The following is a 57,671-nucleotide window of genomic DNA, read 5'->3' on the forward strand; positions in this document are numbered from 1 at the left end:
GCTCTTGCCAGACATGAACTGGTCAAGTACCTTCTTCTCGAATTCTTGTTGTTCTTTTGTTGTCATAATTCTGTATGAATGAAATTAATAAATAATTCAATTCAGACAGAGTTTAATTTACACCCTCAATAAAAAAGCGTGTTAGGAATTTTTCAAACACGCTTTTTTAATGTCTAACATTTAGAGGGTGCTCCTTAAATTTCAACTACCATTTTTCCGGTATTTTTTCCTTCAAAAAGATCTAAAAATGCCTGCGGTGTTTCATCGAAACCTTTTACAATAGTTTCATCGTATTTAAGTTTTCCTTCATTTAACCATCCTGCTAATTCTTTAATAGAACTTTCAAATTCGTCAAAATGATTACGCACTAAAAAGCCCTGCATTAAAGCACTTTTTTTAATCATAATACCTTCAAGTCTAGGGCCCGTCGGCATTCCATTTTCATTGTAAATAGAAATCGCGCCACAATTTATAATTCGGGCAAAACGATTAATATTCATCATAACTGCGTCCAGGGTTTCGCCACCTACATTATCGAAATAAACGTCTACGCCATCGGGACAATTTTTTTCAATGGCTTTTTGCATATTTTCAGTGGTTTTATAATTGATGCCTTTATCGTAGCCGAATTTCTTCTTTATATGATCAATCTTTTCATCACTTCCTGCAATGCCAACAACTCTGCAGCCTTTAATTTTTCCAATTTGTCCGGCTACACTTCCAACAGCACCGGCTGCCCCGGACACAACAAGAGTTTCACCTTTTTCAGGCTTTCCAATATGTTTCAATGCTAAATGAGCGGTTAGCCCGGTTAAACCTAAAATGCCCAGGTAGGCACTTGGTTTGGCCAGGTTGGTGTCAATTTTATTCAAATTCTCACCAGAATGAGTTTGATAAAGCTCCCATTTCAACATTCCACTTATAACATCTCCAGTTTTAAAATCCTTGTTTTTGCTTTCAATAACTTCAGCAACCAACATAGATTCTATGGGCTTGTTTAGTTCAAAAGGAGGAATATAAGATTCTTCATCTCGCATTCTTCCGCGTAAATAAGGATCTACTGAAATATATTTCGTCTTCAATAGAATTTCTCCCTCTTTTGGTGAAGGTTTTTCAATTTCGGTAATTTCAAAATCTGATAAAGAAGGTTTTCCCTTCGGGCGGTCCTTTAAAAGTATACTCTTATTCATTTCTAAACTATTTAATTATTTTAATACTGAAATTTTCTTAATTATATCACGGCAAGCAAAATTCAGCTTTTGTTTAAATTACTGCGAAGAATAGAACCCTGCAACTCACAATTATTAATTTAAACTTAAAATCATTTCTTAAGCTGCTTACTACCAAAAAACCGAAATGGATTAAACCGAAAAGAATGAGTTCGTAGCAAGATGCACCGTAATCTAATTTATGTTTCAAATGTTATCATTTCTTAAACTATTGGTTGATACTCTATAATACACCGTAACTTTGCTTCGATAAACGCATAAGATTTGCCTAACATTATACTTACTTACTGGCAGGAATTCCTGAAATATATTAGAAGCACCGATTTCTCTAAGGCAATGGTACTCACTTTTGCTATAGGTTCACCTGTGGGGATTTTTATTTGGTTGGGGAATTTTGAAATTGGAGTTGTTCTCGCAATGGGCGCGTTGTTAAGTTCTCCTAGTGATATACCCGGGAGTTTTAGACACAGGAATATAGGGGTGATTCTTGCAGCTATTCTGGCCGGTATTGTTTCTATAATTATGGGCTATGCTTCAGCTTATCTATGGCTTGTTTTACCATTTTTAGGAATATTAATGTTTGGTATTGCCTATCTCGCGGTTTACGGTTTTAGGGCATCACTGGTAGCTTTTGCCGGTTTATTTGCCATTGTACTAAGTTTTGCAAATATTTCTACTGAAATTCTACCCTGGGAACGCGGTTTACTTATTGTTGGAGGTGGTTTATGGTATTTGGTTTTAAGTAATATCTGGAATTTTCTAAACCCTAAACACCATACCGAACAGCTTTTAGCCGAATGTCTTGAACTTACCGCGAAATACTTAAAAACAAGGGCGCATTTACTTACTGAAACCGCTAAAAGAGAAAAACTTCAGAAGGAATTATTTATTCTTCAAACCGATCTTAACGAAAAACACGAAAGTTTACGCAATATTCTTATAAACGCCAGGCGTGCCTCGGGGAATTCAAATTATGCCCGAAAACGCTTATTAATTTTTATTGAATTAGTAGATATTTTAGAGCTGGCAATGGCCAATCCTGTAGATTACAGTAAAATGGACGAAGTTTTACAGGAAGATCGCGAATTGTTGGAGCGTTTTAAAAAATTGATTAAAAAAATTGCTTTTCAGCTTGATGAAATTTCGGTGGTTATAGAGAAGAAAAAGAAATCTTCAACAAAAGAAATTAGGCAATATTTAAAGGCTGTAGAAGAAAATTTCCAGGAAGTTCGGATGCTTATTTCTTCAGAAAATAATGAGAAAACATTTCTGCTTCAAAATTTATTCGATTATTTAGAAAAGCAGGGACAAAAAATAAATACCATAGTTAGGGTTTTACATAATTTAGATACCCGGGAACCGGTTTTGCTGAAAAATAAAGAAGTTTCCCAATTTATTACTCCGCAAGATTACGACCCTAAAATGCTTGTTGAAAACTTCAATTTTGGTTCTCCAATTTTTAAGCATTCCTTAAGGCTGGCTATTGTAATTTTAGTAGGATTCAGCATAGGATTATATTTTTCTTTTGAAAATGCTTACTGGATAATTCTCACTATTGTGGTAATTATGAGACCCAATTACGGACTTACCAAAGACCGGTCTAAACAGCGAATAGTGGGAACTTTAATTGGTGCGGTAATCGCCCTGGGAATTGTTTTTATAACAAAAAACCAGGTAGTTTATGGTATTTTAGGACTGTTTTCCCTTACTCTTGCTTTTTCCCTAATTCAACGTAACTACCGTACAGCAGCTGTTTTTATTACTTTGAGTATTGTATTTATTTATTCGCTTTTAAAACCAGATGTTTTTAATGTGATTCAGTTTAGGGTTATAGATACCGTATTGGGAGCGGGCCTTGCTGCCCTTGGTAATTTTATTTTATGGCCGGCCTGGGAGTCACAACATATTAAAAATGTGGTTAAAGAAAGTATTGGAGCCAACAAAAATTACCTGCAAGAAATTGATAGTTTTTATCATATAAAAGGAACTTTGCCAACCTCTTATAAACTCTCAAGGAAAAAAGCATTTTTAGAAATGGGTAATTTAAGTGCTTCATTTCAACGTATGACGCAGGAACCTAAATACAAACAGAAAGAATTAAGCCAGCTTTATAAAATTGTAGGTTTAAATCAAACTTTTCTTTCGGCTTTAGCTTCGCTGGGAACTTTTATTCAAAATCATAAAACCACGGCAGCTTCTAAGAATTTTGAAGTTTTTGTGTCCCATATTTGTACTAATTTAGAAAATGCCATAAAAGGATTAGAAGAAGAGGAAACATTAAAAGATTTTGACACTGCCCGCACAGAAAAAGCGGCTTCAGCTTTATTAAAAACCTATAAAGAATTACTGGTAGAAAGGGAAAATCAGTTAAAGGAAGATCCCGTAAAAGACCAAAAAGATGTACAATTAAGGTTGCAGGAAGCTCAATTAGTAAGTAGCCAGGTACAATGGTTATTAGAAATTTCAGAAAACCTTCAAAAGACCATAGCGAAAACAAACTTCAGCTAAATGAGTAAACGCCAATTAAAAAAATACCTTCAGGAATTAGATAAGGAGCAGCTGGAAGAGCAAATTGTAGATCTCTACGAACGTTTTAAACCGGTAAAGGTTTTTTACGATTTTGTGTTTAATCCGCGGGAAGAAGAACTAATGCGGAAGGCCAAATTAAAGATTTCTAAAGAATATTTTCCTGAAACCAGGCGCAAACCAAAAGCCCGTAGATCTATTGCCCAAAAGGAAATTAAACATTTCCAACAACTTGGGGTAGAACCCCATTTAACCGCAGATTTAATGCTTTTTAATATTGAAATTGCCCAAACTTTTGCTGAAGAAAAAAGCAATTTAAAAGAAGCATTTTGTAAAAGTATCTTCAAATCTTTTGAAGAAGCGGTGAAGTTTATTCTGAAAGAAGGCGTACTTCCTGAATTTAAAAAAAGAATTTTAAAAATAGCTGCCGAAGCTGAAAATCAAAGCTGGCCAAATGCTTACAAATTCGAAAAAGTTGAAATGCAATTTCAAGACGCGCCGTAATTGTGTACATTTGAGAAAATGAAACCAGCATGATGCTGGAATCTATTATTGGCATACTACCGGAAATGGATTTAAGCCAGAGATGCTTTTTCCTATGGGATTGACCTTATAATTAATGAAAGTTTTCTTTCTTTTTTGTTTTCTTATAATTTGCACTTCAGGTTTTGCCCAGTTAGGCTTTTGTGAAGGGAGCAAGGGTGACCCTATTTTTTATGAAGATTTTGAAACCGTCTCGCAATTACCTGCCGGCACTACTAATTATACTTATGTAAACCAGGATCCACAGGATGGACAATATACACTTTCCAGCCAAATAGGAAGGGTAATCACTTCCTGGCATTCAAGTTTACCCAACGGCACCATTTCAAATCGCGATGCTTTAATTGTAAATGCTTCTTTTAGTTCTGGCAGATTTTACCGCACAGAAATTAACGGCCTTTGCGAAAACACTACCTATGAGTTTTCTGCCTATTTAATTAATATTTACAATCGTTCCAGTACAGTATGTCCAGATGGTGGAATTCCTATAAATGTACGTTTTGAAATTTGGGATGAGAACGATGCGAACTTATTAAAAGAAGGAAATACAGGAAATATTCCCTCACAAAGCAGTCCGGAATGGGAGCAATACGCACTTACTTTTCAAACCGAAGCAGGGCAGGATTCTGTAATTCTAAAAATGTTCAATAATGGTGATGGCGGCTGCGGAAATGATCTTGCCATAGACGATATAATTTTTAGATCTTGCGGCGATCTTACTACGGTTACTGCTGAAAATGATGAAAACAGAATAGATATTTGTGCAGAAGAAGCCCCTGTAAACCTTAGCCTGGAAGCAACTCCAGATTATTCGGTGTATAACACTCACGCCTACCAGTGGCAGGAAAGTAGCGATAATCAAACCTGGATAAATATTCCCGGTGAAAATGACGAAATCTATAATACTCCCGCCTTAAATAATTCCCGGTATTACAGGGTGAAAGTAGCCGAAGATCCCGTTAATTTAAGCGCTAATCTTTGCAGTTCTGTTTCAGAAATTTTTACTGTAAATATTTTAAAAACTCCTGAGCCACCACAAAGCGGGGGTGATGTGAGTATTTGTAGTGATGAAGAAATTCCAACTTTAAATGTTGCAATAGAAGAAAATGAAGTAGCGAACTGGTATGATGAAAATAATAATTTACTGGCGCAAAATACCACATCTTATCTGCCCGAATCACCCGGCACTTATTATGTTGAAGCTTTAAATGAAGGCTTAGAATGTACCCCGAGTGCTAAAACAGCGATAGAATTTACTATAAATGAAACTCCACAGGTTGAAGATGAAGTTCTACAACTTTGTGATGGGGCCAGTTTAATCCTGGAAGCCGGGTTACCGGGGCTTTCCTATCAATGGTCCACCAGGGAGAATTCTGAACAAATAGAAATAAATTCTGCGGGGAATTATAGCGTGGTTCTTACCACGGCTGAAGGCTGCTCTACCACTAAAAACTTTGAAATTAACCAGGTTGATATTGCCGAGATTGAATCGGTAATTTCAGAGGAAGAAAATATAGTGATTACCCCAGCCAACGAAGGTGATTTCGAATATTCTATAGATGGTACTAATTTTCAATCCTCAAATATTTTTACGTTGGTTCCCGGCGAAATTTATACCATTTATATGCGCGATCTTTATTCGTGTAATACCTTAATGCAGGAATTTCCGCATATTGTGATCCCAAAATTTATTACCCCAAATGCAGATGGATATAATGATAATTTCAGCATTAACGGACTCGAATATTTTCCTTCTTCAGAAATAAGAATTTTTGATCGCTACGGGAAGTTAATAAAAGCAGATGATGGTAAAAATTTTAACTGGAATGGCACCCTAGACGGCCGTTCCCTTCCGTCAGACGATTACTGGTATCATATTAAAATTGAAGGCTTTAAAACGCTGAAAGGCTCTTTTAGTTTAAAGCGGTGAAGCTTTTTTACTAATATTTTTTATTCGTTGTGAGTTAATGTTTATTAAAAGCATTGCCGCAAATATTACCAGGATAATTGTACTAAAATCAAGGCCACCATCAATCATAAATCCAACTAATAAAGGGCCTAAAGCAGTACTAATAACCATAAACATGGTAAAAACACTTCGAATGGCACCCATTTTTTCGGTTCCGTAAATTTCAGCAATTAAAGAGGTTTTTACCGTTCCTGCCATTCCACCGGTGATACCGGCAGTAATGAGGAATAAAAGTGCACCAATAATACTATCCATTAAAGCAAAAGGAATAAGACCTAAAGTCATTGGAATGAGATATATTCTAAACATTTTTTTCGCGGTAAATTTATCAACCCATGTGCCACCAACCAGGGAAAATATAAATCTTGAAATAGCATAAACCGTAAAAAATGTTGCATAAAGTTGCGGAGACCAGCCTTTATCTTCTACAAATACATATTGATAAAAGAAAATAGCAGTGTTGGTAAAACCTAAAATAAAACTGGCAGGCATCATAATCCCAAAGCGTTTATCGGAAACCACGCTTTTATAATCTTTTAAAAGCAACCAGGTAGAAGGTTTTCCTTCGGTAGAAAGTTGCTTATCAAAGGCTATTAGGTTTGTGAATTTTAAGCGTATTAAATAGAGTAGGAGAGCGATACCACTAATAATAGCTGCCATTCGCCAATCAAAAAACGCAATTATTGAAGTAATAATAATAGGAAAAATAGCTTCTCCCATAGAATATCCCAGGGAAGAAATACTAAGTGCTTTTCCGCGGTTTTTATCAAAATATTTGGAAATTATAGTCATACTAATATGACTCATTAATCCCTGCCCGCATAGTCTTAAGCCTATTAAAGCAACAAAAAGTATAGCGATATGATAAGAAAGCCCCAGCAAGATACTGGAAAGTCCAAGACTTAACACGGTGAAAGCGGTTACTTTTTTCACCGGTTTATGGTCTACGGTATGCCCCACGCTAAGCATTATTATGGAAGCTGCTACCGTACAGCCTGCATAAATGGCTCCAAAAGTACCTTCGGTTATTGAAAAAGCTTTTACAATTTCTGGAACATATAATGAAATTAGAAAAGTTTGCCCAAAACTGGATAGAAATGTAAGTAGCCAGCCAAAACTGACTTTCCTATAATTTTCTCGTAAAAAGTAGAAATAATCTTTCAAACTGTTCTATTTCAATTTTTAAAAGTTCCAAAGTTAAGACTACAGGCAAACAATAGAGAAAAGTATGTGTTTAAATTCCTTGAAATATAAAAGCCACCCTTGTGAGGTGGCCTGGATTTCGATTTTTTGAATAAACCTAAATTATTTTTTAGGCTTTCCTTCTCTGGCTGGTTGCTTTTTTGGTGCTGCCTGTGATTTTTTAGGCTCCTTCTTTGCATCGTCCTTTTTGTGATTTGCTTGCTGTGCCATTTTATTTATATTTATTGATTAATAGAATAAAGATATACTTATAATAAACTGGCTGTTAGTTAATTATGAAAATATTAACTAGCAGAATATTAGCTTGAATATTTAATATTTTAAAAATTAAATAGGCTTATTGAAAGCATTTATAGCAATTTAAATGTAATTTGACTGGCTATTGTTTACATTTGAATAAATCAAAGATTATCATTCTAAAATTATAGTTTTAAATGAGCCAGAATGAGGTTATAGAACAAATAAAAGCACAAAAAAAACTACCGAATTTAAAATTCAGTATAAAAGAGAAAACAGAGGCTTTTACCAATAACCTCTTTTACACGCTGTTTGATGAAGAAACACCGGTAGAAGAGAATATTATTAAACTGGGTAAAGATTTTGAAGAACTGGCAGACCTTGTTTGCTGGGAACCCAAAACTCCCTGCCGTGATATTTGGCAGGAATATTTAGATAGATTACCTGGAATTCTTAAAAAACTGAATAAAGATGCCCTTGCCATTGCAGAAAACGATCCCGCGGCAAACTCGCTGGAAGAGGTAATTCTCTCTTATCCAGGTTTTTTCGCCATTGCTATTTACCGTTTTAGTCACGAATTTTATAAATTCGGACTTCCGCTGGTGCCACGTCTAATGGCAGAATGTGCCCACGGCCTTACAGGAACCGATATTAATCCCGGCGCGAAAATAGGAACGCCGTTTTTTATAGACCACGCAACCGGTGTAGTGATTGGGGAAACCGCGGTAATAGAAGATAATGTGAAAATTTACCAGGGAGTTACCCTGGGCGCCCTTTTTGTAGACCGTAACCTAAAAGATATAAAAAGGCATCCCACTATAGAAAAGAATGTTACTATTTACGCCAACGCTACTATTCTTGGTGGGGAAACGGTAATTGGTGCTAATAGTATTATTGGAGGAAATGTTTGGTTAACCGCTTCGGTACCTAAAAATTCTATGGTTTCCCATACACCTCAAATTAATATTAAAAAGACGAGTAAATAATGAACGATTCTATATTAGACCTAATAGGAAATACGCCTCTCGTAAAAGTACAAACGCTTATTAAAAACCCTAATGTTAAGCTATATTTTAAATTGGAAGGTCAAAATCCCGGCGGAAGCGTAAAAGATAGGGCCGCTTATAATATGATTAAAAGCGCATTAGACAGGGGAGATATTACCAAAGAAACTAAACTCATTGAAGCCACTAGTGGTAATACAGGAATTGCACTGGCAATGATAGCCGGATTATTTAAACTGGATATAGAACTGGTAATGCCAGAAAATTCTACTATAGAAAGAGTACAAACTATGCGTGCTTATGGAGCAAAAGTTACGCTTACTGATGCAGATGGTGGTATTGAAGGAGCACGCGATTATGCCGAAGAAAAAATGGCTGGTGGCGATTATTTTATGATTAACCAGTTTAGTAATAACGATAACTGGCAGGCGCATTATAATACTACAGGACCTGAAATTTGGAACGACACCAAACATAAAATCACCCACTTCGTATCCTCAATGGGAACCACGGGTACCATAATGGGAACTTCTACCTATCTAAAAGAAAAAAATAAAGACATTCAAATTGTTGGAGTTCAACCTACCGACGATTCTCGTATCCCCGGAATTAGAAAATGGCCTGAAGCTTATTTACCAAAGATTTTTAAACCAGAGAGAGTTGATCGAATTTTGGAAGTAAGTGAAGAAGAGGCCGTGGCTATGACTAAAAAACTCGCTGTTGAAGAAGGAATTTTTGCCGGAATGAGCAGTGGAGGTGCTGCAGCTGCAGCAATTAGATTATGCAATAAGTTGGAAGAAGGGATTGTGGTAAGCATAATTTGCGATAGGGGAGACCGGTATTTGTCTTCTAATCTTTTTGAATAAAGAATTACTCCGGAAGTTGAATGGTTTAATTTCCGGAGTATAAATTAAAAATTGGGTTATTCAACAATTGTTGCCACTGCCACGCCTGATGCGTCTCTGTTAATATTCATCTTTACAGTCTTGCTTTTCTTACCATTTTCAAGCTTCACCTTGTAAAACTCCTTATTAATTTCCCCTCCAGCCCTGGAGAATGCTAAATGCTTTGTACCAACAATGCTATAACCCTTGTTAGCTTTTAGAACACTTATCAAAGAATTATAAGGTAAATTTATATCGATAAATTTTTGACTACTGGAAATAATTTCTCCCAGGTTATTATAATTAACTTTTAAACTCCCTTTATTGGTGATAAAAGTAACCTGATATGTATCGTATTCTTTATCGCGGTTGGCAGTAATAAAGTCCATAATACTAAAATTCTGCCTGGCATATTTCATTGGGTTGGAATGAAATTGGCCTACATAATCTTCACTCACATTATAGGTTAATGAATTGGAAGATTCTTCAATTTCAAGGGATTTTGGATTTAAGTCCATTTTTAATTCGTCTAGCTTAATTACATTCTGTGAATATGCCATCCCTAAAAAGGCAATACAAAGTAAGCTTAAGATTAACTTTCTCATAATAATTTAATTTAGAGATTAATAAATAATTGTTCTCTAAAGTTAATCGAGTATTACTTGAAGTAAAACTACTTAAGTATCACTAATATAATATTTAACAAATTTTAATTGAAAAAATTTTACTGGTTGGTCGCTTTCTTTATAAGTAGAGTTAAATTTATAACTTCCATATTTTTTCTTCCTAATTTCAATATTCCTTCATGCTTAAATTCCTGGAAATGCCTGTTTACTACAGCGCGGGTAGATCCTATTAAATTGGCAATTTCTTCATTAGACAGGTCATTAATAAATTCCAGCTTTTTTGATTCCTGATTTATATTCTTTAAAATTAGACTGGCCAGGCGAGCGGGAATTTCCAGAAGAGTGTGATTAACGGCATACTCTTCTATATTTAAAAGTTGTTTTCCTAAATAAGGGAGCAATCTTTGATTTAACATAGGATATTTAATTAACCACCGGCGTACAATTAAAATAGGTGTAGATAACATTTTTACATCTTCCAAAGACTCATAATATAATTTGTGAGAGCAGTCTTCAATTAAAGTTATAACATCAAAGAAGTCATTTTTTCTAAGTAAAAACAAAGTAAATTCCCGTCCCGTTCTTTTATCTGTTTTAAAAACTTTTAAACGGCCCGAAATAATAATATGAAATTTATGCCTTAATTGATAACAGCTACTGCAGGTATGAGCAGGCCATTTTTCTATAATAAACTGGGAAGCAATCAACAGTAAAGATTCTTTATCAAAATCTTTGAAAAGAATACTGTTTTCAATGGTTTTTAATCCCAATGCATTTCCCTTTCCTTTTTGATTCATAATCAATTGTTTTGATTTATAAAACCTTCGGGAGGGAACAAAAAATGAATTCTAAAATTACTCATTTCCTAATTATTAAATTGTATTTCTGTCGTAAATATTTCTTTAAACCTAAGAAATCAGCTATTTTTGCAAACTTGCAGATCTGAAAAAAAATTATGGCGGTGGAAACCTTTGGAATAGAAGACAAAAAAGTTGACAAGGAACTTTATGACTATCAACAAAAAGATATAGACAAGATCTTTAATGTGATAGATAAGCATCCTGAACATTATAACCTGCTTTACCAATTACCTACGGGTGGTGGTAAAACGGTTATTTTTTCACAAATGGTGCGTGAATACATACAACGTACCGAAAAGAAAGTACTTATTCTAACTCATAGAATAGAATTGTGTAAGCAAACCTCTAATATGTTAGATGGGTTTGGCGTGCGTAATAAAATTATAAATTCCAAGGTTAAAGAATTACCAGATCAGGAAGACTATATGTGTTTTGTGGCTATGGTAGAAACCTTAAATAACCGCTTGCACGATGAAAAGCTGGAAATTAAAGATATTGGGCTTGTAATTATAGATGAGGCACATTATAATTCATTCCGGAAACTATTTAAATTCTTTGAGAAGTGTTTTATTCTTGGGGTAACGGCCACGCCGCTTAGCTCTAACATAAAATTACCTATGAAGGATAACTACCGTGAACTCATTGTAGGAGATTCTATAGGCTCACTTATTGAAAAAGGCTTTTTGGCCCGTGCAAATACCTATAGCTATAACGTAGGACTTACCAGTTTAAAGGTGGGAATGAATGGAGATTATACCGTAAAATCTTCAGAAGAGTTATATTCTAATATTTCCATGCAGGAAAAACTGCTTACCGCTTATTACGAACGCTCTAAGGGAAAGAAAACCCTTATTTTTAATAATGGTATTAATACTTCTATTGAAGTTTATGAGACTTTTAGAAATGCAGGTTTACCTATTCGGCATTTAGATAATACTACCAGTAAACAGGATAGAAGAGATATTTTAAAATGGTTTAAGCATACGCCTGATGCTATTGTAACTTCAGTAAGTATTCTTACCACCGGGTTTGATGAACCTACGGTAGAAACTATTGTATTGAATCGTGCTACAAAATCCTTAACGCTTTATTTTCAAATGATTGGTCGTGGCTCCAGGGTTTTACCTGGAAAATCTGAATTTAACGTCATAGATTTAGGGAATAACCTGGCCCGTTTTGGCGAATGGAGTTCTCCGGTAGACTGGAAACAAATCTTTAGAGCACCAGATTTCTATTTTGAAAATCTGTTAAGTGACGAAGAAATTGAGCGTGAGTTTAAATACGTAATGCCTCCCGAAATTAGGGAACAATTTTCTAATACCGAAGATGTAGATTTTGACGTTGAAGAAGCTTACGATAAAGTGATTAAAAAAGGATTAAAATCTAAAGCAGTCTTAGAATGGTCTATGGAGCAGCACGTAAAAATGTGCGTAGAAAATTCTGAAGATGTTTTTGATGCAAGAATCCTTGCAAAAGAGCTTAAAGATGATATTAGTTCTCGCATTAAGCAATATTCTTATTGTATAAGCAAGAGCACTAAAAATTACCGCGATTGGTTGGAAGAAGATTACTCCCGAAAATTGCGAATGGCCATTAATAAAGAATTTTAAGTGGTTTTTACGTCAAGTAAGTTTTTTCTTGATTATACTCCATATTAGTTGAAGTCAAAATACAAACTAATAGATCTCGTTGCGAAGATTTTCGAAGCGGGATTTTTTTTCTGAACCTGCCTTGGGCGTCTGGCGGGTTCAGAATCTTTAAGAAGAAGAAATAGAATTAATCGGTATCTGCAGATTTTACATCCCGCTCAATAAATTCCCTTTCCCTAACCGAGCCACCAACTACTATAGCTGCGCTAATTAACACCAGGTTTTTAATAATATACTGGCCTTCGGTAGTTAGCACAAATGGAAAATTTTCAAAGCAAACTTCAGGTAAAATAATAAAAGGTAAAAATGTTCCGGGCATTTGTAATACCAGTAAAACAATTGCCAGCCTTAGCGTGCGTTTAGAGAGTAAAAATACGCCTATTAAAACCTCCCAAACCCCTAAAAAAGGAATAAAAAATTCAGGATCAAACCAAAAAACAGTAGCTGCAATAAGTTCCTGCGCCGGGCTATCCCAAACCACTTTTAAAGCTCCAAACCAAATAAAATTTATGGCCAGTGAAAATCGTAAAATGGGTTTCCCATATTTATACATCCAATGGCTAATTTGGTAATCCAGTTTGCTGAATTTGGCAGTATTTTCTTTCATTTTTTCCTTCTTGAATTTCAAAATTGCGGAATATTTACCTGCTTCAAAAGCACATTAGTAATTATAGGATTTATTTAACAGCGCTAAATTTTATTACAGCCATTTATTTATGAATTTTAAAGGAACCAATAAAAAATTATAATTATGAAAGATGACGGAAAGAAAAAAGCTTCCAAAAATAAGAAGCATGAAGACCTGGAAAAAAATCGGGAAGATGGCCAGGAACAGTTTTTAACCACCAACCAGGGCGTTAGAATTAATGATAATCAAAACTCTCTTAAAGCTGGAGATCGGGGCGCTTCTTTACTCGAAGATTTTATTTTAAGAGAAAAGATTACCCATTTTGACCACGAAAGAATTCCAGAAAGAATAGTGCACGCTCGCGGTTCTGGAGCGCATGGATATTTCCAGGTATACGAATCTATGGAGAAATATACCAAAGCTGGTTTTTTACAGGATCCATCCAAGAAAACCCCGGTGTTTACAAGATTTTCTACTGTGGCTGGATTTAAAGGTTCAACCGATTTAGCCAGGGATGTTCGAGGCTTTTCGGTTAAATTTTATACTGAAGAAGGAAATTATGACCTGGTAGGAAATAATATCCCGGTGTTTTTTATCCAGGATGCTATAAAATTCCCAGATCTAATTCACGCTGTAAAGCCAGAACCACATAACGAAATTCCGCAGGCAGCTTCAGCACACGATACGTTTTGGGATTTTGTTTCCCTAATGCCAGAGTCTATGCATATGATTATGTGGGCTATGAGTGACAGGGCAATTCCAAGAAGTTTAAGAATGATGGAAGGTTTTGGCGTTCATACCTTTAGATTTGTAAATAAAGAGGGAAAAGGAACTTTTGTGAAATTCCACTGGAAACCATTGTTAGGAACTCATGGAGTTGCCTGGGACGAAGCTCAAAAAATTTCAGGAAACGATCCCGATTTTCATAGAAGAGATCTTTGGGAAGCAATAGAAAACGGCCAGTTCCCAGAGTGGGAGTTAGGAGTTCAATTAATTCCTGAAGAAGATGAGCATAAATTTGATTTTGATCTTCTAGATGCTACAAAACTAGTTCCGGAAGAGATGGTACCGGTAAAGAAAATTGGTAAAATGGTGCTAGACCGGAATCCCGATAATTTCTTTGCAGAAACTGAACAGGTAGCCTTTCATCCCGGCCATATTGTACCCGGCATAGACTTTACTAATGATCCGTTACTCCAGGGTAGGTTATTCTCTTATACCGATACCCAGCTGAAGCGACTGGGAGGACCAAACTTTCACGAAATCCCAATAAACCGTCCAATCGCACCAATGCACAACAACCAGCGTGATGGGCATATGCGTCAGCAAATTAATAAAGGGCAAACCAGTTATCAGCCAAATTCTTTAGGAAATGGGTGCCCATTCCAGGCTAAAATTGCAGAGGGTGGTTTTGATAGTTATCCTGAAAAAGTTGATGCTAAAAAAGTACGTGAACGCAGCGAAAGTTTTAAAGATCATTTTAGCCAGGCTACTTTGTTCTTTAACAGCCAGAGCGAAGTTGAGCAGCAACACATTATTAATGCTTTCAGTTTTGAACTGGGAAAAGTAGATATGGCAGAAGTAAGGGAAAGAGTACTTGGTTTATTAAACGAGGTAAGTAAAGAATTGGCAAAAGAAGTTGCATCTAATTTGGGAATGCCTGTACCAAAGAAAAAAACACAATTAAATCATGGAGTTCCTGCAGATTTTGATCCAGAACGTTATGAACCTACTAAGAGCAATCCGTCTTTAGATAAAGACCCTGCATTAAGTATGATGCACAATGGATTTGGAAATATTGCAACCAGAAAAGTAGCGTTTTTATGCGCAGATGGTATAGATGATAAATCGGTTAACGATATGAAGAAAGCCCTGGATAAAGAAGGCGCAATGGTAAAAATTCTTGGACCAAATTCTACTAAAGTTAAAACCGCCGATGGTAAATCACTAAAAGTAGATGAAGCTTTTAGAACCAGTGCTTCTGTAGTATTTGACGCTTTTTATGTTCCGGCTGGCGAAAAAGCCCATATGGCACTGAAGAAAATTCCGAAAGCGATTCATTTTTTAAACGAAGGTTACAAACATTGTAAGCCAATTGCTACAGCCCAGGAAAACGGTTTAATTGAAGAAACTTATTTCTGGAATAAACTGGATAAGAAAAACCTTGCTGAAGATGGGGTGATTGTAGGAAAAAATAAATCATCAGAATTTATTAAAGCTATAGGACAACACCGTTTTTGGAAAAGAGAGGAAAAGGATAGTATTCCTGCATAAATTTTTTCTGAAGTAGGTTATAAATATTGAGACTGTTTGAAAAGTTTTATAAGTCGTCATTCTGAATTTATTTCAGAATCTAAGATTTTATAATCTAAATAAATTATAAGCTGAAACAAGTTCAGCCTGACGGAATTAGACTTTTCAAACAGTCTCTTTTTTAATCTTTATCCTTTCCGCCAAAAAGTCGTTTAAAAAAGCCTTTCTTTTCCTTTTTTTCTTCTTTTTCTGGTTTTTTGGTTTCATCTTTATCACCACCTCCAAAAAGTCGCTTAAAGAAACCATCGCGTTTTTCAGGATCGCAATCCATCATTTCTTTAATTTCTGCAGAAAGAGGTGCAAATCTTGCCTGTGTAATATTATTAAATTCGGGATCGTTATTCATTTTCTGCATTAATTTTGCAAAAACCGGTAAAGCCGAATTAGCACCCTGCCCAATATAAGTGTTTCTAAACCCAATTCTATGATCGTCAGCTCCTACCCAGGTTACGGCGAGAAGATTTGGGGTTATTCCCACAAACCAACCATCTTTGTTATTTTGGGTAGTTCCTGTTTTTCCTGCAATATCGTTTCTTAATCCGTAAGTTGTTCTTAACCTGGTTGCTGTACCTTCATTTACCGTAGCTTTCATCATTTCTATCATGATTTTCCTGTTGGTTTCAGAAAGACTTCTGTTATCAGAAATTTCAGGTTTAAATTCAGCTAAAATATTGCCCTCGCCATCTTCTATTTTGGTGATATAAAAAGCTTTGCTGGTTTTTCCATTATTTACAAAAGGAGTGTAAGCTTCGGTTAATTCGGTTAAATTTAAAGAGGCAGTTCCCAGGGCAATAGAGGGCACTTGGGGTAAATCTGATTTAATTCCCATTGCTTTAGCCTGGTTCACCACGTTTTCAATACCAGTTTCCATAAGCACTTTAACGGCAATGGTATTCATAGACTTACTTAATGCTTCTTTTAAATTGTAATTCATATGCGGATCTTCTTCTTCGCTACCGGAGTTTGAAGGGGTCCATCCCTTTGCATAAGTGACCTCCCGTGCCGAAAAATATTCACAGGGTTCTATACCGTTTTCTAAAGCCGCGGTGTACACAAAAGGCTTAAACGTAGAGCCTACCTGGCGTTTACTTTGGGATACATGGTCATATTGAAAATGTTCAAAATTTACCCCGCCAACCCAGGCCTGTACAGCCCCGGTTTGTGGAGTTACCGCCAACATTCCCGCATTAAGGAATTTGAGATAATGGGCAACACTGTCTCGTGTACTTATATTTTTGGTTTCTGTACCTTCATAACTGAATAATTCGGTTGGATGTTCCTGGGTTAAAACATCCATAATTTCAGTCTCACTACGACCTTCTTTCTCAAGATTTTTCCAGGCTGAAGTTCTTTTTAAAGCATCGTTTACAATTTCCCGGTTTGTTAACCAGGGCGCTGCACTTCCCCAGGCATCCTCGTGTTGTTTTTGTAAATTTTGCAAATGTTCTTTTAAGGCTTCTTCAGCTAAAGTTTGCATCTTAACATCCAGGGTAGTGTGCACACTCAAACCGTCCCGGTAAATATTGAATTTCTTTCCGTCTTTATTTTTAAGCGTATCCAGAATTTTGCTTACATCTTTTCTAACCTGTTCCCTAAAATAGGACGCAAGGCCTTTATCGTGACTGTAATTTTTATAATTTAATACCAATTCGCGCTGCTTGGCTTCCTGTACTTCTTCTTCGCTTAAATAGCCATATTTCCCCATTTGTTCAAGAACCACGTCCCGGCGTAACCGACTTCGTTCAGGAAAAATCCTGGGATTATACGAATGGGAAGCTTTTAAAGTTCCTACCAAAACTGCAGCTTCTTCAAGATTTATTTCTGAAGTATGCTTTCCAAAAAATTTCATAGAAGCACTCTCAATTCCGAAAGTATTGTCACTAAAAGGAACGGTATTAAAATAGAGCCTGATAATTTCTTCTTTTGAATATATATCTTCCAGTCTTTTGGCAATAATGGCCTCTTGGAATTTATTTACCACAATCCCTAAAGCCCCGTAATCCTTTCTTCCGTAGATATTTTTAGCTAGCTGAAGACTAATGGTACTCCCGCCGCCGGCCGAATCATCCTGAAGCAGAATTGATTTAAAAACAACGCGTAACAAACTTCGATTATCGATACCATCATGTTCAAAAAACCGTGCATCTTCGGTAGCCACAAGGGCATTTATTAAATGGGTTGGAAGTTCTTTATAGGTAATAGGTTGCCTATCAAACACATAAAATTTGCCAATAAGTTCTCCGTTTTTGGCCAGAACTTCGGTAGCCCTGTTCTGTTTAAGCTCTTTTAATTCGGTAGAGGAGGGGAGTTGGCCCCAGGCTCCAAAATAAATACTTGCAAAAAACAGTAAAAAGAGAGCAAAAAGGCTTAGAAGTATTATTAGAGCCCATTTTATTTTGGGAGATTTTTTAATCTTGTTTAGCATAGGAGGTTTAATTGGTACAAATAAACAAATACCATACAAACCAAAATTAAATTTTAAAGATATTTTAAGTTTTTTTAAAATTCAGACATTCAGCAATATCCAAATCTTTGAAAATAAAAAGCCGGCTACTTTTTAAGGTATACCGGCTAAGGTTTATTGAGTTCCATAAGGCTAATGTTTTTAAGGTTAACTCATAGGTCTAAGGTTTAAACACCAGGTGTTCCTGGTAAAATTTTCACGGAACTTGTTACGTGGTTTTTTACCAAATACCTGGGGCTCTCGCGTACTTCCACAGTTTAAATTAATATACTCCTGAATTTTCATGGTGTTAAATTTAAAGGTAACGGCGTTTAATTTCCCAGTTACTACGATTATTGGACTTACTTTGATTTAAAAATGAACGAAGGTTTACTGAATTTTTCATGATTTCTAATTTTTAGTGATTATTTTAAATAACGTCTTTTACTGGTCCAGGTACTTTTAGAGTTCTTCTTTTCCTGGTTAAAAAATGGTCGGCTAATTGTTTCAAAAGTTTTCATAATTTCTAAAATTTAAAGGTTTATATCTAATAGACTCCATTGAATTTGGTTTGTTACAGTACTATGCTATAAATAGTACTAAATTAACTTACTTTTAACAAATAGGGGGTTTTTAGGGGAAGTTTCGGCCGGTATTTTTTGGTAATTTTAAAAACCGGGTGTTAATAATATTTAATTATGGTGGCAGACTTTAATATTAAACCTATTTTAGAAATCAACTTGGAGCGAGTTATATGAAATTGAATAAAATAGTAATTGGTATTGTAGTAGGGGTGTTCATTCTCGCTGGATGCATTTTCTGGGCTTTTAAGAATAACAGTTACTTATCTTTTGATGACGATAATAAGACCTATACTATTGAGGAGAAATGGAATTTACCCCCAATCCTGCAGGAAATATCTGGCATAGGCTACCTAGGAAATAACGAGGTTGCCTGTATTCAGGATGAAGATGGGATGATTTTTATTTTCAATATAGAAACCTCAAAAATCACATCCAGAATTTCTTTTGGGGAAAGCGGTGATTATGAAGATATAACAGTAATAGAAGACACGGCTTATGTTGTAAGAAGTGATGGTAAAATTTTTAAAGTAGCCGGTTTTAGGGAAAATAATCCCGAAATAAACACTTATCAAATATCTGGATTAGATAGTAATGGCATTGAAAGCCTGGAGTTTGATGCTAAAAATAAGCGCTTATTATTTGCGGTTAAAGAATACAACAATAGAAAAGAAACCAAAGGAATTTACACCTTTAACCTTACTGCCCAAAAAGTAAATAAAGAACGACTCTTCACTTTAAACGGGGCCGATGAAATTTACCAAAAACTAAGAGGGGGGAAGTCTTCCCAAATTATTAGACCCTCTTCTATTAGGTTTCATCCAACTACCGGTGAATTATATATTTTAGAAGGAAATCAGCCAAAATTAATCATCCTGGACCAGGATGGAAACGAGGCGAAAATTCATCTTCTTGATCCTGAAACTTTTACCCAGCCTGAAGGTCTCGCTTTTGATGAGGAAAATAGGCTATATATTTCTAACGAAAGTAGGAGACAACCCGCAAATATTTTGAGAGTTAAACTAAACGATTAAATAAATTCTATGCCCGATTCTATTGAGACTACCTCCGTAAAAAAAAGTAAAGTCCCACTAATTGTTTCTGGAATTATAATAGCTGCTTTGATTGCGGCTTATTTCTTTATTCCCGGGGTAAGGGAATTTTTCTCCAACGCCTGGGAGGTGTTAACCAGTAATAATGAAGAGCGTATCACTGAATGGGTTTCCCAATTTGGATGGTTGGGGCCAACAATACTTATCCTGGCTATGGTGGCGCAAATGTTTTTAATCGTGATTCCATCAGTTGCTTTAATGGTAGTTTCAATACTGGCTTACGGGCCTTTTTTTGGAAGTCTCATTATTTTTGCTGCTATTTTTACAGCTTCAAGCGTAGGCTACTTTATAGGGCGTTATTTTGGGCCGGTAATTGTTCAAAAATTAATAGGCCCAAAAAATGAAAATAAAATTGAGGATTTTATTGAAGATTACGGCTTTTGGGCAGTAATTGTTACCAGGATTAATCCGTTTCTTTCAAATGATGCGATTAGTTTTGTAGGCGGAATTCTTAAAATGGGCTATTGGCGTTTTATTGGCGCAACCCTTGTAGGAATTGCACCCCTCACAATTTTTATTGCAATAATAGGCAAAAGTACAGATGGCCTTAAAACCGGACTTCTTTGGGGTTCTATTGTAAGTTTGGTTATTTTTATTTTATACGTTTGGTGGGATAAGAAAAAACGTAAAAAATAGGAGGGAAGTAGTAGTTTTAAGAATTCGTAAATTATTTATTCGCTTCAAATTAAGTAATTTAATTTCTATCACTTATCTTTGTAGAAGTTTAAGCAGTGTCCTAACCAGGATTCTTTACATTTATTGAAGATTAATGGCATTACAAGCCGGGTTACTACCACAAAAATCTTCAGGAAAAAAATTCAAGCTTACTCACTCAATTACTAATTAAAATTAATTAATGGGCAAATCGCAGCAGACATTCAGTAAAACTGAAAAAGAAAAAAAGAAAATAAAAAAGCGTAAAGAAAAAGAGGCTAAGAAGCAGGAGCGCAAAGAGAACTCTAACAAAGGCGGTAATTTTGAAGATATGATCGCTTATGTAGATGCTGATGGAAATCTTACCGATACTCCACCAGATCCTTCTCAAAAAGTTGAAGTTGAAGCCGAAAGTATAGAAATTGGTGTTCCTAAGAAAGAGGATATGCCAGAAGAAGATCCGCAAAGAAACGGGAAGGTCTCATTTTTTGATCATTCTAAAGGTTTCGGGTTTATTATAGATTCTGAAAACAACGAAAAATATTTTGTTCACGTTACCGGATTAATCGATGAGATTGACGAAAACGACAAGGTAACTTTTGAACTGGAACGAGGAATGAAAGGTATGAACGCTGTTCGCGTTAAGCAACAGTAAACTTTCGAACAAACTCGCGAGGTATTTAGAGTAGAAATTATTTAATTTTTCTACGCTAGCCATTTAAGTATAAAACCTCAATTATCGAGTAAATCTCAACACCCATAAAAGGTTCGGTAATCTATTAATTATTGCTGAACCTTTCTTTTTTATCTTTCCTAACGGGGTATTTCCCTTTAAAGTCTGGTTTAAGACTTTATTATTTCAATTAACATGCAAACTAAGAATTTACAGGAAATCCTGGACAAATTGGAGATTTCCCAGCTTAATGCTATGCAGCAGGAAGCTTACCAAAGCATTGGTGAAAACTCAAACACGGTTTTATTATCACCTACAGGATCGGGCAAAACACTGGCGTTTTTGTTACCCTTGCTCGAGAATTTAGATCCAGACCTCGCAGAAGTGCAGGCTTTAATTTTAGTGCCTTCTCGTGAACTCGCTATTCAAATTGAACAGGTTACCCGGGAAATGGGTGCCGGTTTTAAAGCAAACGCTGTTTATGGCGGCAGAGCTTTTTCTAAAGATAAAATAGAACTGCAACATGCTCCCGCCATTTTAATAGGTACGCCCGGCCGGGTTGCCGATCATTTTAGAAGAGAAACTTTCTCCACCAAAAATATTAAAGCGCTGGTTTTAGATGAATTTGATAAATCTTTAGAAGTAGGTTTTGAAAATGAAATGAAAGAAATTATTGGGGAGCTTTCCGGTTTAGATAAACGCATCCTGACTTCAGCAACGCAAAATATTGATATTCCGGGTTTTGTAGGTCTTAAAAATCCGAAGCGAATAGATTATTTAAAAGGGGAACAGCCATCTCTGAAAATTAAAACCATACAGGTAAATCCAAAAACCAAATTGCAAAGCCTTGTAAATTTACTTTCGGAAAATGCTGAAGGCTCAGGAATTATTTTTTGCAATTTAAAAGATAGCATAGCTGAAGTAAGTGATTTCCTGGATAAAAATAATATTGAGCACGGAATTTTTTCCGGCGGAATGGAGCAAAAAGACCGGGAAAGATCACTTATTAAATTTAGAAATGGAACGCATCGAATTTTGATCGCTACCGATCTTGCTGCGCGTGGAATAGATGTGCCCGAAATTGATTTTATAATTCATTATCAATTACCTTTTAAGGCTTCAGAGTTCACCCATAGAAATGGGCGTACCGCGAGAATGCACCAGGAGGGAATTGCTTATGTACTTTCAGATAGAAGAACCCTTCCAGATTTTATTAAATCAAATGATTATAAAATTCAGAATAAAAAAAACAATACCGATGAAGTTGAAAAAACTACCTTGTTTATTTCGGGAGGAAGAAAAGATAAAATTTCAAAAGGAGATATCGCCGGACTTTTCTTAAAGCAGGGGAATCTTAAAAAAGAAGAACTGGGACTTATAGAACTAAAACAGGATTGTGCATTTGTAGCTGTGCCAAATGAGAAGGCTGAAGAACTTATTTCAACGCTTAACAATTCCAGGCTTAAAAAGAAAAAAGTGAGGGTGCGTTATATTTAAATATGGAATCTAAACAACCTAATAATCCGTTACACGGTGTAAAACTTGCCGAAATTTTAGAATTTCTGGTAGCAAAATATGGCTGGGAAGAAATGGGAAGACGCATCAATATTAAATGTTTTACGCAGGACCCCTCTATAAAATCCAGCTTAAAGTTTTTACGAAAAACGCCCTGGGCAAGAACCAAAGTAGAGAATTTATACCTTGAATCGCTTTAAGTACTGAATTTCCCTATTATTACCATTAATGCGGATTTCCGTAAAATTAATTCAATAATTACAGATATCTTTGATAGTTCGGTTTTGAGGTAAAATCGGAAATTTCGCTGGATATTTTGATGAGAAGCATTTTACAATGGTTAAGATTTAATGGTTTAAAGCTGGTAATAGCTTTAATTGCTGGTTTGGTTACTTACCATTTGCTCAACTGGATGTACTTTCTAAAATTTTAGAGAAAATAAAGGAAAAGGGTAGGAGAATAACCTATTTATTATCCGATAAAAAGAAGTAGTTTTGCCGCTTATTTAAAATAAAAAAAATGAAGCGTGTAAATCAATATAAAAAGCTCTTTAAAGTTGAAAAAGAGATAGACCTTAAAGAACTTAAAACCAGTTACCGAAATCTGGTTAAAGAATGGCATCCCGATAAATTTAGGGAAACCGACGAGAAGCACGCCGAAGCCGAAATTAAGAGCAAAGAGATTATAGATGGTTATCACTTTTTGGTAAGCATTGCGCCACAAACTCGCGAAGCCAACCTTGAAGAATATAACCGCACTATAAACGAAGCCGGAATTGCAGATTACCAGCACAAAGGAAACCTACTTGAAATCTCTTTTACCAACGGTACTACCTACGAATATTTTGGCGTGAACAAGAAGCTTTTTATGAAGTTCATCAGTTCAGACAAACAAGTGAGATTTGCGAAAAGAAATATCTATAGTTCTTTTTTATATAGAAAATCTAAGAAAGATCTTGAGTTGGAAACAGCTTAATTAGATTTTAGGCATAAAAAGAGGCTGTTTGAAAGATCTATTTTTGTCAAACTGAACTCGTTTCAGGTTCTAATATTAAATTAATTATAATCATGTTAGATCCTGAAACGAGTTCAGGATGACGGGTAAAAACTTTCAAACAGCCTTCTTTCTTATTCAATTATAGTAAACTACCTCGATAAATTACATCGAGTCTTCAGAATCTTCACCGGAAGATTGAGCAATTACATCTTTAATAGATTGATGCCCTTTTTCAATCTCATCGTGTTCCGATTTGATTTCGTCCTGTTCACTCATAATACGGTCGTGAGCTTTTTGCATTTCGTCAAGTTGCGCTTTTTTCTCATCGGTGCTTAAAGAACCGTATTCTTTATTAAGCTCGTTATGACTTCTAATCATTTCTTCATGAGAAGCCAGGGTAGCCTGGTGGTCTCTAATTTGCCCTTCAAGCTCTGCCAGTTTTTCTAATTGGGTAGAATCTTTCAATTGTTCGAGTCCGCGTAATTCCTGTGATACCTGGTTATGATTGTTCATTAATTCCTGGTGCTTTTGCCTAAGCTCTTCGTGGGTACTCACAATACTGTCATTGGCCTTGGTTAATTCCTGTTGTTGCTTTTCCAAATCCTTTTTGTTAGGTATTGGATGGAGATATTTTCAACAAAGGCTAGAGGTCAAAAACAGCATAGTATCGTTATATCTTTTTGGTGTGATAGTGCACGTGTGTATGTTAATTCTGCCCATATTTATACCTATAGAGGGGGCTCTGGCTCTTGTAGAGTTTATGGCTTTGCCCATATTAATTATATACCCAGTTATCACCGTACTTCTTGGACTGTTAATGAACAGGCAATTAAAAGTTTGGAGAAACCGAAAAGAAAAAGATAGGTTATATGAATCTGAACAGCGATTTACCAAAATGATGCTGGACATTAATATGGTTTTTATTAATCTTGATATCAACAGCAAGATCATTTTTTGTAATGACTATTTACTTTCAATTACCGGGTATACCGAGGAAGAGCTTATTGGCAAAAACACTGTTGATATTTTTGTGCCTGTAGATGAAAAAGAAACTACGGAAAAAGGTCTTAAAGAATTATTTGAAAATAACAGAAGCCTACATCATTTTGAAAGTAAGATACTCACAAAAGACAATAAAGAACTGTATATCTCCTGGTACAATTCGGTATTACCGATGACTACGGAAAAATAAAGGGTATAGCCAGTTTAGGAGAGAATATTACAGAGAAAAAAGCCACACTCAATAATCTAAAAGAAGCGAAGGAAAAAGCAGAAGAGAGTAATCGCTTAAAAAGTGTTTTTCTACAAAATATAAGTCACGAAATTCGTACTCCTATTAATGCAATTATGGGTACTATAGACCTATTGAAAGAATCCTCGGAGAAAGAGGTGCGTGAAAAGTATTATGAAGTATTACGTTTAAGTGGGACGAGATTACTCTCTACTATCAATGATCTAATAGATATTTCCCAGTTGGAAACCCGGCAAATAAAGGTCAATAAATCTAACTTTAATCTTTCTGAAATAATAGCGAATCACCTAAATGTGGCGACGCCAATAGCTGGTAAAAAGAATAACAAAATAGTATGTACCAGCCAATATCTTCATACCAATACCATGCTGTATACCGATAAAAATATGCTCACCAGCATTTTTATCAATTTGTTGAGTAATGCTAATAAGTTTACTGCAAACGGAATTATTGAATTTGGAAGTTTAGATGAGCACGGTAATATTGTTTTTTATGTAAAAGATAATGGTATAGGAATTCCGGAAAACCGAATTGATGTTATTTTTGATCAGTTTGTGCAGGCAGATTCAAGTTTAAGTCGGCCACATGAAGGTTCTGGTTTGGGGCTGTCAATAGCCAAAGCTTATACCGAAATGCTTGGGGGTAATATATGGGTAGAATCCAGGGAAGGAAAAGGCAGCACCTTCTTTTTTAGCATTCCTAAAGATGAAGTCACTACCACAAGAACCTATATCAATAAAGAGAATAACGAAATAAGCCAGTTACCAAACCATAAGATTTTGATTGCTGAAGATGATAAATTGAATTATTTAATTCTGAAAAAGATCATCGAAAATATGGGGATAACTAACATTCTACATGCGCCAAATGGTTTAGAAGCAGTTGAAATGGTTAAGAATGATACTGAAATTTCTTTGGTGCTCATGGACATAAAAATGCCGAAAATGAGTGGTGAAGAAGCAATTCAAAAAATAAGAAATTTTAATACAACTATTCCTATTATTGCCCAAACGACATTCGCTATGCCTAATGACAGGGATAAGTTTATTGAGATTGGGAGTAATGATTATATTCCGAAGCCAATTGATAAAAACGAATTGAAGCGACTTTTGAAAAAATATCTTCCAGCTCACAGTACGATATGACTAATAGATAGTATGTTATTATAATATCGAGAATTAAATAGATACAAAAAAGAACTATAATTTATATTATGTAAAATAGAATATTTTATAGCTGAAACTTATCTTTCATTTAGAACCTACTCATCTTCTTCTAAGTCACTTATCCTACTTATCTACTTCTAACTCACTTATTCTTCCCTGGTAAGATATAAACGAACGCTGGCTGCTATTTACCCTGGTATTTACATCTCCTTCAGGAAAAATATTTATTGAAAAGTCCAGATTCTCAGTATCCTGGTCGGTAGAAAATTTTATTATTTGGGAATTATTCTTTCCGTTGCTAATTTCAAAATCCTGTAACGGGCCGTTATAAATTATGCCGCCTTCATTATTATGACCACCGCCAGAAAAACGTTCACCAAAAAATGGCAGAAATAAATTCACAGAATCTTTTTTAAAGCGTATAAAATTAGGATTTCCTATCAGGTTAATTCTACCACCAGACATCGGGTTGAGCCAATCGTGCTCAATTTCAAATTCCATACTTTCAATTAAAGCTTTGGTTTCTGCAATTTTAGTAGTATTAGCACTACTACCGCAGCTTTGCAGTAATATTATCGTAAGAATGATTGTTAAATATTTGATTGTAAGGTTCATAACCAACTTTATAAGATTCTTAGCTTAAGATACAATCTTTAACTTTTTATTACTCTTAAAAGACTTTTAAATTCGTAGTTCACGAATTTTTCCAAGCCATTTTATTGATAAATATAGATCTAATTTATCTTCAACTAAAAAATAAGTTTATGCACTTAAAAATATTCTTAAACCTTTGCTAAGAATCACTTAATTGATTTGGGTACTTAGAGAATTATGGGTTTATTGGTACTACTAAAATAAACTTATTTATGGAAGCAATTTATCAGTTCGTAAAACTCGATAAAAGCGAATCACTACAGGAATTCGCTCAAAAAAAATTAGATAAACTGGAGACAAAATATGACTGGATCGTGAAAGCCCAGGTGTATTTTAAAAAGGAAGAAGCCCAGGATCCTAAAGGTTATATTTGTAATATTAAATTGAGTGCTCCCGGGCCTCAAATTTTTGCCGAATCTAACGAAAACTCTTTTGAAGCTGCAACCTCTGAAACTATTAGAGATTTGGAACGGCAGTTATCAAAAAGAAAAGGCCAAATGAAAACACATTCAAACTAAGAATATTTTCAGTTTAATTCATAAAAAACCCTGATGTAACTCACATCAGGGTTTTTTTTATCCTACACTTGTTTTAAAAACCAGGTAGATAATAATCAGAATATGGATCCCGAAGTGAATTCGGGATAAAAATTATTTCTCCCGAAGCTTCGAGAATATCAATTTTTATTTTGTTTCGGCTTCTTCAGCATCTTTGGCTTGATCTTCACCAAGTTCGTTTGCCTCAATACGTTCTTTGAACTCATTAATAATTCCACCTTTTAGTAAAATATTAATTTGCCTGTCACTCATACTGTGTTTTGTTTCAAACTCCAGTTTATCACCATTTGCTTTTCTAACAATTACCTTAATATTATTTCGGTTTATGATGTCTTCCCGCAGGTTTCTAAAAATTATTTGATCGTCCTGATCTATTTTTTCATAATCTGCGATGTCTAAAAATTCCAACGGAAGAATACCGAAATTCACCAGATTTTGCCAGGCAATTCTTGCATAACTATTTGCAATTACCGCCACCTGTCCTAAATATTTTGGTGCAATTGCCGCGTGCTCCCTACTGGAACCTTGCGCATAATTATCTTTAGCAACTACAATATGGCCGCCGTGTTCTCCTTTAGCTTTCATTGCACGATCATAAAAACTTTCGTCAATAACCGTGTAAGAAAATTTACTGATTTCTGGCAGGTTACTTCTAAATGGTAGTACTTCTGCTCCTGCTTTTAAAATTTCATCGGTAGAAATATTATCACCCATTTTCAGCATAACCGGTACGCTGTATTTATCTTGCATAGGCTCAATATATGGGAGCGATTTAATATTTGGACCTTTTTGAAGTTCAACCTTAGAACCATCTTCTGGAGGAGCAACCAACATATCTTCTTTAATAATCTGAAATTCGGGATATTCAAATTTAGGATACTTCATATTATAAAGCTTTTCCATATCCCTTGGGTCGGTAATTTTTCCTGTTAAAGCTGAAGCTGCCGCAGTTTCTGGGCTACATAAATGTACCTGGTCATCTTTGGTACCGGAACGATCTGGGAAGTTTCTGGGCATAGTACGCAAACTAATAGTACCAGATGCCGGTGCCTGTCCCATTCCTATACAACCCATACATCCTGATTGGTGAAAACGTGCTCCTGCCTTGATTAAATTGGCAAAAGCTCTATTTTCTATCATATTCTGAATAATTTGCCTTGAAGTTGGGTTAATATCAAAAGAAACATCACTACTAACCGATTTATCTTCTACTATAGCACCTGCCACCCAGAAATCTCTTAAACCGGGATTGGCTGAAGAACCAATAACCACCTGGCTAATTGATTTTCCTGCAACCTCACTCACTGGAACAACATTTCCAGGACTGGTTGGTAAGGCAATTAAGGGAACCAGTTCATCTAAAATTATTTCTTCGTGAAGATCGTATTCACAACCTTCATCGGCTACCAATTCTCTCCAATCGTCTTCACGTTCCTGAGATTTTAGGAATCTTTTTGTTTCGTTATCACTTGGGAAAACGGTGGTGGTAGCACCAAGTTCAGCACCCATATTGGCAATCACGTGACGATCCATAGCACTTAAATTCTTAAGTCCGTCGCCATAATATTCTATTACTTTACCAACTCCGCCTTTTACATCGTGGCGGCGCAACATTTCAAGAATAACATCTTTAGCACTTACCCAGTCTGGTAAATTTCCGGTAAGTTTTACACCCCAAACTTTTGGCATTTTTACAAAATATGGTTGTCCTGCAATCGCTGCCGCAACGTCAAGTCCGCCAGTACCAATTGCTAACATTCCTAAAGAACCTGCAGCCGGAGTGTGGCTATCTGAACCTACCATTGTTTTCCCCGGTTTCCCAAAGCGTTCCATATGTACGGGGTGGCTCACACCATTCCCTGGCCTACTATACCAAAGCCCAAATTTTTGCGCAGCCGAAAGTAAAAACAAGTGGTCATCGGCATTTTTAAAGTCGGTTTGTAGCAGGTTGTGATCTACATATTGCACGGCTACCTCGGTTTGAGCTTTTTCGAGGCCCATAGCTTCAAGCTCTAATTGTACCAGTGTTCCCGTAGCATCCTGCAGTAATGCCTGATCTATTTTTATTCCTATTTCCTTTCCGGGAATCATTTCTCCCTTGAGCAAATGTTCTTTAATTAATTTTTGAGTTACGTTTAATTTAGACATAGTTGGTTATTTTTAAGCTTTAAAATATTACAATTTATAGGAACAAAGGGTGCGTTTAACAATATCTTATATCTTCTACCCTGCCCTAACTACTTAATGTTTAGCGGATATTGAAAACTTTAAACATTAAAAAAGCCACAAATAGAGAAGGTTCTCTTCTTTATTTATGGCTTCTAAAAAAGCTGTTTGAAAAATAGCTGTTGTAATATTCTGAACCTAAGTTGTAAATATTCAACGGGCTACTTTCGAAACAGCTTAATTATATTTTTAACTTCTGCTTAAAGCGTTTAAAATATCGGTTTGCTGACCTTCTTCAATGTTGAAACCGGGTTTTCCTTTTCTTGGGAATAAATAGGCAAATTCTTCATCAAAAGCACTCCAGCTTCCTGCCAATCCAAAATCGTCGTTAGATTTATCCATTTTTGGCCTTTTAAAGGTATTCAAATCTGAATTGTATGGAGAGCCTTCGGCATCTTCACCCGGGAATAACATTCCATCGTTTACTTCAGAATAAATAACTACTGAAGCGCCACCGTTTCCGGGAAGATCAAAAACTTTTAGACCAAAATCTTTTAAAACTCCTTTGCGTTCAGTTATATCTTTGGTTTTAAAACTGTCTTTAAAATTGTTGCGTGGATGTGCAAAAATTGTTGCGCCACCGGCATCTTCAGAAATTGTCTTTAGATCGGCATAAGCATCTTTTAAAATAGCATCGCAGGTAATTAAAATACCTTTTATTTTATACCCATCGGTTACCAGCTTTTTTATAGCATCTTTAGAAGATTTTTCAACTACATCAATAAGCAGTATATCCTGCCTGTTTATATGTCTAATAGCGTAACCCTGGTTAAAAACGCCATCTTTTTCTTCACCTTTAATAATAAATGTGTCTGGGATTAACTTTAAAAATTTACCGGTTTCACCTTTTTCAACAAATTCGGCACTTTGGCTGTGCAGCACTTCCATCTTATCAACAGTCTTCATAATCAAAATCGTTTTAAATTAGTTGTTTCAAGATACAAATAAGGCTATGTTTTCACAATGCTGAAATCGGGTTTTAGGACAGATTTAACGAGACAGCGTAAGCTGAAAAATTACCGTGGTGGGAAAGGCTAAACGGAATTTGCAGATTATCACCCCCGTAGCTCACAAATGGTACTCCCTGCTGGTCTTTGCTTATGTTAAGGGATTCTAATGGAATTCCTCTCTGCTCAGCAATTTTTTGAAGCAACCTGAGCCTGGAATTTTTATTTTCTGAAATAAGGGAAAACTCGGTGTTTCCCGTAAATGTATGAATCATATTTGGAAAAAGAATCGAATTTATAACAAAAACATCTTCTTTATAACATACCACTCCCCTCGTCTTGCCAGGATTAATTTTAACCTGTTCACAAACAAATTGCTTCGGATTATAAAATCGCTTCAACTGATATTTACGCTGAATCGCCTTATAAACCGCCTCTTTCATACTCCATAATAGCCAGACATTCAATTCAGGATCTTCTGAATTCTGAATAAAAGTTTGTTCTTCTTCCGAAAATAATTTCTGAAGAAAGCCTTCTCTTTGCCAGTTACTTTGGCTCCGAATCAGGTTAAGGTCTATGATATCGTTGCCAATCACGCTGAAGCAAGTTTGCGCTCGATGATATTTTTAGCATCACCTACGGTAAGCATTCCTTCCATAGATTCGTTGTCTATTTCAATATTAAACTCGTCTTCCACGTCTAAAATAACATCTACCAGGTTAGCTGAATTTACTTCCAGGTCATTAATAAAATCGGTTTCTTCATTAAAGCTTTCCAGACCTTTAGGCCTTTGTGCATAAGGCGTCACAATCTTTTTTATAGCTTCCAGAATATCTTTTTCTTTCATTTTTTGTAATAAATAGCTTCATAATTTTTTAAAAATAACTACGGAATTTACATCCCCAAATCCAAAACTGGATTTTGCCAGAATATTAATTGGTTTCTCTAAAGTTTTTCGCGGAATTCTCTCTTCTGAAACCAAATTTGCTATTTCCGGTTTCAGGTCTTCGCAATTCACATTTCCGAAGATAAAGTTTTTATCCATTTGTAACACACTTGCAACACATTCTATACTTCCCGAAGCGGCCAGGCAATGCCCGGTCATTCCTTTTAAAGAATTTATATACGGGAAATCACTTCTTTTCAATGCTTTCTTCCAATTCTCAATCTCCAGCGCATCTTTGGTGGTGGCGGTAAGATGCCCATTAATCACGTCAATTTCCTCTGCTGAAATGTTAGAAAAATGAATAGCTTCTTTAATACAACGAATAACTGCGTCGCTATTAGCAGCTGTCATACTGCCACCACCGCGTTGGCCACCACTATTAACTGCACCACCCAAAACTTCGGCGTAAATTTTCGCGCCACGCTCTTTAACCGATTCGTATTCTTCCAACACCAAAGCCCCTGCTCCACTTCCCGGCACAAAACCTGCAGCCGATGCGCTCATTGGCCTGGAGGCTTCTGTAGGATTTTCGTTATATTTTGAAGGTAAAATACGCATCGCATCAAAACCGCCCCAAACATACGGGCCGTGATCGCTGCAGCTTCCAACTAACATTCTCTTTGCTTTCCCGCTTGCAATTCTTTCAAATCCCATTAGTAAAGCTTCGGTGCCCGTGGTACAGGCCGAAGAGTTAGAAGTTACCTGGTTTCCGCAGCCTAAAATACCCCCTAAATAAGCGCTAATTCCACTGGCCATGGTTTGCATTACGCTGGTACTTCCCAATCTTCTGGTTTTCCCGGCATCTATTAAATGAATCGCTTCCCGAAATTTATCTACACCCAGAATCCCGGTGCCAAAAACAATTCCGCTGTCCCAATCTGGTTGTTCGTTATCTTCAATTTTAAGTCCTGCATCCTGCCAGGCATTGGTTCCGGCAATTACCCCGTAAACGATCCCGCTGGAATTGAGTCCGCGTAGTTGTAAAGGCGTGAAGTATTCAGCTATTTTTTCTTCGGAAAGTTGTGGTTTTCCGGCAATCTGGCAACTGAATTTTAAACGTTCCAGTTCTTCTTCAAACCTAATCCCACTTTCGCCTTTTCTAATTGCATCTTCAAAATTAGCCAGCCCTACACCATTTGGTGCAACCACACCCATTCCTGTAATGACTACGCGCTTTTTCATTTAAATAAATTTCTAAACAGTTTCGTTTTTAATCATTCCGGCAATCTTTCCACGGCAAATTAGCTTATCTTCCTTGTTATACATTCTTACTTCACATTTCAATTTATTAAACCTATAAAACAATTTTTCTGAAACTACTTTTACCGTTTCCCCGGGAAAAACCGGGAGGTAAAAATCTACTTCAGATGAACTTAAGGCAAGTTTTATATTTTTAGAAGTTTCCTTGCTGTTTTCAAGAAGGAAAACCCCCAGGCATACCACGCCAATTTGCGCCATACATTCGGTTAAAATCACACCTGGCGTTACCGGATTATTTTTAAAATGCCCTTTATAAAAAAAAGAATCTTCGGGAAAAGTATAAATCCCTTCGGCAGAGTTTTCGTTGACTTTTAGCAATTCATCTACAAAAAGGAATGGCGATGAATATGGTAGTTTTTCGAGTATATTTTTATAATCCAACCGCCGTTTATTTTAAATGTTCTCCACCATTAACCGGAATAATAGTCCCCGTAATCCAACCGGCTTCGTCTTTACTTAATAAATAAACCACATTCGCCACATCGTTTGGAACGGTAAGCCTTTTAAACGGATTATGTTTTAGGGCGTGCATGCGTAAAGTTTCATTCCCGGGAATCATTTGGAAAGAGCGGGTAACGGTAACACCTGCCTGAATACAATTGGCCCGAATACCGTGCGGAGCAAATTCTAGCGCAATATTTCGGGTTATAGATTCTAAGGCTACTTTTGCTGCAGAAACCGCGGCGTAATTGGCCCAGGCTTTTTTATTGCCTTCACTGGTAAAAGAAATTATACGGGCATCTTTTGCAAAAAGATTAGCTTTAAAAATAGCTTTTGTCCAATCGTAAAGGCTAATAGCCATCGCATCTATGGTAATTTGAAAATCTACATTATCTAAAGTAGGTTCATCACCAGTCATTGGTTTTAGGTTTCCCTTTGCAATACTATGTACCAAACTTCTAATTTTGCCTTCTTTTCCTAAGATCTTAGCAATTTCTTCAATTAAATTTGCTCGCTTTTCAGCATTTGTAGCATCCACATTAAAGCTTTCAAACTTAACATCCTGTTCTCTAATATCTTCAAAAGCTTCTTCTATTTCGGCTATATCGGTTCTTCTATCGCGGTGTACTATAATTATATTCATCCCGTGATGGGCGAGTTTTCTAGCAGTGGCAAAGCCAAGGCCTGTACTTCCGCCTAAAATAATTGCCCAGTAATTACGATCTTTAAATTCTGCTACCATTCCAATAAAATTCTTTGTGCCGAAAAGCCGGGTCCAAAACTTAACATTAAGCCCTGTTCGCCGGGTTTTGGCTGATTTTTCATAAATTCTTCTAACACATACAGCACCGTAGCGCTGCTCATGTTCCCGTATTGCCGAAGCACTTCCCGGGTTTCGTCTATATTCTTCCCTAAGTTACCAAAAAGATCTTCAACTGTTTGCACAATTTTCTTTCCGCCGGGATGAAATATAAGATGATCTACCTTTTCAATATTAGAATTAAATTTCTTTAAAAAGGGATGAACAATTTCGGGGAAATGAGATGCTATGGTTTGCGGCACGCTTTCATCTAAAATCATTTTGAGTCCGTGGTTGGTGAGATCAAAACCCATTAAATGTGTAGCTTCGTAAAAATGATACATTTCCTCACCTAAAATTTTAGGACCCGAAGCGTTTTCTTCTGAAGAAAGCAATACACAAGCGGCGCCATCACCAAAAATAGCTGCACTTACCATATTGGCCATAGAAAAATCGTTTAACTGGAAAGTAGCCGTGGGACTTTCTACTGCGATTACCGCGGCACGCTTCCCGGGATTGGCTTTTAGAAAATTTGCTGCATAGATAATTCCTGAAATTCCTGCTGCACAGCCCATTTCGGTAACCGGGAGCCGGGTAATATCCTGCCGCAATTTCAATTTATTTATAAGATAAGCATCTAAAGAAGGAATCATTATGCCGGTACAACTCACGGTAATTATAAAATCAATTGAATTGGCTACCCAGCTATTATTTTCTAAAGCTTTTTGAAGCACATTTTTACCAAGCTTCTTAACCTCCCGAACATAAATATTGTTTTTATCTTCAAAAGAAGTCGCGGTAAAAACCTCTTCAGGATCCATAATAGAATAACGCTTATCTACCCCGGCGCCTTCAAAGATTTTAAGAACCTTTCTCCGGTAGCGATCTTCCTGACCTTCAAGCCAGGTTTCTACCAGCGGAAGAATATCTTTGGTTTCCCGTGAATATTCCGGTAATTCTTTTTCTACACCTATAATTTTTATACTCATATTTTTTCTTTCTGAATAATCCACTGGTAGCGAAATGCCCACTTCCAGCTAATTTGATGATAGGTTTGGGGAATTTTTTCGGCAAAACCTTTTAATTCTTCTCTTTTGAATCCTCTTAAAATAGAGATCAAACCATCTTTACGGGCAATTTCATTATTGATAAAAACAGCACAAAAGGCCTGAAACAACCTATAAGCAAGTTTGGATCGATGCAAGTCGTTAATTACCACACCCAGCCTGGATTGTTGATGGAACAGGTTTAGTAATTCATTAATTTCGTGGTTCTTAAAATGATGTAGTGTTAAGGTACACAAGATTATGTCGCAATGAAAATTTTTAAATTCCCTGCTAAAAATATCTATAGATTTAAAATCAATTTCCGGAAAATCTAAAGACATTTTTTCAGCAATTTTGATGGCATGTGTGTTGGCATCAATTCCAGTGAGTTTAAACTTATAACTATTTTTTCTTCCCCATCTGGCGATTTCCCGAAGGACGGCACCATTGCCACAACCAACATCAGCAATATAGATTTCCTTTGTTTTTGGTTGCTTTGATACAATACTCTTTACTCCTTCTAAGGTGATTTTATTCCCACCCAGCCATTTATTGATATTGTCAAGATCACGTAAAGTTTTATCGAGCTCCTGGCCTTTTAGGTCAAAATCGTCCATAATTTCAACCGCGTTGGTTCTTTTAGAGGTATCTATACTCATACTATGGGTTGCCCGTGGGTTTTACTTATGATTTTCTCTAACAAGTACGGAAATTTTTTAACGAGCTGCTGTGATGTTGAAGCCAAAAAAGGATTGATTAATATTTTCTGAAGAATTCGCCCGGTTTTTAATCGATTTTTAAAATGTGTATTCCAGTTCTCCCGATATTGGTTTTCAAGATTTTTTCGGTCTAAATTAATTCCGTGGAAATTATTCATAATTGCTTCCGAAGCAATTTTTCCCGAGTGAATAGCCATAGCCATTCCATTTCCACATAGCGGATGAATTAGCCCTGCAGCGTCTCCCAACATTAAAATATGATTATTGATAACAGATTTTTCCTGGAAAGAAATTTGGGCGATACTCAGGTCTTTCTCAAATAAAGGTTTAGCATTCTTAAAGAAGCCTTTTAAATAGGCGTTTTGAAATAAAACTTTTTGCTTGAATTCTTCGGTGTTTCGGAATTTTTTGAAGCTTTTATAGGAAACCATATAACAGGCATTTACCGCCCCGGTTTCCGTTTTTGATAATCCGCAATAACCGCCTTCAAAATTATGAAGTGCCACTAAATTCTTAGGAAATTCTGGATCTTCATAATGCGATTTTACAGCGAGCCAGGAAGATTTTTCCTGGATAAATTGTCGTTCCAGGTTTTTATCAAGATTGGATCGTTTACCGAATGCGCCTAATACTATAGGGGCTTTTAGTTGTTTTCCTGAAGAAAGTTTCAGTGTAAATTCATCATTTTCAAAATTTATATTTTCAACTGATTCAATTAAAGTTTCGGCTCCATTTTCTTCAGCTTTTTTAAGAAGAAAATCATCTAAAGCATAACGGCTTAAGCCCATCCCGCCCAGGTTTAAAGAAGTTTCTATAGATTTTGCATTTTGAGTACTGTAAAGGAGTTTATGAATTTTTACCGGGTTTAAATCTTTTTCGAGATCTATATCCATGGACTGGAGATATGGAATTACTTCGTTAGAAAGGTACTCCCCGCATACTTTATGCCTGGGATATGATTTTTTTTCTATAAGCAAGACACGTTTTCCTGCCCGAGAAAGATGAATGGCAGCAGTTAATCCCGCCAGGCCTGCACCTACTATAATTACTTGAAAATCTGCCATTGGTTGAAGATAAATAAATACATAAAAAAATCCCGGAAATTTCCGGGATTTAATATTTGTTTGAAGAAATAGAACCTAGTTCTTCTGTTCAGCCTGTTTCCTGGCTTCTTCTTTTAATTCTTCGTTTGCAACAATAGCGAGCTCTACCCTACGGTTTTTAGCACGACCTTCAGCAGTTTCGTTATCATATTTTGGTTGGGATTCTCCATACCATTTAGTTTCAAACCTTCCGCTGCTCAACCCTTGGTTGGTTAAGTAATTAGTTACAGCCTGTGCTCTGTTTTTGGATAAAGTAAGGTTGTATGTTTCACTTCCGGTATCATCGGTATGCCCTTCAACTAAAATATTAGAATCTGGATATTCTTTAAAAATATCGGCAAGCTTATTCAGGGTTTGTTGTGATTTAGCGTTGATATTATACTTTTCAGTATCAAAATATACACCGCTGCTTTCATCAAAAGTCACGTTAATTCCTTCGCCTACTCTTTCAACTTCAGCGCCTGGAATTTCCTGTTCAATTTCCTTGGCTTGATCGTCCATACGGTTACCAATAATCGCTCCGGCTGCTCCACCTACAACTCCGCCAATAATGGCGCCAAGTGCAGTATTTCCGTCTCCGGTATTGTTTCCAACAACACCACCAATTACGGCTCCACCGGCAGATCCAATTACAGCTCCTTTTTGTTTATTATTCGCATTCTTTGTGGCTTCACAACTAAAAAGAAGTGTGGCAGCAAAAAGAATGGCAAACATTCTGTTTATAGTAGTCTTCATAGTAAATTAATTTAATTAAAGTTTAGAAAAATTCATTCTTATCACAAATGGAGAACCTTCAAGCATTACAGATTGTTCCCATACCATTTGTGTTTCAGAAAGTGATCTTAAATTCATTCGGAAACCTTGATTTCCCGTTGTAGAGTTATAATCTTCATCGGTTGGTTTCAATAGAAAATCGAAAATTCCTTCCGGAGTATTTTCTTCATCTATTGACCAAACGAAATACCGCTGCCCTGCACTGCAATTAGGTCCCTGTACAGTATATGCGCCCCTGTTATTATTAGAGACAAAATTCCACGTACTATTTTCAAAACAGGATGCATTGGCATCATTTAGTAGGGTAACATCAAACTCACCAGAACTGTTTGGATAAGTTACACTGGTAAGCGTCCAGTTTCCATTAAAGGTTTTTCTGGCTTCTTTGGCGGTTTTGCTGGGTCCGCAAGCGGCAAGTAGTACCGCTACAAAGCCAAGTATAAATATTTTTTTCATTAGTTAGTTGTTTGGGTTATACATAAAAATCCAATGCTTGCCGATTGGTACCTGGCGCAATACATTGGATTTTATTCTTTATTTATTTGTTTTTATCTTCTAAATAATCTGCTCACTAAAGAAATTACTAATAGTACCAGGAAAATGTAAAAGATTATTTTAGCAATGTCTGCAAAACCTTCGGCGATTCCACCAAAGCCGAAAATAGCAGCTACCAAAGCAATGATTAAGAAAATAACGATTAAACGTATCATAATAAAAGATTTTTGATTAGTTGTAATCTAAATTACGGTAGGTGTAGAACGGAGACAAAAGATTATTAATACTTTAACAGCAGAACTGTTAAGGAATCTTAAAATATGAAATATTTGGGCTTCTTATTATTAATAGTCTATTAATAGTCTATTAATAGCTGTAATTTTTCCTTCAATTTTTTCTTCGGAAGATATCCTTCTTCCAGTGCGGCGGCAAACGGAATTGGAGTTTCCCCACTGCCAAGTCGCATTACCGGTGCGTCTAAAAATTCAAAACATTCTTCTGAAATAATTGCTGAAATTTCTGAGGCTAAACTTCCAAAAAGCGAGTCTTCGGTAAGTACAAGTACTTTTCCGGTTTTTTTAACCGAATTAATTATGGTCTCTTTATCTAGAGGTTGCAGGCTACGAAGATCTATTAATTCTATTTTTTCTAATTCTGCTCCCTCTAAGGTATCTAGAGCCCAGTGAACGGCTGCACCATAAGTGACAATTGTAAGCTTTTCCCCTTCTTTTAATATTGAAGCTTTTCCAAATGGCAAGGTGTAATAATCTACGGGAACTTCCTGCCGAATACTGCGGTATAACGCCTTGTGTTCAAAGAACAACACAGGATTTGGATCGTTAAAAGCTGTATTAAGCAAGCCTTTTGCATCATATGGAAACGCAGGGTAAACAACTTTTAAGCCTGGAATCTTGGTAAACCAGGCTTCATTAGTTTGACTATGAAAAGGTCCTGCTCCTACCCCGGCCCCACAAGGCATTCTTATAACCACATCGGCATTTTGATTCCAGCGGTAATTGCTTTTAGCCAGGTAATTTACAATAGGATTAAAACCGGAACTCACAAAATCTCCAAACTGCATTTCTACCATAGCCTTCATTCCATTTATAGAAAGTCCCATTGCGGTTCCCACAATAGCCGACTCACAAATTGGGGTGTTTCGCACTCTTTCTTTACCAAATTCTTCCAGTAATCCTTCGGTAATTTTAAAAACTCCACCGTATTCTGCAATATCCTGTCCCATTAACACCAGGGAATTATGTCTTTGCATAGATTGTTTTACCGCTTGAGAAATAGCGTCAATAAATCTTATAGTTTCAGTTTCTGAACTTGTTTTAACCTCTTGATATACAAACTCTTGGTAAACATCATTTAATTCATTAGTTTCAATGTATTCTGAAACCGGTTCTTCATTAGCTGCTTTTAAATTTTCATCAATTTCAGCTTTAATTTCATTTTTAAAGTGCACATCCTGCTCTTCAGAAAGTATATTTTCTTCCATCAGAAAACGTTTAAAATTCTCTACAGGATCTTTTTGCTGCCAGAAATTCATTAAATCTTCTGGAACGTATTTTGTTCCACTGGCTTCCTCGTGGCCCCGCATTCTAAAAGTTTTGAACTCCAGTAAAACCGGTCGGGGATTTTGTCTAATACTTTCAGCAACCTCAGAAACTTTAGAGTAAACTTCAATTATATTATTTCCGTCAATAATATGAGATTCCATTCCGTAGCCCTGGGCACGGTCGGCAAGATCTTTACATCTATATTGTTCATTTGTTGGAGTTGAAAGTCCGTAGCCATTGTTTTCTATGCAAAACAAAACCGGTAAATCCCAAACTGATGCAATATTTAGCGCTTCGTGAAAATCGCCTTCACTGGTGCCACCTTCCCCGGTAAAAACCGCGGTTACTTTATTTTCATCTTTGAGTTTATGGGCTAAAGCAATTCCGTCGGCTACTCCAAGCTGAGGTCCTAAATGAGAGATCATTCCCACGATTTTATATTCCTGGGTTCCAAAGTGAAAACTTCTATCCCGTCCTTTTGTAAATCCGTTTTGTTTCCCCTGCCATTGCGAGAAAAGTCGGTTTAATGGCACGTTACGAGAAGTAAAAACTCCCAAATTTCTATGCATTGGTAAAATATACTCATCGGCATTAAGGGATTTGGTTACCCCTATAGAAATTGCTTCCTGGCCTATGCCGCTAAACCATTTAGATATCTTACCCTGTCTCAGCAAAATGAGCATTTTCTCTTCAATTAAACGCGGTTTTAAAAGCGCTGCATATAAGTCTAACAATTGTGCTGAAGAAAGGTTTTCTTTCTTAAATTTAATGGCAGGTGGCTGGGAAGAGTTTGGTTGCATAGTGTGTATTTGTTTACCAAATGTAACCAAAATTATAAATGCTAAGAAATTTAAAAAGCCTCGTTAGCTCCCGTATTTTTCTTTAACTTTGTGTGTTAAATTCTCAAAAAACTAAGCATATTATGGCGATGAATAATATTCCCAGCGTAGATCTTGCCGATTTTCTTTCAGAAGATCCAAACAGAAAACAAAAATTTGTTGAAGAGATTGGCAAAGCTTACGAGGAGATTGGTTTTGTAGCTTTAAAAAATCATTTTCTTGATAATGAGCTGGAAGAAAATCTATATAAAGAAGTAAAAAGTTTTTTTGCCCTTCCTTTAGAAGTGAAGAAAAAATATGAAATTGAAGGTCTTGCCGGTCAGCGGGGCTATATTTCCTTCGGAAAAGAGCACGCAAAAGGTAAAAAAGAAGGTGATCTTAAAGAGTTCTGGCATTTTGGGCAGGAACCGGCTGAAGATGCAAATCTTACTGAAGAATACCCAGAAAATGTACAGGTTTCTGAACTTAAAGATTTTAATAAGGTAGGCATGGAAGCTTACCGAATGCTGGAAAAAACCGGTATTTATGTATTACGGGCATTAGCTTTATACATTGGTTTGGAAGAACATTATTTTGATCACTGGGCCAGCAACGGAAATAGTATTTTAAGACCAATCCACTACCCTCCTATTACCGAAGAGCCTAAAGGTGCGGTTAGAGCCGGCGCTCATGGAGATATAAATCTTATCACTTTACTTATGGGAGCCTCTACAGGAGGTTTACAGGTATTGCGAAAAGATGGCGAGTGGATAGATGCGGTACCCCAGGAAGATGAATTGGTAATTAATGTGGGAGATATGTTAGAGAGACATACCAATAATAAATTACGCTCTACAATTCATCGCGTAATTAACCCACCAAAGGAGCAGTGGGATAAACCAAGATATTCAATTCCTTTCTTTATGCACCCCAGGAGTGAGATGCGCTTAGATTGCCTGGAAGAATGTATAGATGAAGAGAATCCAAAACAATATGAAGATATTACTGCCGGCGATTTTTTACACCAGCGTCTGGTAGAAATTGGACTCCTAAAAAAGTAAGTTATGGTGAAGAAGAAACTCGGACTAGAAGATTTAGGCGGTTTTGTTTTTTCTACAAATGATGATTTTGAAGGAAACGAGCACGAAGAAACCGAAGAAACCTTAGCACCAGCAGATCAGCAACTGGAAGCGCATTTTAGCAGTAAAGGGCGCGGTGGAAAAACCGTAACTATAATTAAAGGCTTTGAAGGAACCAATGACGATTTAGTAATTCTTGGAAAGAAGCTAAAGAAAAAATGTGGAGTTGGCGGTTCGGCTAAAGATGGTGAGATTATTATCCAGGGTGACGACAGGGAAAAGATTATGGAACTGCTTAGAAAAGATGGCTATAATGTAAAACGGGTTGGCGGTTAATTTCCACCAACCTTTAAATTCTCCCAATGGAAAAAAAAGCCCTGCATATTGTTAATGGTGATAGCTTAACCGAACAGGTTGAAGAACTGGATCTACCCGGGCAAATTATTGTTTGGCGGGAATTGCTTTGCGAAGGGCCGTGTGTTAAAGAAGTTGGTTCTTTGAAATTCATTAGGAAAAGAGAGAAATTTTTAAAAGAAGCCTACAATATTTCTTCTGAAGAATATAAAGAGCGTTTTGTATCCCAGCTTAAAAAACTAAAAAAAGCTAAAGATTACGACCACGTGGTACTCTGGTTTGAATTTGATCTTTTTTGCCATATAAATATGCTGGCGGCCATAAGTTTTTACAGGGAACACCAACCAAAAGTTCCTTTTTACCTGGTATGTAGTAAACGCCAAAAAGGAGAAGATGAATTTCTACCGCTTTCCAGGCTTCCGCAAAAACATTTATTAAATCATTTTAATAAAAAAATTCAGTTAGAAGAAGAAGACCTGGAGATTGCTAATTTGGTTTGGGAGCTGTATTGCAGCAACGACCCTATGAAACTCAAGAAACAAATAAAAAAGACTTCAAATTTTGAATATCTTTCCAGTTGCATTAGGGCGCATATAGAACGTTTTCCCAATAGTAAAACCGGCATTAATTCGCTGGAGAGAAATGTACTTAAACTGGTAGAAAATCAGCAAATAACTTCATTTAACCAATTGTTGGGTTACGCCCTGCAGTACCAGGGCTATTATGGTTATAGCGATTCTCAAATGGAAAGGGTACTCAGTAAACTATCTATTTTCTATACGCTGGAAGATAATCGCGTGGTGTTAACCTCAAAAGGTGAGGATGCCTTAAACCAGAAGAAAAATTTTTACCAGGAACTTAAAAATGAAGAATGTTTGGGAGGTGCAAGAGTTTTTGATTTTCTCTATGATGCCGACTCCCATAAAGTTTTAAAATTATAATATGCCAATAGAAGCTTCGGAATTTATACAAAACAGTGATGGTAGCGTTTACCATTTAAATTTATTACCACAACATCTCGCTAAGACTGTGATTTTAGTAGGTGATCCTAATCGGGTTGAGAGAATTACCAGGCATTTTGATAAAGTTGAATTTAAATTAAAGAAACGGGAATTTTATACTCAAACAGGTTATTATAAAGGAAAACGCATCAGTGTGATTTCTACGGGAATTGGCCCCGATAATATTGATATTGTACTTAACGAACTTGATGCGCTTGTAAATATAGATTTTGAAACCAGGGAGCTTAAAAAAGAAATTACGAGTTTAGATATTATAAGAATTGGAACTTCGGGCTCTATTCAAAAGGAAGTTCCGGTAGATTCCTTTTTAAGTAGCGAAAGCGCAATTGGCTTTGACGGACTTTTACACTTCTACGAAAGCGAGCATATTCAAAATTCAGAATTTGCTGATGCTTTTAGTAAACACTTAGACTGGTTTAAAAAGAAAGCCGCACCCTACGTAGTAGATGGGAGTGAAAACCTAATATCCCGTATGGAGTCTTCTCGTGTACATAAAGGTGTTACCGCTACAAATATTGGATTTTATGGCCCGCAGGGAAGGATTTTACGCTTAGCGCTTCAGGATGATAAAATGAACGATAAACTAGCTTCATTTTCATTCAACAATAAGAAAATCACGAATCTTGAAATGGAAACATCGGCAATTTATGGCTTGTCTAAATTACTTGGGCATAATGCGATTTCTATGAATGCAATAATTGCCAACAGAGCCGCGGGAACTTTTTCAAAAGATCCTAAAAAAACCGTAGATGAGCTTATTCAATACAGTTTAGAGCAATTGACAAAGTAATCTTATTATAAAATTATAGGAGTCTTAAAATCTTTCTGCCTGCGCATTTAACAGAAAATTAAAAGCAAACCTCTGCCCTTATTTGTATTTTTGGTCAAACCACTAATCAATAATGCAGGAACCACAAGAAATTCCATTAAGGCATCGCGACCTTAACTGGCTGAGCTTTAACGCTAGAGTCTTACAGGAGGCAGAAGATAAACTCAATCCGCTTTACGAGCGGATTCGTTTTTTAGCTATTTTCTCTTCTAATTTAGATGAATACTTTAGGGTAAGGGTTGCGCAGCTTCGCCAAATGAAACGTGTGGAGAAAAGCATTCGTAAAAAACTCGCCTTAAAACCTACTAAAACTACCAAGGAAATCCTGGAGGAAGTAAAACGGCAACAGCACAAATTTGGTGAGATTTACCAAAAACAAATTTTGCCTGAGCTTGCTAAAAACGATATTCTTCTTATAGATGCCGAGCATTTTAATACAGCCCAGAATGAATTTGCATCCAACTATTTTCAGCAAAAGGTAAAATCGCATATTAAGCCCGAGGTTATTGATCTTGAGGAAGAAAATGAACTTTTTCTTCAAAACGCCGAATTATATTTTGTGGTGAGTTTTACCGATAAAGAAAAACTTGGGATCGTAAATATTCCTGTGGATGCCTGCGGAAGATTTGTTAATCTTGAAGGCGATGGCGAAGATAATTCCATAACCTATTTAGATGAAATTATTAGAAGTCAGGTAAGTTCAATTTTTAAAGATCATAAGATTGAGGGCGTGTATGAAATAAAACTTTCCCGTGATGCCGAGCTTTATATTGAAGATATTTATGAAGGAGTTTTGGCTGAAAAGATCTACGATTCACTCGCCCAAAGAACCGATGGTCAACCGACCCGTTTACTATATGATGCTGAAATGCCAAATTTTCTTCATAAAAGAATTAGAAAACTGCTGAAGCTTGGAAAAATTGATATGATGCCCGGGGGGAAATATCACAATTTTAATGATTTCTTTTCCTTCCCCGATCCTACAAATAATCCAGATCTTCATTATAAAAAACTTCCTGCAATAGAGCATAAAGTACTCTCGGGATCAAAAAATTATTTTGAAACAATTTCAGAAAAAGACCAGGCAGTACATTTCCCTTATATGTCTTTTGCTTATGTAGAGAATTTCCTGGAGCAGGCAGTGGACGATAAAGATGTAACCGCAATAAAGATTTCTTTATACCGGGTTGCAGATGAATCAAGATTAACAAGTTTACTTTTAAAGGCTCTGGAAAACGGAAAACAGGTTACGGTATTTGTAGAAGCCAAAGCCAGGTTTGATGAAGAAAATAATATAATTTGGGGCCGAAAATTTGAGGAAAAAGGCGCCAATGTAATTTACTCCTATCCTAAGATTAAAGTACATTCCAAAATAATGCTGGTACAGCGTATGGAAGGCGATGATTTAGTGAACTATTCCTATATAGGTACCGGGAATTTTAATAGTGAAACTTCAGAAATATATTGCGATCACGCTATTTTCACTTCAAATAAACAAATTGCTAAAGAATTATCGCGTTTGTTTAAAGTTCTTGAAGGAGAATTAATTATTCCGCGGGAAAAAAACTTATTGATCTCTCCATTTTCTACACGACAGGAATTTATTAAACTTATCTACAACGAAATTGATTACGCAAGGGAAGGAAAAAAGGCAAAGATCACCGCTAAAATGAACAGCCTTGAAGATCCCGAAATAATCGAGTTGCTTTATAAAGCCAGTAATGCCGGTGTAGAAATAAGACTGCTGGTTCGCGGTTTTACCTGCCTAATTCCCGGAGTTAAAGGTTTAAGTGAAAATATTTATATTACCAGTATTGTAGATAGGTATTTAGAACATGGGCGCATCTATATTTTTGAAAACGGTGGAGATGAAAAGATCTATTACGGCAGTGCCGACTGGATGACGCGTAACCTTTCCCGCCGAATAGAAGTGCTCTCCCCTATTCTGGATAAAGATGTAGCACAGGAATTCAGAGAAATCCTTGAAATTCAGCTAAAAGATAATGTAAAAGCGAGAATTCAGGATGCTGATGAGAAAAATGAGTATGTTAAGAGAGCAAACGGTGAGCAGCCCGTGAGATCGCAATACGAAATCTATAATTATTTAAAAGAAAAACATAGCAAATGAAAACTATAAAAGTAGGTGGAGTCCCCGAACATTTTAACCTTCCGTGGCATTTATGTATAGAAGAAAAATTATTTGAAACGCGTGGCATTAATGTTATTTGGAAAGATTTTCCAGGTGGAACCGGTGCTATGAACAAAGCCTTACGATCTGGAGAAATTGATGTAGCAGTAATTTTAACTGAAGGAATTTTAAAAGATATAATTTCTGGAAATGAAAGTAAGATTATTCAAACTTACATAGGTTCTCCTTTGGTTTGGGGAATTCACGTAGCGGCGGGTTCTAAGTATAAATCGATTGAAGAACTTAAACACACGAAAGCGGCAATTAGCAGAAAAGGTAGCGGTTCACATCTTATGGCCTATGTTAATGCACAAAACCACGAATGGAATACTGAAGAATTACAGTTTGAAATAGTAAAAGACCTGGATGGAGCTGTAGAAGCGCTAAAAGAAGATAAAGCCCAATATTTTATGTGGGAGCATTTTACCACCAAACCTTTGGTAGATAACCATACCTTTAGAAGACTTGCAGATTGCCCTACGCCCTGGCCATGTTTTGTGATTGCTGCCAGAAATGAGAGTTTAAAAAATGAACCGGAACGCCTTAAAACAATGTTGGAAATTTTAAACAGGGAGACTCAACGCTTTAAAAAACTACCAAAAATCGCCGAAAAATTAGCCGAAAGATACGATCAGCGCCTTGAAGATATTGAAAAATGGCTTGATATTACACATTGGAGTGCAGAGCAAATAGCTGAAGCTGAGGTAGAAAAAGTGCAGGAGAAATTATTGGAACTAAACTTAATTTCAAAAAAACAGCGATCATCCGAATTTATTCATAATTTGTAGCCCAATTAATCATCAATCATAACTCATCAATTTTACTTTAATGAAAAAACCATTACTACTATTTTTAGTACTTATTTCATCAGTTACTTTCGCGCAAGACTCGCAAAATACCCAAACTACCGAACCCGATAAAAGGGATATTACTCAAAATGAATTAAGTATTGGTGCGCATAACCTCGTTGCCTTTGGCGCTTTAGATCTCACATACGAACGCATTATCGACAAGAATTCCAGTTGGGCAATTGAAGGTTTTTTAAGAGCTTTAGATCGCGACAACGAGAATATAGACGATGCATTTTATAAAGATTTTTCGCTAACCGGGAAATACAAATATTTCTTTGGCGACCGTTATGCTCGTGGTTTCTACGTTCACGGTTTCGGAATGCTTTCCAGTGGAGAATATGACGATAATTATGTAGTGGGACCAGATGGTTATGGTTATTACGAATATGAAAATTACACAGATTTCGCACTTGGCTTTGGCGTTGGGGGCAAATTCGTTTCTACGGGAGGATTCTTTTTAGACCTCGGGGCAGGAATTGGTAGAAATCTACTTAGCGAAAACTCTCCAACTATCGTGGGCCAGTTTAACGTAAATCTTGGATTTAGATTTTAAGCTTACCAGTCTATTGGTTGTTTCCCGTTTTCTTTTAGATAAGCATTTGCTTTGCTGAAATGCTTATTACCAAACCAGTAACCACGGTTTGCGCTTAAAGGAGATGGATGCCCACTGGTTAATACAAGATGTTTAGAGGAGTCAATTTTGGCTCCTTTCTTTTTTGCATAACCGCCCCAGAGTAAGAAAACCACATTTTCTTTTTCCTTAGAAATTATTTCTATTACCCTATCGGTAAATTTTTCCCAGCCTTTCTTCTGGTGCGAACCTGCCTGGTGCGCTCTAACCGTTAATGTAGCATTCAGCAATAAGACACCCTGATCTGCCCAGCGTTCTAAATTTCCGGAATCTGGTACCGGTTTACCCAAATCATCTTTAATCTCCCTAAAAATATTTTGAAGCGATGGTGGTGATTGAATTCCATCGATAACTGAAAAACAGAGCCCATTAGCCTGTCCCGGCCCGTGGTATGGATCCTGGCCTAAAATCACCACTTTGGTATTTGGAAAAGTGGCGTGTTCAAAAGCCGAGAAAATATCTTTCCCTTTTGGAAAACAGGTATGTTCGGTATATTCGGTTTTTACAAATTCTGTCAGGCTTCTAAAATAATCTTTTTCAAATTCTTCGGCCAGTTCTTTTTTCCAGCTGGGGTGTATATCTACCTTCATTTTAATTAAGTAAATTTGCAGAACCTCAAAAGTAGGGAAATTTATTTATGATTAAAATTGCACCAAAAAGCCTTATAGACCTCGAATTCCCTGTTGTTTGCCAGCAAATTTCAGATTTATGCATTACAGGACCGGGAAAAGAAAAAGCTTTAAAACTTCAGCCATATAAAACCGGAAAAAAGACACTCTTCGGACTTCATCAAACCAATGAGTATGTAAGTTCAAAAACCCGGGAAAGCCGAATTCCAAATCACGGCTTTGATGCTATTAAAAATGAATTGCGCACGCTGGAAATTGAAGATTCTATTCTTGAAATTGGTAGTTTCAGAAAAATCGCCAGCCTTTCAGAAACTGTAAATACACACATCAAATTTTTTAGAAAATTCGAGGAGTATTACCCGAGTTTGTTTGAAACCACTTCTGAAGTAGAATATACTACTGAAATTGTAGATAGCATTGGTGCGGTGATCAACAAATTTGGCGAGTTAAAAGATGATGCTACGCCGCATTTACAACAAATTAGGCGATCAATTAACCAGGTGAAAGGTCAAATTAACTCCAGTTTCGCAAAAGCGCTTACCACTTATCATTCTTACGGTTATTTAGATGAAATTAGAGAAAGTGTGGTAGAAAATGTTAGGGTTTTAGCCGTTACCGCAATGCATCGCCGTAAGGTTAAAGGCGGAATTTTAGGAAACTCGAAAACCGGAAGTATTGTTTATATTCAGCCGGAAGCGACTTATCAATATACTCGGGAGCTCAACAATCTTGAGTATGAAGAAAAAGAGGAAATTAAACGGATTCTAAAGGAACTTACCAATAGAATAAGACCGTTTAAACCAGTTTTAATAGATTATCAGAATTTGCTTTGTGAAATAGATGTTATTGCGGCAAAAGCCAAATATGCCGAAATGACCAATGGGTTGCTGCCAAAAATTACGAAAGAGCGCGAACTGCAGCTTAAAGATGCTTATCACCCACTACTCTATTTAAGCAATAAGAAAAAAGGCGATAAAACCTATCCGCAAAGTATTGAACTGGCAAAAGACAACAGGATTATTGTAATCTCCGGGCCAAATGCCGGCGGAAAAAGTATTACCTTAAAAACCGTAGGATTATTACAGTTAATGCTACAAAGTGGGATTTTAGTTCCCGTACATGAGTATAGCCGAATGTGCTTGTTTGAAAAAATTCTTACTGATATTGGCGATAATCAATCAATAGAAAATCACTTGAGTACCTATAGCTACCGCCTCAAGAATATGAATTATTTTCTGCGGAAATGTGACGATAAAACCCTTTTTCTTATCGATGAATTTGGAACCGGAAGTGATCCAGAACTTGGCGGTGCTTTAGCTGAAACTTTTCTGGAAGTTTTTTATGAAAAAGAATCTTTTGGTATTTTAACCACGCATTATGCGAATTTAAAAAAGCTGGCCAACGAAATGCCCAATATGAGCAATGCCAATATGCTTTTTGATTCTAAAAGCCTGGAACCAATTTATAAGCTTCAGGTTGGGGAAGCCGGGAGCTCATTTACTTTTGAAGTTGCTCAAAAAAATGGAATTCCTTACAGTCTTATTAATCGGTCCAGAAAGAAAGTCGAAAAAGGAAAAATTAGGTTTGACAGGAGTATTGCGAAACTTCAGCAAGAACGTTCTAAACTTCAAAAAACTACCGATTCTCTAAAAACTAAGGAACAAAAGGCAGCTCTTGAAAAAGACAAATTGGAGGAAACCAATACCAGGATTCAGCAAAAGCTGGAAAGCTACCAGGAGTTGTACGATAGCAACCAGCGCCTCATTTATATGGGACAAAAGGTGAATGAGTTGAGTGAGAAATATTTTCAGAATAAAAAGAAAAAGGAGCTTATTGGCGAATTCCTGAAGTTTGTAGAAATGGAAAATTCCAAGCGTAAAAAGGAATCGGCTAAGCAGCGAAAAATTCAGAAAGAAAAGGAGAAAAAAGTTCAGCAGGAAGTTAAAAAGAAGGTGGAAGTAATTAGAAAAAAGAAGAAAGAAGAAAAGGATAAAACTACCGAAAAAGAACGCCAGGAAGCGAATAAGCCTAAGATTCCGCCCAAAATTGGAGACAGGGTGCGTTTAGAAGACAGCCGTTCTGTTGGTACTTTAGATAAAATTGAAAAAGGAAAAGCAACCGTAAACTACGGAATGTTCACCACACAGGTTGATGTGGAAAAACTGGAACTGGTGCAGGCAATGAAAAAGAAATAATATGGAAATTCCAAAAGATAAAAAAATCGTTCTTTTTGATGGCGTTTGCAACCTCTGTAATAGCGCTGTTACTTTTATAATTGAACACGATAAAAAAGATGTATTTCGATTTGCCTCTTTACAAAGCGAAATAGGTCGAAAACTGGTTGAAGAACGCGGTATGGATCCTGAAGAATTGGATTCTATTGTTTTAATAGATCCGGGAGTTGCTTATTACCGAAAATCTACCGCTGCACTGGAAATTTCCCGTGAACTTTCCGGCGGTTATTCTTTGCTGAAAAACTTCCTATTTATTCCCGAAAGTTTGCGGGATGGCATTTATAATTTTGTGGCTAACAACCGTTATAAATGGTACGGTAAAAAAGAAAGTTGTATGATCCCTACACCAGAATTAAAATCTAAATTCCTGGACTAAGCTTTCTCTTTTTTCTCCAGTTCAGTTTCTTCAACATCACTGTCAGGGTGGTAATCATCATCCCATTCTTTTACATTGGGTGGTCCCATCTTGTCTACAGATTTTGCAACCATTAGTGAAACTGCGGCATCACCGGTAACGTTTACCATAGTTCTACACATATCTAAAGGTCTGTCTACCGCAAAAATAAGAGCTAAACCGGCTTCTGGAATACCGGCCTGGGCCAGTACAATAACGAGCATCACCATTCCCGCACCGGGCACAGCAGCAGAACCAATAGAGGCTAAAGTAGCAGTAGCGATAATTCCCAGTTGGGCACCAATACTAAGGTCCATTCCAAAGGCCTGGGCAATAAAAACTGCCGCTACGGCCTGGTATAGACTGGTCCCATCCATATTAATAGTGGCTCCAATTGGCAATACAAAACTGGAAACTTCCCGGCTCACGCCCATATGTTCCTCTACCCTCTCCATAGTAACGGGTAAAGTAGCAGCGCTGGAACTTGTTGAAAATGCCAGTAATTGTGCCGGAGCAATTCCGTTTACAAAGAAAGAAGGTTTGTTTTTAGTTACAACCCAAACCAAAAGAATATAAAACCCTATCATTAAGGCAAGGCCAATTAGAACGGTTACTCCGTACATGGCAAGTGCTGCAAAAAGATCGGTGCTGGGAGATTCTACCACCAGGGCGGCAAGAAGTGCAAATACACCATATGGCGCCGTAAGCATAATTAAATCTATCATTTTTAGGATCACTTCATTGAATCCGTCAAAGAAATCTTTTACCGGTTTTGCTGTTTTTTCAGGAATAAGAATAAGCCCAATTCCAAAGAAAATAGCGAAGAAAATTACCTGAAGCATATTGGCATTATCGCCAGCAGCAGCAAAAATATTTTCGGGAACTATATCCTCTAAAGCCTGTAAAGGCCCAGATTCCCTTTGTTTATCGGCATTGGCTTTAATCCCGGATGCGTCTCCCTCATAACTTGCAATAAGATCTTGCTGGGTTTCTGCGGTAATTGCGTTCCCAGGTTTTATAAGGTTAACCATTCCAAGCCCTATACTTACCGCTACAATAGTAGTGAAAATGTAGATCACTATGGTTCTCGCTCCCATTTTTGAAAGCTTCGAAATATCTTTAAGGTCGGAAATTCCTTTTACCAAAGATGCCAAAATAAGAGGCACTGCAATAAGTTTCAAGGCATTGATAAAAATGTTCCCAAAAGGTTTTATCCAATCTGCAATAAATTCTGATCCCCAGCTAAAATTTGTAAGAATTAAGGCAAAAATAACCCCGGCAGCCATTCCAAGTAAAATCTGCCAGTGCAGTGCAAGTTTTTTCATGCTAAGTAAATTTCAGGATTTAAATCAATTAAATTTTTGAACTTTTATTCTGAAGTAAATAATCGGCGATCACTAGGGCGGCCATTGCCTCAACTATTGGGACAGCACGAGGTACTACACAAGGGTCGTGTCTTCCTTTTCCCTGCATTTCAACATTTTCGCCCTGTTTATTTATGGTTTCCTGTTTTTGCATAATTGTAGCTACAGGTTTAAAAGCTACATTAAAATAAATATCCATTCCGTTAGAAATACCACCCTGTATACCACCGCTTAAATTGGTTTTAGTGGAGCCGTCTTCATTAAAAAGGTCGTTATGTTCGCTACCTTTCATTTTAGTTCCTTCAAAACCACTACCGTATTCAAAACCTTTTACGGCATTTATAGAAAGCATAGCTTTACCCAATTCGGCGTGAAGTTTATCAAAAACCGGTTCTCCAAGGCCTTTTGGCATATTTCTAATTACACATTGCACGGTTCCACCCACGGTATCCCCTTCTTTTCTAATCTGCTTGATGTAATCTTCCATTTTTCCTGCGGAAGCTGGATCAGGACAACGTACTGCATTGGTTTCAATTAAACTAAAGTCAAGTTCTTTGATATTTTTATCCAGTTCAATTTTTCCAACTGAAGCTGTATAGGCATTAAACTGAATATCCTTTAGAAATTGTTTTGCGACCGCACCGGCTACTACCCTACAGGCAGTTTCACGGGCAGAAGACCTACCGCCGCCGCGATAATCGCGCACACCATATTTTTCATCGTACGTATAATCGGCGTGGCTGGGACGATACGTGTCTTTTATATGCGAATAATCTTTGGATTTCTGGTTGGCATTTTTAATTACAAACCCAATAGGAGTTCCCGTAGTTTCTCCTTCAAAAATTCCTGAATAAAACTCTACGGTATCAGGTTCCTTTCGTTGAGTAACAATCGATGATTGACCGGGTTTTCTACGGTTGAGTTCGGTTTGAATTTTTTCAAGATCCAACTTTATTCCGGCCGGGCAACCGTCTATAATTCCTCCAATGGCCTGCCCGTGGGATTCTCCAAAAGTGGTTAGTTTAAAAAGTTTTCCGAAGGAATTTCCTGCCATTTTATTGATTTTGAACAAATGTAATTTTTTCAGTCAATATTTGAAAATGTAAGTTGATTTAATATTCCGTTAACAAATGGAAATGAATTTAATGATTTGATAAATATTCAATAAGGCAGATTAAAGGTTTTAATTCTGCTGATTTCTGTTATTTGTAATGAAAAGAAATTCAAGCATTTGACAAGTAAGAGAAAGCCGGAAATAGTTGTTATTTCAGATATTCATTTAGGCACATTTGGCGCTCACACTAAAGAACTTCTGGAATATTTGGAGAGTATTCAGCCCAAAAAACTGGTGTTGAATGGAGATATTATTGATATTTGGCAGTTTAGAAAAAGTTATTTCCCAAAATCTCATCTTGAAGTTATTAAAAAGATCATTGATCTTAGTACTACTGGAACCGAAGTAATTTATATTACCGGAAACCACGATGAATTCCTTAGAAAATTTAGCGATACCCAACTAGGTGATTTAACAATTACCAATAAATTAGTGCTAGAGCTGGATGGCAAAAAAGCCTGGTTCTTTCACGGGGATGTATTTGATGTTGGAATTCACAAAGCGAAGTGGATCGCTAAACTGGGCGGTTGGGGTTACGATGTGTTGATCCTCATTAATCGTCTACTCAACCAAATACTGGTTAAAATGGGAAGAAACAAATATTCGTTTTCTAAAAAGATAAAAAACAGTGTAAAAAATGCCGGGAAATTTATCTCGGCATTTGAAAAAACCGTTTCAGATCTTGCTATAGAAAGGGGCTATAAATATGTGATTTGTGGCCATATTCACCAGCCCAAAATGATAAGAAAAACCAATAAAAAAGGAACCTGTTTATATTTAAATTCTGGAGATTGGGTAGAAAACCTGAGCGCACTGGAGTATGAAGATAAAAAGTGGAACATCACTTATTACCATCAACTTCAAAAACAACCTGAAAAAGGCCTGCTTGCAGCTATAACCGTAATAAAATAAAGATTAGTCTGGCAATTCTTCAGCATAAAAACCTTTTTCAGCAATTAGATTAATAATAGCTTCCCGGCAAATTTCATTATTAAAAGATTCAATTCTCAGGATATTATCACAATCTTCTAAATCAAAATTAGCTATATAATTGCTGAAATTTAAGTGAATAGAATCTACAAATTCTTCTGCCAGGGCTGTATCTGTAATATTGGTTTTAAATACTCTAACCATTTTTTTTCATTTTTTGGTTAAGGATTTTTTATCAAACTTATTTTAAGTTTCCAGTTAGTAGCAGTCTCCTTAATAAGTTACAGAACCTAAGGTTAATTTATAGTTAACAAATTAAGCGGTTCTATTCCGGAAAATCTTCTGAAGCTTTTATCTCTTCAATCTGTAAGGTATGTCTACCGGTATGGCCGGCGATAAATAGCATAGATTGATAGGCATCTACTGCGCCAAAAGGTGAATCACTAATATGATTTCTGAATGTTTCTAACGGTGTTTTTTCTATAAAATCCAGGATTATTTGCCTTTGTTTATTAAAAGCTGCCATAGCTGCTTCAGGATTGTTGTACTGCCCATCTCCCGTTAATTCATCAGTGGCCTGGGCTTTTTTACTTCTGTCTTTTATTCCTTCAATTAAATCTTCGTCTTTAAATTTCACTTCTTCTTTTCGTTCAGGATTTTCGGGTTTTTTTAGCTCGGTTTTAGCCATTTCAAACAGCATTTTTTCAGTTAAAATAATGTGTTCTATACATTGACTAATTGACCATTCATTTTCAGAAGGTTTAAAATGCATTTGTTCTTCTGAAAGTCCGGAGATTTCGTCTTGCAGGTTCTCTGTGGTTTCTTCAAAATAATTTAAGAGAAACTCATTGTTGTTTGTATTTTGCTGTGCGGTAATTGGCAAAGCTGCTATTAAAAACAAGATACCCAGGATTGAATTTTTCATAATTGAATTTTATATTGATTATTTTTGATGGTATAAATTTTATTTTTCTATTGGATAATTCAGATTCTATTTGATTCCAAATTTATCTGTAAAACTCGCAAAAAGATCACCCCAGAACATTTCTTCCAGCGGCATTTCTATATCTCCGCCAGCCGTAAGTTCTTTGAAAAGTCGGCGGGTTTCTTCTTCACTTTCGGGAGTAACCGAAATATAATTACTGCTACCAAAAACAGCTTTCTGCCCAAATGCTTCAATACAATCAGATCCCATTAAAACGCTGTCACCAATTGGTAGAGAAACATGCAGAATTTGATTTTCGTATTCCTTCGGAATTTTATCTGCACCTTCTTCTCCCGGAGGCATATCTGTAAAACGCATCAACTGTGAGAAATCACTTTTAAACACCGATTTATAGAAGTTAAAAGCTTCTTCGGTATTGCCGTTAAAATTTAAATAAGGATTTAGTGTTGTCATTGTTTTTGAATTTAATTAATTATAGTTTTTGTTTTATAATGATTCAAATGAGACCCTGAAACAAGTTCAGGGTGACGAAGATTTCTAAGCCTGGTAACTTCATTTTAAATTTTCCGCATACTTTTTAAAATTATTCAAAATGGCCTGCCAGCCTTCTTGCTGCATTTGGCGACTGTTTTGGTTTTCAGCTTCAAAGCTTTCTTTTATAAGAGTATTGTTATCTTTTTCATTAAAAATTACACTGACTCTCCTCCCATCAGAAAGTTTATAGCTAAGAGATTTGTTAGGTTTTACTTCGCTATAAATACCTTCAAAATCAAAACCGGTACTACCGTCTTTAGCTTCCATACGGTAAGATAATTTGCCGCCTTTTTTTAAATTATTTTTAGCCGAAGTTGTATGCCAGTCATCTGAAGCCGCATTCCAGTTTTCAATATGTTCCGGTGTGTTCCATACCTCCCAAACCTTTTCAACAGGAGCATTAACTATAGCAGAAATTGTTATCGGGTTTTTCATCTGGCTATCGTTTTCAGCTATTTCTTTTAATTTCTCCAATGCTTTAGGCCAGGTTTTTAAAAAATAATCCTTGTATTCAGCTTTTAAATCCATAGTTACGGTGAGATTGGTCTTTCCGTTTTTATCTTTTAACCGGTAATTTTCCATCAGCCCGGCCCAGGATTTCACTTTTTCACTTTCATAATCTTCCTTGCCGTTTTTATCAACCATCCCAATATGCTTAAAATTCATAATTTCGGGATCTTTACGTTTATCGATTAGTGCAACCATACCTTCTCCATCGGCATTTATGAAATATACTTTACTACCTTCCTTCCAGTCAGATTTTGCCCGGGAGCCTTCGCTAAACGGCGCTGTCCACTTTGGGTAGGTTTCATCGCTCCATAATGCCTCCCAAACCTTTTCTCTAGATGCATTAATTGTGCTTGTAAATTCTTTTCGTTCCATAATTTTATTTTTTATTATTAAGCTAAGAGTTCAGTTGAATTATAGAATTAGCTTTTTAAGCTTTTAAATCATTAAAATCCATCCATGTAAAATACATTGAACTTATGACCGTCTGGATCAGAAAACACAAAACCGTAATATCCTTCCCCAAATTCATGAGGTTTGGAAACAATGGTGCCTCCTGCATTTTTAACTTCTAATTCCCACTGGTTTACTTCATCTACACTTGAAGCTGCCAGGGTGAATAAAACTTCATTCCCCTTCTTTAAATTAGCTAATTCACCATTTGATGCGGTTTTAAGCTTACTTTCTATAAAAAAGTGAATCACAAAATTATTATCTCCCACCATGAAACTCATAAGCTCTTTTGAGGGACAGGAATTATTGGATTTAAAACCTAAATTGGTATAAAAACTTGTTGTTCGCTCTAAATCTTTTACAGCTAAATTTGCCCATATTTGCTTTGTATTCATAAGCTTTAGATTTAAGTTTTTTACTCGATAATGTAGATTTAAATACTTTGAGGTAGTTTACTAGCCTTCAAAATCCTTCTTTAATTGCTGAATATCGAATTTCTTCATTTGCATAAAGGAAGCGATGGCGCGTTCTCTTTTTTCATTATCAGGATCCTGCAGCATTTTATTAAGTAAAGTGGATGGTACCACCTGCCAGGAAATTCCAAACTTATCTTTTAGCCACCCACATTGCTCTGCTTCGGGAACTGTAGAAAGCTTGTTCCAGTAATAATCTATTTCTTTTTGGGTTTGGCAATCAATGATAAATGAAATGGCTTCATTAAATGGAAAATCGTTTTCTACCCCGCTAGCCATTGCCATAAAAGTTTGTCCTTCCAGCTGAAACTGGCCGTGTTTAACCGTGCCAAAAGCGTAATCGTTTTTATCTTCTTTGGTATATTTTAAAATGCCTTCAATCTGGGAATTTTTAAAAACCGAAGTATAGAAATTTATCGCCTCTTCTGCCCTACCGTGGCTTTTACCGGTAAAAAAGAACGAGGGCACAATTTTTTCTTTTGTGTTTTGAGATTCTTCCAGCATTAATTGCCAGTTAACTCCAAACTTATCCTCAACCCATCCATATTTTGGACTCCATTCATAGTTATCTAAGGGCATTAAGACTTTTCCATTTTTCTTCAATTTAGCCCAAAAATCTTCAATTTCTTTTTCTGCATTACAAAGCACGAAAAATGAGACTGAAGGATTTAGTTGAAAATAATCCCCGCCATTTAAGCCTACAAATTCATAATTTTCAATAGAGAAATT

General features: G+C 36.3%; 57 protein-coding genes (1 of these 57 running past the window's edge). 26 read left to right on the plus strand and 31 right to left on the minus strand.

Translation table 11 applies throughout. The annotated features are described in order from the left end of the window. Positions 1-194: 194 nt before the first annotated feature. The gene (locus J0871_RS11575) at positions 195-1,190 is read right to left on the minus strand and encodes an NADP-dependent oxidoreductase (protein ID WP_208225400.1); all 996 of its coding nucleotides are present in this window, start codon (positions 1,188-1,190) and stop codon (positions 195-197) included. A 303-nt stretch (positions 1,191-1,493) separates the two neighbouring features. Between J0871_RS11575 and J0871_RS11580 the strand changes: the two genes are divergently transcribed. From J0871_RS11580 to J0871_RS11590, 3 genes are all read left to right on the plus strand, one after another. After that, positions 1,494-3,737 carry an FUSC family membrane protein gene (locus tag J0871_RS11580; RefSeq protein ID WP_243870482.1) on the plus strand — a complete coding sequence of 748 codons (2,244 nt, stop codon included), beginning with the start codon at positions 1,494-1,496 and terminating at the stop codon, positions 3,735-3,737. Next, a complete protein-coding gene (locus tag J0871_RS11585; protein WP_208225402.1) occupies positions 3,738-4,259 on the plus strand; it encodes a DUF6155 family protein in 522 nt (173 codons plus the stop codon). A 115-nt stretch (positions 4,260-4,374) separates the two neighbouring features. Then, on the plus strand, positions 4,375-6,228 hold the full coding sequence (locus J0871_RS11590) for a T9SS type B sorting domain-containing protein (RefSeq protein ID WP_208225404.1): 1,854 nt from the start codon (positions 4,375-4,377) through the stop codon (positions 6,226-6,228). On the opposite strand, the gene J0871_RS11595 is transcribed toward J0871_RS11590, so the two are convergent. After that, complete coding sequence (locus J0871_RS11595) at positions 6,217-7,431, minus strand: MFS transporter (RefSeq protein ID WP_208225406.1); 1,215 nt, start codon at positions 7,429-7,431, stop codon at positions 6,217-6,219. The genes J0871_RS11590 and J0871_RS11595 overlap by 12 nt on opposite strands. Before the next feature lie 473 nt (positions 7,432-7,904). Between J0871_RS11595 and J0871_RS11600 the strand changes: the two genes are divergently transcribed. After that, the gene (locus J0871_RS11600) at positions 7,905-8,693 is read left to right on the plus strand and encodes a serine O-acetyltransferase (RefSeq protein ID WP_208225407.1); all 789 of its coding nucleotides are present in this window, start codon (positions 7,905-7,907) and stop codon (positions 8,691-8,693) included. Beyond that, entirely contained in the window at positions 8,693-9,577 is an 885-nt protein-coding gene (cysM, locus tag J0871_RS11605) for a cysteine synthase CysM (protein WP_208225409.1), read from the plus strand. The genes J0871_RS11600 and cysM overlap by 1 nt, the downstream gene beginning before the upstream one ends. A gap of 56 nt (positions 9,578-9,633) precedes the next feature. On the opposite strand, the gene J0871_RS11610 is transcribed toward cysM, so the two are convergent. Together J0871_RS11610 and J0871_RS11615 are read right to left on the minus strand one after the other, a co-directional pair. After that, complete coding sequence (locus tag J0871_RS11610) at positions 9,634-10,200, minus strand: hypothetical protein (protein ID WP_208225411.1); 567 nt, start codon at positions 10,198-10,200, stop codon at positions 9,634-9,636. Positions 10,201-10,319: 119 nt separating this feature from the next. Continuing rightward, positions 10,320-11,018: a Crp/Fnr family transcriptional regulator gene (locus J0871_RS11615; RefSeq protein WP_208225413.1), complete on the minus strand. Its 699-nt coding sequence runs from the start codon at positions 11,016-11,018 to the stop codon at positions 10,320-10,322. Between the two features lie 158 nt (positions 11,019-11,176). Between J0871_RS11615 and J0871_RS11620 the strand changes: the two genes are divergently transcribed. Further along, positions 11,177-12,691 (plus strand): DEAD/DEAH box helicase family protein, encoded by a 1,515-nt coding sequence (locus tag J0871_RS11620; protein WP_075326828.1) that lies wholly within the window; start codon positions 11,177-11,179, stop codon positions 12,689-12,691. 166 nt (positions 12,692-12,857) lie between these two features. Here J0871_RS11620 and J0871_RS11625 read toward each other — a convergent pair whose 3' ends face one another. Continuing rightward, the gene (locus tag J0871_RS11625; RefSeq protein ID WP_075326829.1) at positions 12,858-13,337 is read right to left on the minus strand and encodes a hypothetical protein; all 480 of its coding nucleotides are present in this window, start codon (positions 13,335-13,337) and stop codon (positions 12,858-12,860) included. A gap of 144 nt (positions 13,338-13,481) precedes the next feature. Between J0871_RS11625 and katE the strand changes: the two genes are divergently transcribed. Then, positions 13,482-15,632, plus strand: coding sequence for a catalase HPII (gene katE, locus J0871_RS11630; protein WP_208225415.1), 2,151 nt, complete (start codon positions 13,482-13,484; stop codon positions 15,630-15,632). 160 nt (positions 15,633-15,792) lie between these two features. On the opposite strand, the gene J0871_RS11635 is transcribed toward katE, so the two are convergent. Further along, the gene (locus J0871_RS11635) at positions 15,793-18,096 is read right to left on the minus strand and encodes a transglycosylase domain-containing protein (protein ID WP_208225423.1); all 2,304 of its coding nucleotides are present in this window, start codon (positions 18,094-18,096) and stop codon (positions 15,793-15,795) included. A 772-nt stretch (positions 18,097-18,868) separates the two neighbouring features. Between J0871_RS11635 and J0871_RS11640 the strand changes: the two genes are divergently transcribed. From J0871_RS11640 to J0871_RS11665, 6 genes are all read left to right on the plus strand, one after another. After that, positions 18,869-19,729: an SdiA-regulated domain-containing protein gene (locus J0871_RS11640; RefSeq protein WP_208225425.1), complete on the plus strand. Its 861-nt coding sequence runs from the start codon at positions 18,869-18,871 to the stop codon at positions 19,727-19,729. Positions 19,730-19,738: 9 nt separating this feature from the next. Then, positions 19,739-20,443, plus strand: coding sequence for a TVP38/TMEM64 family protein (locus tag J0871_RS11645; protein WP_208225427.1), 705 nt, complete (start codon positions 19,739-19,741; stop codon positions 20,441-20,443). Positions 20,444-20,663: 220 nt separating this feature from the next. Continuing rightward, positions 20,664-21,116 carry a cold shock domain-containing protein gene (locus J0871_RS11650; protein ID WP_037321592.1) on the plus strand — a complete coding sequence of 151 codons (453 nt, stop codon included), beginning with the start codon at positions 20,664-20,666 and terminating at the stop codon, positions 21,114-21,116. Between the two features lie 213 nt (positions 21,117-21,329). Continuing rightward, positions 21,330-22,631 (plus strand): DEAD/DEAH box helicase, encoded by a 1,302-nt coding sequence (locus J0871_RS11655; RefSeq protein WP_208225429.1) that lies wholly within the window; start codon positions 21,330-21,332, stop codon positions 22,629-22,631. Between the two features lie 2 nt (positions 22,632-22,633). After that, on the plus strand, positions 22,634-22,849 hold the full coding sequence (locus tag J0871_RS11660) for a VF530 family protein (protein ID WP_208225431.1): 216 nt from the start codon (positions 22,634-22,636) through the stop codon (positions 22,847-22,849). 319 nt (positions 22,850-23,168) lie between these two features. After that, complete coding sequence (locus J0871_RS11665) at positions 23,169-23,624, plus strand: KTSC domain-containing protein (protein WP_208225433.1); 456 nt, start codon at positions 23,169-23,171, stop codon at positions 23,622-23,624. Positions 23,625-23,807: 183 nt separating this feature from the next. On the opposite strand, the gene J0871_RS11670 is transcribed toward J0871_RS11665, so the two are convergent. Next, the gene (locus J0871_RS11670) at positions 23,808-24,245 is read right to left on the minus strand and encodes a hypothetical protein (protein ID WP_208225435.1); all 438 of its coding nucleotides are present in this window, start codon (positions 24,243-24,245) and stop codon (positions 23,808-23,810) included. Positions 24,246-24,462: 217 nt separating this feature from the next. Here J0871_RS11670 and J0871_RS17315 point away from each other — a divergent pair, with 217 nt between their 5' ends. After that, a complete protein-coding gene (locus J0871_RS17315) occupies positions 24,463-24,837 on the plus strand; it encodes a PAS domain-containing protein (RefSeq protein WP_243870483.1) in 375 nt (124 codons plus the stop codon). Between the two features lie 26 nt (positions 24,838-24,863). Beyond that, positions 24,864-26,042 (plus strand): response regulator, encoded by a 1,179-nt coding sequence (locus J0871_RS11680; protein WP_346014344.1) that lies wholly within the window; start codon positions 24,864-24,866, stop codon positions 26,040-26,042. A 144-nt stretch (positions 26,043-26,186) separates the two neighbouring features. Here J0871_RS11680 and J0871_RS11685 read toward each other — a convergent pair whose 3' ends face one another. Beyond that, positions 26,187-26,678, minus strand: coding sequence for a DUF4251 domain-containing protein (locus J0871_RS11685; protein WP_208225441.1), 492 nt, complete (start codon positions 26,676-26,678; stop codon positions 26,187-26,189). Positions 26,679-26,929: 251 nt separating this feature from the next. Between J0871_RS11685 and raiA the strand changes: the two genes are divergently transcribed. After that, positions 26,930-27,235 (plus strand): ribosome-associated translation inhibitor RaiA, encoded by a 306-nt coding sequence (gene raiA / locus J0871_RS11690; protein WP_208225443.1) that lies wholly within the window; start codon positions 26,930-26,932, stop codon positions 27,233-27,235. A 165-nt stretch (positions 27,236-27,400) separates the two neighbouring features. Here raiA and J0871_RS11695 read toward each other — a convergent pair whose 3' ends face one another. From J0871_RS11695 to J0871_RS11760, 14 genes are all read right to left on the minus strand, one after another. After that, positions 27,401-29,422 (minus strand): aconitate hydratase, encoded by a 2,022-nt coding sequence (locus tag J0871_RS11695; protein WP_208225445.1) that lies wholly within the window; start codon positions 29,420-29,422, stop codon positions 27,401-27,403. A 267-nt stretch (positions 29,423-29,689) separates the two neighbouring features. Next, on the minus strand, positions 29,690-30,406 hold the full coding sequence (locus J0871_RS11700) for a hypothetical protein (RefSeq protein ID WP_208225447.1): 717 nt from the start codon (positions 30,404-30,406) through the stop codon (positions 29,690-29,692). A 73-nt stretch (positions 30,407-30,479) separates the two neighbouring features. Beyond that, positions 30,480-31,043 carry a 4'-phosphopantetheinyl transferase superfamily protein gene (locus tag J0871_RS11705; protein ID WP_208225449.1) on the minus strand — a complete coding sequence of 188 codons (564 nt, stop codon included), beginning with the start codon at positions 31,041-31,043 and terminating at the stop codon, positions 30,480-30,482. Then, positions 31,040-31,294 (minus strand): phosphopantetheine-binding protein, encoded by a 255-nt coding sequence (locus J0871_RS11710; protein WP_208225451.1) that lies wholly within the window; start codon positions 31,292-31,294, stop codon positions 31,040-31,042. Before J0871_RS11710 ends, J0871_RS11705 begins: the two co-directional genes overlap by 4 nt. A gap of 18 nt (positions 31,295-31,312) precedes the next feature. Further along, positions 31,313-32,575 (minus strand): beta-ketoacyl-[acyl-carrier-protein] synthase family protein, encoded by a 1,263-nt coding sequence (locus tag J0871_RS11715; protein ID WP_208225453.1) that lies wholly within the window; start codon positions 32,573-32,575, stop codon positions 31,313-31,315. Between the two features lie 12 nt (positions 32,576-32,587). Continuing rightward, the gene (locus J0871_RS11720; protein ID WP_208225455.1) at positions 32,588-33,034 is read right to left on the minus strand and encodes a FabA/FabZ family ACP-dehydratase; all 447 of its coding nucleotides are present in this window, start codon (positions 33,032-33,034) and stop codon (positions 32,588-32,590) included. Between the two features lie 7 nt (positions 33,035-33,041). Next, complete coding sequence (locus J0871_RS11725) at positions 33,042-33,836, minus strand: SDR family oxidoreductase (RefSeq protein ID WP_208225457.1); 795 nt, start codon at positions 33,834-33,836, stop codon at positions 33,042-33,044. Continuing rightward, positions 33,830-34,882, minus strand: coding sequence for a type III polyketide synthase (locus tag J0871_RS11730; protein ID WP_208225459.1), 1,053 nt, complete (start codon positions 34,880-34,882; stop codon positions 33,830-33,832). The genes J0871_RS11725 and J0871_RS11730 overlap by 7 nt, the downstream gene beginning before the upstream one ends. Continuing rightward, entirely contained in the window at positions 34,879-35,598 is a 720-nt protein-coding gene (locus J0871_RS11735) for a methyltransferase domain-containing protein (RefSeq protein WP_208225460.1), read from the minus strand. The genes J0871_RS11730 and J0871_RS11735 overlap by 4 nt, the downstream gene beginning before the upstream one ends. Next, positions 35,595-36,722, minus strand: coding sequence for an NAD(P)/FAD-dependent oxidoreductase (locus J0871_RS11740; RefSeq protein WP_208225462.1), 1,128 nt, complete (start codon positions 36,720-36,722; stop codon positions 35,595-35,597). Before J0871_RS11740 ends, J0871_RS11735 begins: the two co-directional genes overlap by 4 nt. A gap of 75 nt (positions 36,723-36,797) precedes the next feature. Further along, entirely contained in the window at positions 36,798-37,496 is a 699-nt protein-coding gene (locus J0871_RS11745) for an OmpA family protein (protein ID WP_208225464.1), read from the minus strand. 15 nt (positions 37,497-37,511) lie between these two features. Further along, positions 37,512-37,991, minus strand: coding sequence for a lipocalin family protein (locus tag J0871_RS11750; RefSeq protein WP_075326852.1), 480 nt, complete (start codon positions 37,989-37,991; stop codon positions 37,512-37,514). 92 nt (positions 37,992-38,083) lie between these two features. After that, positions 38,084-38,245 carry a DUF1328 domain-containing protein gene (locus J0871_RS11755; protein WP_070055250.1) on the minus strand — a complete coding sequence of 54 codons (162 nt, stop codon included), beginning with the start codon at positions 38,243-38,245 and terminating at the stop codon, positions 38,084-38,086. A gap of 140 nt (positions 38,246-38,385) precedes the next feature. Then, positions 38,386-40,392: a dehydrogenase E1 component subunit alpha/beta gene (locus J0871_RS11760; protein ID WP_208225466.1), complete on the minus strand. Its 2,007-nt coding sequence runs from the start codon at positions 40,390-40,392 to the stop codon at positions 38,386-38,388. A 128-nt stretch (positions 40,393-40,520) separates the two neighbouring features. On the opposite strand from J0871_RS11760, the gene J0871_RS11765 reads away from it, so the two are divergent. From J0871_RS11765 to J0871_RS11795, 7 genes are all read left to right on the plus strand, one after another. Further along, positions 40,521-41,471 carry an isopenicillin N synthase family oxygenase gene (locus tag J0871_RS11765; protein WP_208225624.1) on the plus strand — a complete coding sequence of 317 codons (951 nt, stop codon included), beginning with the start codon at positions 40,521-40,523 and terminating at the stop codon, positions 41,469-41,471. Between the two features lie 3 nt (positions 41,472-41,474). Next, complete coding sequence (locus tag J0871_RS11770; RefSeq protein WP_208225468.1) at positions 41,475-41,825, plus strand: translation initiation factor; 351 nt, start codon at positions 41,475-41,477, stop codon at positions 41,823-41,825. Positions 41,826-41,851: 26 nt separating this feature from the next. Next, the gene (locus J0871_RS11775; protein ID WP_208225470.1) at positions 41,852-42,784 is read left to right on the plus strand and encodes a DUF1835 domain-containing protein; all 933 of its coding nucleotides are present in this window, start codon (positions 41,852-41,854) and stop codon (positions 42,782-42,784) included. Between the two features lies 1 nt (position 42,785). Beyond that, a complete protein-coding gene (locus J0871_RS11780; protein WP_208225471.1) occupies positions 42,786-43,655 on the plus strand; it encodes a nucleoside phosphorylase in 870 nt (289 codons plus the stop codon). A gap of 112 nt (positions 43,656-43,767) precedes the next feature. Further along, positions 43,768-45,822 carry a polyphosphate kinase 1 gene (ppk1, locus tag J0871_RS11785; protein WP_208225473.1) on the plus strand — a complete coding sequence of 685 codons (2,055 nt, stop codon included), beginning with the start codon at positions 43,768-43,770 and terminating at the stop codon, positions 45,820-45,822. Beyond that, positions 45,819-46,670 carry a substrate-binding domain-containing protein gene (locus tag J0871_RS11790; RefSeq protein ID WP_208225476.1) on the plus strand — a complete coding sequence of 284 codons (852 nt, stop codon included), beginning with the start codon at positions 45,819-45,821 and terminating at the stop codon, positions 46,668-46,670. The genes ppk1 and J0871_RS11790 overlap by 4 nt, the downstream gene beginning before the upstream one ends. A 40-nt stretch (positions 46,671-46,710) precedes the next feature. Continuing rightward, positions 46,711-47,286 carry a hypothetical protein gene (locus J0871_RS11795; protein ID WP_208225477.1) on the plus strand — a complete coding sequence of 192 codons (576 nt, stop codon included), beginning with the start codon at positions 46,711-46,713 and terminating at the stop codon, positions 47,284-47,286. A gap of 2 nt (positions 47,287-47,288) precedes the next feature. Here the strand turns inward: J0871_RS11795 and J0871_RS11800 are convergent, their stop codons facing one another. Next, the gene (locus tag J0871_RS11800) at positions 47,289-47,954 is read right to left on the minus strand and encodes a uracil-DNA glycosylase (RefSeq protein ID WP_208225479.1); all 666 of its coding nucleotides are present in this window, start codon (positions 47,952-47,954) and stop codon (positions 47,289-47,291) included. A gap of 47 nt (positions 47,955-48,001) precedes the next feature. Here J0871_RS11800 and J0871_RS11805 point away from each other — a divergent pair, with 47 nt between their 5' ends. Beyond that, positions 48,002-50,188, plus strand: coding sequence for a DNA mismatch repair protein MutS (locus J0871_RS11805; protein WP_208225481.1), 2,187 nt, complete (start codon positions 48,002-48,004; stop codon positions 50,186-50,188). 1 nt (position 50,189) lies between these two features. Beyond that, complete coding sequence (locus tag J0871_RS11810; RefSeq protein ID WP_208225483.1) at positions 50,190-50,603, plus strand: thiol-disulfide oxidoreductase DCC family protein; 414 nt, start codon at positions 50,190-50,192, stop codon at positions 50,601-50,603. Here the strand turns inward: J0871_RS11810 and J0871_RS11815 are convergent. Beyond that, positions 50,600-51,946: a dicarboxylate/amino acid:cation symporter gene (locus J0871_RS11815; RefSeq protein ID WP_208225485.1), complete on the minus strand. Its 1,347-nt coding sequence runs from the start codon at positions 51,944-51,946 to the stop codon at positions 50,600-50,602. The genes J0871_RS11810 and J0871_RS11815 overlap by 4 nt on opposite strands. Before the next feature lie 28 nt (positions 51,947-51,974). Next, a complete protein-coding gene (aroC, locus tag J0871_RS11820) occupies positions 51,975-53,039 on the minus strand; it encodes a chorismate synthase (RefSeq protein ID WP_208225493.1) in 1,065 nt (354 codons plus the stop codon). Positions 53,040-53,216: 177 nt separating this feature from the next. Here aroC and J0871_RS11825 point away from each other — a divergent pair, with 177 nt between their 5' ends. Then, positions 53,217-54,011, plus strand: coding sequence for a UDP-2,3-diacylglucosamine diphosphatase (locus tag J0871_RS11825; protein ID WP_208225495.1), 795 nt, complete (start codon positions 53,217-53,219; stop codon positions 54,009-54,011). A gap of 3 nt (positions 54,012-54,014) precedes the next feature. Here the strand turns inward: J0871_RS11825 and J0871_RS11830 are convergent, their stop codons facing one another. The 6 genes from J0871_RS11830 to J0871_RS11855 form a co-directional block, all read right to left on the minus strand. Then, positions 54,015-54,233 carry a hypothetical protein gene (locus tag J0871_RS11830; protein WP_075326865.1) on the minus strand — a complete coding sequence of 73 codons (219 nt, stop codon included), beginning with the start codon at positions 54,231-54,233 and terminating at the stop codon, positions 54,015-54,017. Positions 54,234-54,354: 121 nt separating this feature from the next. Further along, complete coding sequence (locus J0871_RS11835) at positions 54,355-54,954, minus strand: DinB family protein (protein WP_208225497.1); 600 nt, start codon at positions 54,952-54,954, stop codon at positions 54,355-54,357. A 66-nt stretch (positions 54,955-55,020) separates the two neighbouring features. Then, on the minus strand, positions 55,021-55,428 hold the full coding sequence (locus J0871_RS11840; RefSeq protein WP_208225499.1) for a VOC family protein: 408 nt from the start codon (positions 55,426-55,428) through the stop codon (positions 55,021-55,023). Between the two features lie 99 nt (positions 55,429-55,527). Further along, positions 55,528-56,391 (minus strand): SRPBCC domain-containing protein, encoded by an 864-nt coding sequence (locus tag J0871_RS17400; protein ID WP_208225501.1) that lies wholly within the window; start codon positions 56,389-56,391, stop codon positions 55,528-55,530. Positions 56,392-56,462: 71 nt separating this feature from the next. Then, a complete protein-coding gene (locus tag J0871_RS11850) occupies positions 56,463-56,864 on the minus strand; it encodes a VOC family protein (RefSeq protein WP_208225503.1) in 402 nt (133 codons plus the stop codon). Between the two features lie 60 nt (positions 56,865-56,924). Beyond that, positions 56,925-57,671, minus strand: the 3' portion of a protein-coding gene (locus J0871_RS11855) for a VOC family protein (protein WP_208225505.1). The gene runs 177 nt beyond the window's last position; only the last 747 of its 924 coding nucleotides appear in the window; its start codon lies beyond the right edge, outside the window; the stop codon is at positions 56,925-56,927.

This window comes from Salegentibacter sp. BDJ18, from assembly GCF_017579965.1.
GTDB lineage: Bacteria > Bacteroidota > Bacteroidia > Flavobacteriales > Flavobacteriaceae > Salegentibacter.

What these genes read in the sequence shown, in the direction of transcription:
- J0871_RS11575 (WP_208225400.1), bottom strand. Translation starts at nt 1,190, where the DNA reads ATGAATAAGAGTATACTTTTAAAGGACCGCCCGAAGGGAAAACCTTCT.
- J0871_RS11585 (WP_208225402.1), top strand. Translation starts at nt 3,738, where the DNA reads ATGAGTAAACGCCAATTAAAAAAATACCTTCAGGAATTAGATAAGGAG.
- J0871_RS11590 (WP_208225404.1), top strand. Translation starts at nt 4,375, where the DNA reads ATGAAAGTTTTCTTTCTTTTTTGTTTTCTTATAATTTGCACTTCAGGT.
- J0871_RS11600 (WP_208225407.1), top strand. Translation starts at nt 7,905, where the DNA reads ATGAGCCAGAATGAGGTTATAGAACAAATAAAAGCACAAAAAAAACTA.
- cysM (WP_208225409.1), top strand. Translation starts at nt 8,693, where the DNA reads ATGAACGATTCTATATTAGACCTAATAGGAAATACGCCTCTCGTAAAA.
- J0871_RS11610 (WP_208225411.1), bottom strand. Translation starts at nt 10,200, where the DNA reads ATGAGAAAGTTAATCTTAAGCTTACTTTGTATTGCCTTTTTAGGGATG.
- J0871_RS11615 (WP_208225413.1), bottom strand. Translation starts at nt 11,018, where the DNA reads ATGAATCAAAAAGGAAAGGGAAATGCATTGGGATTAAAAACCATTGAA.
- J0871_RS11620 (WP_075326828.1), top strand. Translation starts at nt 11,177, where the DNA reads ATGGCGGTGGAAACCTTTGGAATAGAAGACAAAAAAGTTGACAAGGAA.
- J0871_RS11625 (WP_075326829.1), bottom strand. Translation starts at nt 13,337, where the DNA reads ATGAAAGAAAATACTGCCAAATTCAGCAAACTGGATTACCAAATTAGC.
- katE (WP_208225415.1), top strand. Translation starts at nt 13,482, where the DNA reads ATGAAAGATGACGGAAAGAAAAAAGCTTCCAAAAATAAGAAGCATGAA.
- J0871_RS11635 (WP_208225423.1), bottom strand. Translation starts at nt 18,096, where the DNA reads ATGCTAAACAAGATTAAAAAATCTCCCAAAATAAAATGGGCTCTAATA.
- J0871_RS11640 (WP_208225425.1), top strand. Translation starts at nt 18,869, where the DNA reads ATGAAATTGAATAAAATAGTAATTGGTATTGTAGTAGGGGTGTTCATT.
- J0871_RS11645 (WP_208225427.1), top strand. Translation starts at nt 19,739, where the DNA reads ATGCCCGATTCTATTGAGACTACCTCCGTAAAAAAAAGTAAAGTCCCA.
- J0871_RS11650 (WP_037321592.1), top strand. Translation starts at nt 20,664, where the DNA reads ATGGGCAAATCGCAGCAGACATTCAGTAAAACTGAAAAAGAAAAAAAG.
- J0871_RS11655 (WP_208225429.1), top strand. Translation starts at nt 21,330, where the DNA reads ATGCAAACTAAGAATTTACAGGAAATCCTGGACAAATTGGAGATTTCC.
- J0871_RS11660 (WP_208225431.1), top strand. Translation starts at nt 22,634, where the DNA reads ATGGAATCTAAACAACCTAATAATCCGTTACACGGTGTAAAACTTGCC.
- J0871_RS11665 (WP_208225433.1), top strand. Translation starts at nt 23,169, where the DNA reads ATGAAGCGTGTAAATCAATATAAAAAGCTCTTTAAAGTTGAAAAAGAG.
- J0871_RS17315 (WP_243870483.1), top strand. Translation starts at nt 24,463, where the DNA reads ATGAACAGGCAATTAAAAGTTTGGAGAAACCGAAAAGAAAAAGATAGG.
- J0871_RS11685 (WP_208225441.1), bottom strand. Translation starts at nt 26,678, where the DNA reads ATGAACCTTACAATCAAATATTTAACAATCATTCTTACGATAATATTA.
- raiA (WP_208225443.1), top strand. Translation starts at nt 26,930, where the DNA reads ATGGAAGCAATTTATCAGTTCGTAAAACTCGATAAAAGCGAATCACTA.
- J0871_RS11695 (WP_208225445.1), bottom strand. Translation starts at nt 29,422, where the DNA reads ATGTCTAAATTAAACGTAACTCAAAAATTAATTAAAGAACATTTGCTC.
- J0871_RS11700 (WP_208225447.1), bottom strand. Translation starts at nt 30,406, where the DNA reads ATGAAGACTGTTGATAAGATGGAAGTGCTGCACAGCCAAAGTGCCGAA.
- J0871_RS11710 (WP_208225451.1), bottom strand. Translation starts at nt 31,294, where the DNA reads ATGAAAGAAAAAGATATTCTGGAAGCTATAAAAAAGATTGTGACGCCT.
- J0871_RS11715 (WP_208225453.1), bottom strand. Translation starts at nt 32,575, where the DNA reads ATGAAAAAGCGCGTAGTCATTACAGGAATGGGTGTGGTTGCACCAAAT.
- J0871_RS11725 (WP_208225457.1), bottom strand. Translation starts at nt 33,836, where the DNA reads ATGGTAGCAGAATTTAAAGATCGTAATTACTGGGCAATTATTTTAGGC.
- J0871_RS11730 (WP_208225459.1), bottom strand. Translation starts at nt 34,882, where the DNA reads ATGAGTATAAAAATTATAGGTGTAGAAAAAGAATTACCGGAATATTCA.
- J0871_RS11735 (WP_208225460.1), bottom strand. Translation starts at nt 35,598, where the DNA reads ATGAGTATAGATACCTCTAAAAGAACCAACGCGGTTGAAATTATGGAC.
- J0871_RS11740 (WP_208225462.1), bottom strand. Translation starts at nt 36,722, where the DNA reads ATGGCAGATTTTCAAGTAATTATAGTAGGTGCAGGCCTGGCGGGATTA.
- J0871_RS11745 (WP_208225464.1), bottom strand. Translation starts at nt 37,496, where the DNA reads ATGAAGACTACTATAAACAGAATGTTTGCCATTCTTTTTGCTGCCACA.
- J0871_RS11750 (WP_075326852.1), bottom strand. Translation starts at nt 37,991, where the DNA reads ATGAAAAAAATATTTATACTTGGCTTTGTAGCGGTACTACTTGCCGCT.
- J0871_RS11755 (WP_070055250.1), bottom strand. Translation starts at nt 38,245, where the DNA reads ATGATACGTTTAATCGTTATTTTCTTAATCATTGCTTTGGTAGCTGCT.
- J0871_RS11760 (WP_208225466.1), bottom strand. Translation starts at nt 40,392, where the DNA reads ATGCAACCAAACTCTTCCCAGCCACCTGCCATTAAATTTAAGAAAGAA.
- J0871_RS11765 (WP_208225624.1), top strand. Translation starts at nt 40,521, where the DNA reads ATGAATAATATTCCCAGCGTAGATCTTGCCGATTTTCTTTCAGAAGAT.
- J0871_RS11770 (WP_208225468.1), top strand. Translation starts at nt 41,475, where the DNA reads ATGGTGAAGAAGAAACTCGGACTAGAAGATTTAGGCGGTTTTGTTTTT.
- J0871_RS11775 (WP_208225470.1), top strand. Translation starts at nt 41,852, where the DNA reads ATGGAAAAAAAAGCCCTGCATATTGTTAATGGTGATAGCTTAACCGAA.
- J0871_RS11780 (WP_208225471.1), top strand. Translation starts at nt 42,786, where the DNA reads ATGCCAATAGAAGCTTCGGAATTTATACAAAACAGTGATGGTAGCGTT.
- ppk1 (WP_208225473.1), top strand. Translation starts at nt 43,768, where the DNA reads ATGCAGGAACCACAAGAAATTCCATTAAGGCATCGCGACCTTAACTGG.
- J0871_RS11790 (WP_208225476.1), top strand. Translation starts at nt 45,819, where the DNA reads ATGAAAACTATAAAAGTAGGTGGAGTCCCCGAACATTTTAACCTTCCG.
- J0871_RS11795 (WP_208225477.1), top strand. Translation starts at nt 46,711, where the DNA reads ATGAAAAAACCATTACTACTATTTTTAGTACTTATTTCATCAGTTACT.
- J0871_RS11800 (WP_208225479.1), bottom strand. Translation starts at nt 47,954, where the DNA reads ATGAAGGTAGATATACACCCCAGCTGGAAAAAAGAACTGGCCGAAGAA.
- J0871_RS11805 (WP_208225481.1), top strand. Translation starts at nt 48,002, where the DNA reads ATGATTAAAATTGCACCAAAAAGCCTTATAGACCTCGAATTCCCTGTT.
- J0871_RS11810 (WP_208225483.1), top strand. Translation starts at nt 50,190, where the DNA reads ATGGAAATTCCAAAAGATAAAAAAATCGTTCTTTTTGATGGCGTTTGC.
- J0871_RS11815 (WP_208225485.1), bottom strand. Translation starts at nt 51,946, where the DNA reads ATGAAAAAACTTGCACTGCACTGGCAGATTTTACTTGGAATGGCTGCC.
- aroC (WP_208225493.1), bottom strand. Translation starts at nt 53,039, where the DNA reads ATGGCAGGAAATTCCTTCGGAAAACTTTTTAAACTAACCACTTTTGGA.
- J0871_RS11830 (WP_075326865.1), bottom strand. Translation starts at nt 54,233, where the DNA reads ATGGTTAGAGTATTTAAAACCAATATTACAGATACAGCCCTGGCAGAA.
- J0871_RS11835 (WP_208225497.1), bottom strand. Translation starts at nt 54,954, where the DNA reads ATGAAAAATTCAATCCTGGGTATCTTGTTTTTAATAGCAGCTTTGCCA.
- J0871_RS11840 (WP_208225499.1), bottom strand. Translation starts at nt 55,428, where the DNA reads ATGACAACACTAAATCCTTATTTAAATTTTAACGGCAATACCGAAGAA.
- J0871_RS17400 (WP_208225501.1), bottom strand. Translation starts at nt 56,391, where the DNA reads ATGGAACGAAAAGAATTTACAAGCACAATTAATGCATCTAGAGAAAAG.
- J0871_RS11850 (WP_208225503.1), bottom strand. Translation starts at nt 56,864, where the DNA reads ATGAATACAAAGCAAATATGGGCAAATTTAGCTGTAAAAGATTTAGAG.